The organism is Novosphingobium sp. TK71 (assembly GCF_055361505.1).
On record NZ_JBSZKA010000001.1, the window covers coordinates 2163058 to 2219605 of the forward strand.

General features: G+C 65.8%; 51 protein-coding genes (2 of these 51 running past the window's edge). 18 read left to right on the top strand and 33 right to left on the bottom strand.

All coding sequences use genetic code 11. From position 1 onward, the window contains the following. On the top strand, positions 1 to 3455 hold the 3' portion of the coding sequence (locus ACXJ16_RS25320) for a hypothetical protein (protein WP_463922493.1). 1993 nt of this gene lie to the left of the window's left edge; only the last 3455 of its 5448 coding nucleotides appear in the window; the start codon falls outside the window, past its left edge; the stop codon is at positions 3453 to 3455. A 112-nt stretch (positions 3456 to 3567) separates the two neighbouring features. Here the strand turns inward: ACXJ16_RS25320 and ACXJ16_RS25325 are convergent, their stop codons facing one another. Beyond that, positions 3568 to 4332 (bottom strand): AraC family transcriptional regulator, encoded by a 765-nt coding sequence (locus tag ACXJ16_RS25325; RefSeq protein ID WP_463922494.1) that lies wholly within the window; start codon positions 4330 to 4332, stop codon positions 3568 to 3570. Positions 4333 to 4438: 106 nt separating this feature from the next. Here ACXJ16_RS25325 and ACXJ16_RS25330 point away from each other — a divergent pair, with 106 nt between their 5' ends. Further along, a complete protein-coding gene (locus ACXJ16_RS25330) occupies positions 4439 to 5656 on the top strand; it encodes an MFS transporter (protein WP_463922495.1) in 1218 nt (405 codons plus the stop codon). Positions 5657 to 5665: 9 nt separating this feature from the next. Here the strand turns inward: ACXJ16_RS25330 and ACXJ16_RS25335 are convergent, their stop codons facing one another. From ACXJ16_RS25335 to ACXJ16_RS25360, 6 genes are all read right to left on the bottom strand, one after another. Beyond that, a complete protein-coding gene (locus ACXJ16_RS25335) occupies positions 5666 to 6697 on the bottom strand; it encodes a zinc-binding dehydrogenase (protein ID WP_463922496.1) in 1032 nt (343 codons plus the stop codon). Beyond that, positions 6694 to 7245 (bottom strand): nuclear transport factor 2 family protein, encoded by a 552-nt coding sequence (locus tag ACXJ16_RS25340; protein ID WP_463922497.1) that lies wholly within the window; start codon positions 7243 to 7245, stop codon positions 6694 to 6696. Before ACXJ16_RS25340 ends, ACXJ16_RS25335 begins: the two co-directional genes overlap by 4 nt. Beyond that, positions 7242 to 8042 carry an SDR family NAD(P)-dependent oxidoreductase gene (locus tag ACXJ16_RS25345; RefSeq protein WP_054437387.1) on the bottom strand — a complete coding sequence of 267 codons (801 nt, stop codon included), beginning with the start codon at positions 8040 to 8042 and terminating at the stop codon, positions 7242 to 7244. Before ACXJ16_RS25345 ends, ACXJ16_RS25340 begins: the two co-directional genes overlap by 4 nt. 185 nt (positions 8043 to 8227) lie before the next feature. Next, positions 8228 to 9328, bottom strand: coding sequence for an MlaA family lipoprotein (locus ACXJ16_RS25350; RefSeq protein ID WP_463922498.1), 1101 nt, complete (start codon positions 9326 to 9328; stop codon positions 8228 to 8230). Between the two features lie 538 nt (positions 9329 to 9866). Then, the gene (locus ACXJ16_RS25355) at positions 9867 to 12275 is read right to left on the bottom strand and encodes a TonB-dependent receptor (protein WP_463922499.1); all 2409 of its coding nucleotides are present in this window, start codon (positions 12273 to 12275) and stop codon (positions 9867 to 9869) included. A gap of 243 nt (positions 12276 to 12518) precedes the next feature. Continuing rightward, positions 12519 to 13157: a type IV toxin-antitoxin system AbiEi family antitoxin domain-containing protein gene (locus ACXJ16_RS25360; protein WP_463922500.1), complete on the bottom strand. Its 639-nt coding sequence runs from the start codon at positions 13155 to 13157 to the stop codon at positions 12519 to 12521. A gap of 376 nt (positions 13158 to 13533) precedes the next feature. Between ACXJ16_RS25360 and ACXJ16_RS25365 the strand changes: the two genes are divergently transcribed. Beyond that, entirely contained in the window at positions 13534 to 14868 is a 1335-nt protein-coding gene (locus tag ACXJ16_RS25365) for a sensor histidine kinase (protein ID WP_463922501.1), read from the top strand. 36 nt (positions 14869 to 14904) lie between these two features. Here the strand turns inward: ACXJ16_RS25365 and ACXJ16_RS25370 are convergent, their stop codons facing one another. After that, positions 14905 to 15570: a response regulator gene (locus ACXJ16_RS25370; protein ID WP_185999314.1), complete on the bottom strand. Its 666-nt coding sequence runs from the start codon at positions 15568 to 15570 to the stop codon at positions 14905 to 14907. Between the two features lie 86 nt (positions 15571 to 15656). Beyond that, positions 15657 to 16490: an SDR family oxidoreductase gene (locus ACXJ16_RS25375; RefSeq protein WP_221937383.1), complete on the bottom strand. Its 834-nt coding sequence runs from the start codon at positions 16488 to 16490 to the stop codon at positions 15657 to 15659. A gap of 217 nt (positions 16491 to 16707) precedes the next feature. Here ACXJ16_RS25375 and ACXJ16_RS25380 point away from each other — a divergent pair, with 217 nt between their 5' ends. Then, the gene (locus ACXJ16_RS25380; protein ID WP_054437377.1) at positions 16708 to 17001 is read left to right on the top strand and encodes a hypothetical protein; all 294 of its coding nucleotides are present in this window, start codon (positions 16708 to 16710) and stop codon (positions 16999 to 17001) included. Between the two features lie 29 nt (positions 17002 to 17030). On the opposite strand, the gene ACXJ16_RS25385 is transcribed toward ACXJ16_RS25380, so the two are convergent. Next, positions 17031 to 17441, bottom strand: coding sequence for a MarR family winged helix-turn-helix transcriptional regulator (locus tag ACXJ16_RS25385; protein WP_463922503.1), 411 nt, complete (start codon positions 17439 to 17441; stop codon positions 17031 to 17033). 86 nt (positions 17442 to 17527) lie between these two features. On the opposite strand from ACXJ16_RS25385, the gene ACXJ16_RS25390 reads away from it, so the two are divergent. Beyond that, the gene (locus ACXJ16_RS25390) at positions 17528 to 18361 is read left to right on the top strand and encodes a p-hydroxycinnamoyl CoA hydratase/lyase (RefSeq protein WP_463922504.1); all 834 of its coding nucleotides are present in this window, start codon (positions 17528 to 17530) and stop codon (positions 18359 to 18361) included. A gap of 3 nt (positions 18362 to 18364) precedes the next feature. Here ACXJ16_RS25390 and ACXJ16_RS25395 read toward each other — a convergent pair whose 3' ends face one another. The 4 genes from ACXJ16_RS25395 to ACXJ16_RS25410 form a co-directional block, all read right to left on the bottom strand. Then, positions 18365 to 20512, bottom strand: a complete 2148-nt coding sequence (locus ACXJ16_RS25395; RefSeq protein ID WP_463922505.1) for a hypothetical protein — start codon at positions 20510 to 20512, stop codon at positions 18365 to 18367. A 119-nt stretch (positions 20513 to 20631) separates the two neighbouring features. Next, positions 20632 to 21651, bottom strand: a complete 1020-nt coding sequence (locus ACXJ16_RS25400; protein ID WP_463922507.1) for a DUF2891 domain-containing protein — start codon at positions 21649 to 21651, stop codon at positions 20632 to 20634. Next, entirely contained in the window at positions 21648 to 22604 is a 957-nt protein-coding gene (locus ACXJ16_RS25405; protein ID WP_463922508.1) for a DUF979 domain-containing protein, read from the bottom strand. The genes ACXJ16_RS25400 and ACXJ16_RS25405 overlap by 4 nt, the downstream gene beginning before the upstream one ends. Beyond that, positions 22601 to 23299, bottom strand: coding sequence for a DUF969 domain-containing protein (locus tag ACXJ16_RS25410; protein ID WP_132469523.1), 699 nt, complete (start codon positions 23297 to 23299; stop codon positions 22601 to 22603). The genes ACXJ16_RS25405 and ACXJ16_RS25410 overlap by 4 nt, the downstream gene beginning before the upstream one ends. Positions 23300 to 23910: 611 nt before the next feature. On the opposite strand from ACXJ16_RS25410, the gene ACXJ16_RS25415 reads away from it, so the two are divergent. After that, positions 23911 to 26331 (top strand): TonB-dependent receptor, encoded by a 2421-nt coding sequence (locus ACXJ16_RS25415; RefSeq protein ID WP_243692701.1) that lies wholly within the window; start codon positions 23911 to 23913, stop codon positions 26329 to 26331. 61 nt (positions 26332 to 26392) lie between these two features. Here ACXJ16_RS25415 and ACXJ16_RS25420 read toward each other — a convergent pair whose 3' ends face one another. The 10 genes from ACXJ16_RS25420 to ACXJ16_RS25465 form a co-directional block, all read right to left on the bottom strand. Beyond that, a complete protein-coding gene (locus ACXJ16_RS25420; protein ID WP_463922509.1) occupies positions 26393 to 26926 on the bottom strand; it encodes a MarR family winged helix-turn-helix transcriptional regulator in 534 nt (177 codons plus the stop codon). Beyond that, complete coding sequence (locus tag ACXJ16_RS25425; RefSeq protein ID WP_463922510.1) at positions 26923 to 27582, bottom strand: cytochrome b/b6 domain-containing protein; 660 nt, start codon at positions 27580 to 27582, stop codon at positions 26923 to 26925. Before ACXJ16_RS25425 ends, ACXJ16_RS25420 begins: the two co-directional genes overlap by 4 nt. Further along, the gene (locus tag ACXJ16_RS25430) at positions 27579 to 27902 is read right to left on the bottom strand and encodes a high-potential iron-sulfur protein (RefSeq protein ID WP_324699251.1); all 324 of its coding nucleotides are present in this window, start codon (positions 27900 to 27902) and stop codon (positions 27579 to 27581) included. The genes ACXJ16_RS25425 and ACXJ16_RS25430 overlap by 4 nt, the downstream gene beginning before the upstream one ends. Then, positions 27899 to 28390 (bottom strand): VOC family protein, encoded by a 492-nt coding sequence (locus ACXJ16_RS25435; protein ID WP_463922512.1) that lies wholly within the window; start codon positions 28388 to 28390, stop codon positions 27899 to 27901. The genes ACXJ16_RS25430 and ACXJ16_RS25435 overlap by 4 nt, the downstream gene beginning before the upstream one ends. Continuing rightward, the gene (locus tag ACXJ16_RS25440) at positions 28387 to 29727 is read right to left on the bottom strand and encodes a DUF1552 domain-containing protein (RefSeq protein WP_185999322.1); all 1341 of its coding nucleotides are present in this window, start codon (positions 29725 to 29727) and stop codon (positions 28387 to 28389) included. The genes ACXJ16_RS25435 and ACXJ16_RS25440 overlap by 4 nt, the downstream gene beginning before the upstream one ends. Before the next feature lie 15 nt (positions 29728 to 29742). Next, positions 29743 to 31434 (bottom strand): DUF1588 domain-containing protein, encoded by a 1692-nt coding sequence (locus tag ACXJ16_RS25445; RefSeq protein ID WP_463922513.1) that lies wholly within the window; start codon positions 31432 to 31434, stop codon positions 29743 to 29745. Next, on the bottom strand, positions 31431 to 32627 hold the full coding sequence (locus tag ACXJ16_RS25450; protein ID WP_463922514.1) for a hypothetical protein: 1197 nt from the start codon (positions 32625 to 32627) through the stop codon (positions 31431 to 31433). Before ACXJ16_RS25450 ends, ACXJ16_RS25445 begins: the two co-directional genes overlap by 4 nt. After that, positions 32624 to 33454 (bottom strand): COG4315 family predicted lipoprotein, encoded by an 831-nt coding sequence (locus ACXJ16_RS25455; protein WP_443478489.1) that lies wholly within the window; start codon positions 33452 to 33454, stop codon positions 32624 to 32626. The genes ACXJ16_RS25450 and ACXJ16_RS25455 overlap by 4 nt, the downstream gene beginning before the upstream one ends. Before the next feature lies 1 nt (position 33455). Then, a complete protein-coding gene (locus tag ACXJ16_RS25460) occupies positions 33456 to 33914 on the bottom strand; it encodes a c-type cytochrome (RefSeq protein ID WP_324699258.1) in 459 nt (152 codons plus the stop codon). A gap of 167 nt (positions 33915 to 34081) precedes the next feature. After that, positions 34082 to 34741: a TetR/AcrR family transcriptional regulator gene (locus ACXJ16_RS25465; RefSeq protein ID WP_054437360.1), complete on the bottom strand. Its 660-nt coding sequence runs from the start codon at positions 34739 to 34741 to the stop codon at positions 34082 to 34084. A 746-nt stretch (positions 34742 to 35487) separates the two neighbouring features. Between ACXJ16_RS25465 and ACXJ16_RS25470 the strand changes: the two genes are divergently transcribed. Beyond that, positions 35488 to 38325 (top strand): PAS domain-containing hybrid sensor histidine kinase/response regulator, encoded by a 2838-nt coding sequence (locus ACXJ16_RS25470; protein WP_463923316.1) that lies wholly within the window; start codon positions 35488 to 35490, stop codon positions 38323 to 38325. A 7-nt stretch (positions 38326 to 38332) separates the two neighbouring features. Here the strand turns inward: ACXJ16_RS25470 and ACXJ16_RS25475 are convergent, their stop codons facing one another. Then, on the bottom strand, positions 38333 to 39658 hold the full coding sequence (locus ACXJ16_RS25475) for a replication-associated recombination protein A (RefSeq protein WP_054437420.1): 1326 nt from the start codon (positions 39656 to 39658) through the stop codon (positions 38333 to 38335). 142 nt (positions 39659 to 39800) lie between these two features. Then, a complete protein-coding gene (locus ACXJ16_RS25480) occupies positions 39801 to 40253 on the bottom strand; it encodes a hypothetical protein (protein WP_054437358.1) in 453 nt (150 codons plus the stop codon). Between the two features lie 129 nt (positions 40254 to 40382). Here ACXJ16_RS25480 and ACXJ16_RS25485 point away from each other — a divergent pair, with 129 nt between their 5' ends. Beyond that, a complete protein-coding gene (locus ACXJ16_RS25485; protein ID WP_292636526.1) occupies positions 40383 to 41066 on the top strand; it encodes a murein L,D-transpeptidase catalytic domain family protein in 684 nt (227 codons plus the stop codon). Positions 41067 to 41162: 96 nt separating this feature from the next. Here the strand turns inward: ACXJ16_RS25485 and ACXJ16_RS25490 are convergent, their stop codons facing one another. The 3 genes from ACXJ16_RS25490 to ACXJ16_RS25500 form a co-directional block, all read right to left on the bottom strand. After that, positions 41163 to 41474, bottom strand: coding sequence for a hypothetical protein (locus ACXJ16_RS25490; protein WP_132469519.1), 312 nt, complete (start codon positions 41472 to 41474; stop codon positions 41163 to 41165). A gap of 155 nt (positions 41475 to 41629) precedes the next feature. Further along, positions 41630 to 43003, bottom strand: coding sequence for a sensor histidine kinase (locus ACXJ16_RS25495; protein ID WP_463922515.1), 1374 nt, complete (start codon positions 43001 to 43003; stop codon positions 41630 to 41632). Beyond that, positions 43000 to 43668: a response regulator transcription factor gene (locus ACXJ16_RS25500; protein ID WP_054437353.1), complete on the bottom strand. Its 669-nt coding sequence runs from the start codon at positions 43666 to 43668 to the stop codon at positions 43000 to 43002. Before ACXJ16_RS25500 ends, ACXJ16_RS25495 begins: the two co-directional genes overlap by 4 nt. A 55-nt stretch (positions 43669 to 43723) precedes the next feature. Here ACXJ16_RS25500 and ACXJ16_RS25505 point away from each other — a divergent pair, with 55 nt between their 5' ends. From ACXJ16_RS25505 to ACXJ16_RS25525, 5 genes are read left to right on the top strand one after another with little or no spacing between them, the layout of a single operon-like run. Beyond that, positions 43724 to 43897 carry a hypothetical protein gene (locus ACXJ16_RS25505; protein WP_165913286.1) on the top strand — a complete coding sequence of 58 codons (174 nt, stop codon included), beginning with the start codon at positions 43724 to 43726 and terminating at the stop codon, positions 43895 to 43897. Positions 43898 to 43904: 7 nt separating this feature from the next. After that, positions 43905 to 44678, top strand: a complete 774-nt coding sequence (locus tag ACXJ16_RS25510) for a nucleoside/nucleotide kinase family protein (RefSeq protein ID WP_197283013.1) — start codon at positions 43905 to 43907, stop codon at positions 44676 to 44678. A gap of 34 nt (positions 44679 to 44712) precedes the next feature. After that, a complete protein-coding gene (locus ACXJ16_RS25515) occupies positions 44713 to 45438 on the top strand; it encodes a nucleoside/nucleotide kinase family protein (protein WP_463922517.1) in 726 nt (241 codons plus the stop codon). A 14-nt stretch (positions 45439 to 45452) separates the two neighbouring features. Beyond that, positions 45453 to 46790 carry a lipopolysaccharide biosynthesis protein gene (locus ACXJ16_RS25520; protein WP_186000084.1) on the top strand — a complete coding sequence of 446 codons (1338 nt, stop codon included), beginning with the start codon at positions 45453 to 45455 and terminating at the stop codon, positions 46788 to 46790. After that, on the top strand, positions 46787 to 47704 hold the full coding sequence (locus ACXJ16_RS25525; RefSeq protein WP_324699266.1) for a hypothetical protein: 918 nt from the start codon (positions 46787 to 46789) through the stop codon (positions 47702 to 47704). The genes ACXJ16_RS25520 and ACXJ16_RS25525 overlap by 4 nt, the downstream gene beginning before the upstream one ends. Here ACXJ16_RS25525 and ACXJ16_RS25530 read toward each other — a convergent pair. Beyond that, positions 47661 to 48686, bottom strand: a complete 1026-nt coding sequence (locus ACXJ16_RS25530; RefSeq protein WP_463922518.1) for a bile acid:sodium symporter family protein — start codon at positions 48684 to 48686, stop codon at positions 47661 to 47663. The genes ACXJ16_RS25525 and ACXJ16_RS25530 overlap by 44 nt on opposite strands. Positions 48687 to 48793: 107 nt before the next feature. Here ACXJ16_RS25530 and ACXJ16_RS25535 point away from each other — a divergent pair, with 107 nt between their 5' ends. From ACXJ16_RS25535 to ACXJ16_RS25545, 3 genes are all read left to right on the top strand, one after another. Beyond that, positions 48794 to 49654 (top strand): LysR family transcriptional regulator, encoded by an 861-nt coding sequence (locus tag ACXJ16_RS25535; RefSeq protein ID WP_463923317.1) that lies wholly within the window; start codon positions 48794 to 48796, stop codon positions 49652 to 49654. 85 nt (positions 49655 to 49739) lie between these two features. After that, on the top strand, positions 49740 to 51578 hold the full coding sequence (locus ACXJ16_RS25540; RefSeq protein WP_132469517.1) for a cation:proton antiporter: 1839 nt from the start codon (positions 49740 to 49742) through the stop codon (positions 51576 to 51578). After that, positions 51575 to 52234: an OmpA family protein gene (locus ACXJ16_RS25545; RefSeq protein ID WP_324699268.1), complete on the top strand. Its 660-nt coding sequence runs from the start codon at positions 51575 to 51577 to the stop codon at positions 52232 to 52234. The genes ACXJ16_RS25540 and ACXJ16_RS25545 overlap by 4 nt, the downstream gene beginning before the upstream one ends. Here the strand turns inward: ACXJ16_RS25545 and ACXJ16_RS25550 are convergent. Beyond that, the gene (locus ACXJ16_RS25550; protein ID WP_463922520.1) at positions 52217 to 52921 is read right to left on the bottom strand and encodes a glutamine amidotransferase; all 705 of its coding nucleotides are present in this window, start codon (positions 52919 to 52921) and stop codon (positions 52217 to 52219) included. The two genes, ACXJ16_RS25545 and ACXJ16_RS25550, sit on opposite strands and share 18 nt — an antisense overlap. A 262-nt stretch (positions 52922 to 53183) precedes the next feature. On the opposite strand from ACXJ16_RS25550, the gene ACXJ16_RS25555 reads away from it, so the two are divergent. Further along, a complete protein-coding gene (locus ACXJ16_RS25555) occupies positions 53184 to 54821 on the top strand; it encodes a Na+/H+ antiporter (protein ID WP_324699269.1) in 1638 nt (545 codons plus the stop codon). Between the two features lie 43 nt (positions 54822 to 54864). Here the strand turns inward: ACXJ16_RS25555 and ACXJ16_RS25560 are convergent, their stop codons facing one another. Both ACXJ16_RS25560 and ACXJ16_RS25565 read right to left on the bottom strand, forming a co-directional pair. Continuing rightward, positions 54865 to 55494 (bottom strand): LysE family translocator, encoded by a 630-nt coding sequence (locus tag ACXJ16_RS25560; protein WP_463922521.1) that lies wholly within the window; start codon positions 55492 to 55494, stop codon positions 54865 to 54867. Positions 55495 to 55591: 97 nt separating this feature from the next. Further along, entirely contained in the window at positions 55592 to 56377 is a 786-nt protein-coding gene (locus tag ACXJ16_RS25565) for a class I SAM-dependent methyltransferase (protein WP_463922522.1), read from the bottom strand. Positions 56378 to 56459: 82 nt separating this feature from the next. Between ACXJ16_RS25565 and ACXJ16_RS25570 the strand changes: the two genes are divergently transcribed. After that, on the top strand, positions 56460 to 56548 hold the 5' portion of the coding sequence (locus ACXJ16_RS25570) for a helix-turn-helix domain-containing protein (RefSeq protein ID WP_463922523.1). It continues 694 nt past the right edge of the window; 89 of the gene's 783 nt are visible here — the first part of the coding sequence; the start codon lies at positions 56460 to 56462; its stop codon lies off the right edge, out of view.

The following is a 56548-nucleotide window of genomic DNA, read 5'->3' on the forward strand; positions in this document are numbered from 1 at the left end:
GGTTCGATGGCGACCTGGTTGTTTCCGCCGCGAATTTCGGTGACGGCTTTGTCCAGTTCAACGGGACCGGCGCGGTGTCGTTCGAACTTGCCGGCGATTTCACCGGCACGAACCTGCAGGATGGCGTCATCCAGTCGGGCGGGCAGACCCAGTCGATCGCGATCGGCGGCGATTTCTCGCTCTCCTCGCCGAACGGCTATGCCTATGGCGTGCAGCAGGCCGACGCGAACGAAAGTTCCAGCCTCGTGGTGGACGGCGCGTTCGACGTGGCGGCACGGGACTATGCCAATGGTGTCAACCTTTCCGGTAACGATGCGACCGTATCTCTGGCTCAGGGCATGACGGTTTCGGCGGCGGGAGACGCGGCCGAAGGTCTGACCGCCTCTCTGAACGGCGACGCTGACATCTCGCTGGGCGGCGCGCTTACCGTGACGAACGCTCTCACCGCGACCGGCGGCGAGGCGACGGGCATCTACATCGAGGCTTCCGGCGCGCAGTCGATCGAGGTTGCGGGGCCGGTCACGGTTTCGGCTGATGGCCAGTCCAACGCGGTGGAACTCTACGGCGATTCCGGTGCGGTAACCTTCGCGGCGAACGGTGCGGTTTCGGCAACGAGCGCCAATGGCGCGGCACTGGGCGTGCTCGCGGTCGGCGGAACGGACCAGACCATTACCTTCGGCGATACGGTTGCGGTAACGGCAGCCCGCGAGGCGAACGCCGTGAACCTGTTCGACGGCACGGGTACGGCCACGGTGCGCGCTCCGGCAGGCCTCACGGTTTCCAGTTCGCTTACCAGTGCCGGCGGCATCTGGGCCACGAACGGCACGAACCTGTTGATCGAGGATCTCGGAGACGTTTCCGTATCGGGCGAGTACAACGCTCACGCCATTCGCTCGATCGGCATGTCGGGCGACCAGAGCGTCACGGTTGGCAATGTGTCGACGGTCTCGCGGCTTGGCGATACCGTTGGCGTCAGCCTTTCGGGAGCCGGATCGATCGAACTGGTGGGAACCGGCGTGATCGCTTCGGAAACGCAGTTCGGCACCGGTGTTGCCGTTTCGGTGGAAGGCACCGGGTCCGATGGCGCCATCGATGTCACTCTGGCCGACGTGCGGGCCTCGGGCGATCGTGTCCAGGGCGTGAGCCTCGTGCAGACGGCGGCTGACGGAACGGGCACGATCGGCGCAGTCATCGCCGGCGTGACCACCGATGGCGACGATGCCGCCGGCGTTACCGTCCAGGGTTCGCAGTCGGGCGCGGTTTCGCTCGTTCTCGGTCAATCCGCGGCGCCTGCCCTCCTGCTTGCGGCGGCCGATGAGACGACCAATGGCGTTTCGACCCAGGGCGATAACTCGAACGCCGTGGACTTCACCGTCATCGACGGCGCCGGCACGCTCACGAACCTCGGCACGATCTCGACGACGGGCGCGAATTCGCTCGGCATCGCGGCGTCCGCGACGGGCACCGGCTCGATCTCCATCGGCAGTGTCGCCGTGACGACCAGCGGCGCGGGTTCGGACGCCATCAGCGTTCAGACCGGCAGCGGTGCGCAGACCCTGGTGCTGCAGACGGTCACGGCTTCGGGCGAAGGATCGCGCGGTGTCGTCGCGGTTTCCGACAGCGGCGCGATCACGTTGACGAGCGGACAGGTCTCGGCCGTATCCGGCGATGCGATCAGCCTGACGTCAACCACCGGCGATATCGCGGCGACCCTCGCAAGTGCCGGTTCCACGGTCTCCGGGACGGGCGCGGGTCTCGTCATCACCACGGGCGGCAGCGCCGATGTGGTGCTGGGCAGCAATGCGGTGCTCCAGGGCGGAACGTTCGGTCTGTCTTCCGATGCCGAAGGCGGCCAGGATGTCGTGCTTGCAGGTACGGTCAGGGCGGACAGCAACCATGCCGTCGCGCTTTCGGGCGGTGCGGCAACGCTGACCAACAGCGGCACGGTCGACGGCTACATGACCTTCGATACCGCCGCCACCACGCTGACCAATAGCGGTACGTGGAACGCTCACGGCGGAGACACGACCTTCACCGGCGATGCCACGCTGATCAACAGCGGCACCTTCAAGGTCAATGCCGCCGCTTCGGCAGCGGCAACCATGAACGTGACCGGCCTCACCACGTTCCGCAATTCCGGCACGATCAGCCTCGTCAACGGCCATACCGGTGACGTTCTGAACCTTGGCGACGCGGCCTTCGTCGGTTCCGGCAATTCGCGCGTGGTGCTCGAAGCCAACCTCGGCATCGCTGCCGTGGGGGCAAGCGCGGCCCAGTCCGCCGATCAGCTGACGGTCGGTGCGGCTTCGGGAACGACCACGCTGTCCATTACCGACCTCAGCAGCACGGCGGCAGCGCGCTTCAACTTCGACGGCATCCGTCTGGTGAACGCGGATTCCGTGGCGAATGGCGCCTTCGTTCTGGAAGGCGGCAGCATCAACAAGGGCTTCGTCGACTACCGCCTCATGACCGATGGCGACGGCAACCTCGATCTCGTGGGCGTTCCCAGCGCGGAAGCCTTCGAACTCATCCGCACGGGTGCCGAGGTGCGTCATTATTGGCGCCGTTCGGGTGACGCCTGGTCGGAACAGATGCGCGCCTTCGCGCCGCAGGATGGCCTTTCGCTCTGGGGTCAGGTCCTCGGTGGCAGCGAAACCAACCGGTCGCGTCCGATCTACTCGGAAACCGTGCTGGGCACGGCCACGAGCTTCGCGCCGAACCTCGACATGCGCGACAACTGGTGGGGCGGCCAGTTCGGCCTCGATTGGGGCAAGGGCAGCGATGGCACCGGCTGGGGCCTTGGCGTGACCGGCGGCTATGTTTCGCAGGAAGGCAAGGTCAAGGCGAGCGGTGACCGTATCAAGATCGATGGCGGCAACGTGGGCCTCTACGCCCGCTATCGCAGTGCGGACGGGTTCTTCGCCCATGCGCTGGCCAAGCTCGATCGCTATTCGATCAAGTACGATTTCGGCAACGGTGCCGCTGCGCCGAAGACGAACGGCACGAGCTATGGGGTCGAAGTCGAGGCAGGCTACCACATCCGCAGCGGTGCGGTGTTCTTCGAGCCTTCGGCCAGCGCTTCGTGGAGCGACGCCGACCTCGACGGCTTCAGCGGCGCGCAGAGCGGCGTTGGTGCCCGGTTCGACCATGTCCAGAGCTTCTACGGCCGCGCCGGCCTGCGCGCAGGCGTGGAAACGAAGGCGGGCGGCTGGACGTTGCAGCCCTATGTCGGCGCGAACTGGGAAGGCGAGATGAACGGCCGTCCGGAGGCGACGCTGTCGTCTGGCGGCGAGAATCTGCTCTTCCGGGATGCCTCGGAAGGCGGACGCGCACGCTTCGAAGCCGGTATCCAGGGCTCCTCGCAGGGCTTGTCCGCTTTCGCGAAGGTAGATGGCGTGACCGGCTCGGGAACCAGTGGCATTGCCGCGCGCGCGGGCGTTTCCGTTCGCTGGTAAGCAGGATGCCGGTTGTCCCGGCCTGAGCACGAAAGGAGGGCCGGGGCATTGCTTCGGCCCTCTTTCTTTGGCCCCGTCCTCGCGCCGGAGCGTGTCGGCGCCGAAGCGGACTTCATTGACGATAGCGGCTTGGTGGTATGCCCAGCACGCGTTTGAACATCGTCGAGAAATTGGCCGGCGTGTCGTAGCCGAGGTCCAGTGCTATCACGGTTATGGCGTCGCCCGCCGCAAGCCTCGGAAGCGCGGCCGAGAGGCAGGCCTGCTGCCGCCATTCGGCAAAACTCATGCCCGTTTCCCTTCGGAACAGGCGCGTGAAGCGCCGCCGGTTCATGGCCAGGGCATCGGCCCATTCATCGATCGTCACGGTTGCTCGGGGAGCTTCGAGGAAGGCGTGGCATCGCTGGGCGAGCGCGGCATGGCGGGGAAACGGCACGACGATCGGGATGACCGGCGCGCGAGCGATCTCTGCGACGAGCAGTTGCATGACCAGCCCGTCGCGCGCGTCTTCTTCATACTCGATCGGCACTTCCGAAGCGGCGACAAGGAGTTGCCGGAGCAGGGGGGAAACGCCGACGACCCGGCAGGTCCGTGCCAGCATTGCGCTGGCGGTCTGGTCGATAAGGACGCTGCGGGTCTGCACCGCGCCTACCATGCGGACGGTATGGGGTGTTCCTCCCGGAATCCAGACGGCGCGTTCGGGCGGCGCAACCCAGGCGCCTTCGGGCGTGCTCACGGCGACGACGCCGCTGGCGGCATAAAGAAACTGGCCGCGCCGGTGGCGATGTTCCGCAAGCTCGAACGAGGGCGGATAATCATTGCCGATGCCGACGACCTGTCTCGGGACGTCCTCGTAATCGTCGGGATGCCGCTGTTCCATCGGTTGTCCTGAAATCAAAGATGAATGACCCATATGTCGAAGCGGGACATTCAGGAAGCGATTATGCGCATCCCTTGATCAAGATGAAACGGGAAGAGGAAAGAGGATGGCGGCAACCAGACCGGCAACCGGATCGGCAGAACCCATGAACGGAACAGTGTTCGGCGTCATCGTCGCCATCAGTTTCTGCCATCTCCTCAACGATATGATGCAGTCGCTGCTTCCCGCGATCTATCCGGCGCTCAAGTCCGATCTGCACCTCAGTTTCGGGCAGATCGGGCTGGTTACGCTGGCCTACCAGATCACCGCATCGATCCTTCAGCCGCTGGTGGGGCTCTATGCGGACAAACGGCCGACGCCGCTGGCATTGCCGGGCGGGACACTCTTCTCGCTTGCGGGTCTCACGGTTCTTTCGGCGGCACATGTCTATTGGCTGGTGCTGGTGGGCGCATCGCTGCTCGGCATGGGGTCTTCGGTCTTCCATCCGGAATCCTCCCGCGTCGCGCGCATGGCGGCGGGGCAGCGCCATGGGCTTGCCCAGTCGCTGTTCCAGGTCGGCGGTAACGCTGGACAGGCCCTGGGGCCGCTGGCGGCTGCGCTGGTTGTCGTGCGGTGGGGACAGTCCAGCCTGGCATTCTTTGCGCTGCTGGCGCTGCTTTCAGGCGCGGTGCTGTGGAACGTCGCGGCCTGGTATCGCAATCACGGGCTGGGGCGTCTGGCTGCCAGCCGCAAGATCGCCGAGGGCGTAAGCCTGCCGCAGGGGCAGGCCGCACGCGGCATCGCGATCCTGCTCGCGCTGATCTTCTCGAAATATGTCTATCTCGCCAGCCTGACGAGCTACTACACCTTCTACCTGATCCAGCGCTTCGGCCTTTCGGTGCAGAACGCCCAGTTCCACCTCTTCGCCTTTCTCGCGGCCGTGGCGGCGGGGACGATCTTGGGAGGCCCGCTGGGCGACCGTTTCGGGCGAAAGTACGTGATCTGGTTCTCGATCCTGGGGGCGCTGCCATTCACGCTGCTCCTGCCCCACGCCAGCCTGTTCTGGACGGGGCCGATCACCGTGGCGATCGGGCTGATCCTGGCATCCGCATTCCCGGCAATCGTGGTTTTCGCCCAGGAACTCGTGCCCGGTAAGGTCGGCATGATTTCGGGCCTGTTCTTCGGGTTCTCCTTCGGGATGGGCGGTATCGGCGCCGCGGCGTTGGGCTGGCTTGCCGACAGGACCGACATCGACACGGTCTATCAGGTCTGTGCCTTCCTGCCGGCGATCGGGCTGCTTACAGCATTGCTTCCCGATCCCGGCAAGGCAGGGCGCCCGGCCTGACGCGGCCGCCTAGAGGCGAGGGTCCACCACGGTGCGGATAGGGGCACCGGGGCCGGACATCGCCGCAAGCGCATCCGCCACCCCGCCGATGCCGATCTTCTCGCCCAGCCACGGCCGCACGTCGATGCGGCCGTCTGCGATGGCGCGCATGGCAAGCTCCATGTCCTGAGGCTCCTCCCCGCCCGCGAACTGTATGTTGAGGCGCTTGTTCTGGGCGGCGAAAACGAAGAGCGCCTCTTCCTCCATGCAGTATCCGCCCATGACGATCCGGCCGTCGAAAGGTGCAGAAGCGATGATCCGGGCCAGCATGCCCTTCTGCCCGACATTTTCGTAGACGAGGTTCACCCGCCTAGCGCCCAGCTCCGGCAATGCGCCGTAAGGATCGGTTTCGCGCGGGTCGACCGCGAGGTCCGCCCCCATCCGAAGGGCGAGTTCGCGGCGGGCCGGGTGGAAATCGGCCGCGACGATCGGTCCGATACCGGCCAGCTTGAGTCCGGCGATCACCCCCAGCCCGATCGCGCCGCAGCCCAGTACGAGCGGGACGTCGCCTTTTTCCGGGCGGCCGCGCCGGGCATGTTCCAAGCCCACTGCCAGCGGCTCGATCATGGCGGCGAGATCGTCTTCCAGGCTGTCGCTCACTTCGAGGAGCATGGCTTCATCGAGCAGCATCAGTTCGCCGAAGCCGCCCGGGCAATCGTGGCTGAAGCCGATTACGGCATGGGCACCGCCGGTGCGCATGATCGGTACCGAAGTCACCCGGCGACCGGTTCTGATCCGGCGTTCGCTGCCCGGACCATAGTCTATCACTTCCCCGACGTATTCGTGGCCGGGGACGAAGGGCCTGCTCTGGTCCAAGCGGGCATAGGGACCGCCGAACTGGCGCGACAGGTCGATGACGTTCTGGCCCGCATGGAGGAAATGCGCTTCGGATGCGCACATGCCGCAACTGTGCGTGCGGACGAGCGCCTGCCCCTTGCCGGGAACAGGGTCGGGAACTTCGCCGACATGAACCTGACCGTTTTCGATAAATGCGGCCCTCATCGTTGGTTCTCCTCATGGATGGAAGCCGGAAAGCGTGCGGGGTCGAGCTTCAGGGCGGCGTAAGAGGGGTCCGAACCGTCACGGCGGCCCTGGTTGCTGTGTCCCAAAGCGGTGACGGGGCGGATTTCCTCGTGCTCGAACACGACCTGGCGATGGACCAGCCCCCATTTCCCCAGCCGCTTCTCCCAATTGTCGCAATAGCGGCCCCAGACCGCGATCTGGTAGAGCTTTCCATCCCGCTCGGTGCGCATTGTGCCGTTTACATAGGCTTCGCTTCCGGCGCGGTCTCCGGCCAGCGCGACGAGGATGTTCGTGACCTGATGGGAATGGCTCAGGAGGTTGCGGTGGTCTGCGCAGATCCTGTCTATCACGCCCCGCCCCGGACCCTGATAGTAATCGGCGCCGTAGTCGGCATGGCCGTTCTCGTGCCAGATCGAGTGGCCGAGAGGGATGTCCAGACGGTCCACCGCGCGGCAGTAGGCATGGATCAGGTCCCGGATTGCGTCCTTGTCCGCGAGTTCGCGAAGCCGTTCGTCGCCGTTGGTCATTCTGCCTCCTGACCGGCCATGGCGGCGCTGATCTGCCGGATACGATTGCGGCGCTGCGCGGCGGAGCTTCCGGCATAGCCGGCGTCCTCGTCGGCGAGACCCCAGTTGCAGATCGGGCCATGAGGCAGGCGGGCGAGCCCCAGTGCCGCCACGTCTTCAGGCGAGGCGCAGCCATCCGGGAGCGTTTTTCCCTGACGGGCCAGCAGTTCGCGGTGGGCCGGAGTGTCCGTGCGGCCCATCACGAGGTTGAGCACGTCCACCCCATGCGGCTGCAATTCGGCCCACAGCGCTTCGCCGAAGACGAGGTCGAAGGCCTTGCTTCCCGCATAGGCGGCGATGCCGGGCAGTCCGCCGTAGCAAGCGCCGGAACCGCACAGGATCACGCCGCCACGCCCGCGCGCGCGCATCGGGGCGGCAAAGTGATGGCAGGCGCGCATCACGGTCATCACGTTGCGCATGACGAGGGCATCCCAGTTGGCCAGCGCGCCGTCGAGGAACGGGGCGCCATTGGCGTCGGCCCCGGCATTGAGGATCAGCAGTCCGATTTCCCGATCTTCGGCCAGTTCGAGCAGCCGGTCGGCGGCGTCGTTGGAAGACAGGTCTATCGAGGCCGTCAGGCAGGTTACGCCATGCTCCGTCAGGATCGTTTCAGCGAGTTCGTTCAGCGGCGCAAGCCTGCGGGCAACGAGGATGAGGTTGAAGCCCTGGGCCGCCAACTGGCGGGCAAAGGCGGCGCCGGTCCCCTCCGAGGCACCGGCGATCAGGGCCCAGGGGCCATAGCGTGCATGCAAGTCCAACCTTTTCGCTCCTCCCGTGACAGGGCGCTTTCCTGGCTGCCTGTGCAGGGCCGGCCGGTGCGCCTTTCTGTCGTCCTATCGCAGCGATGGTATCGGATGCGGCGGATCGGATGGGGTGGAAACGATGCGTGCAGGAAGAAGATCGCCGGCGCGTTGCGGAAGAACTCCCCCGCGCCGGCAAGGGCTCACTGGTTCTGCGGAACTGCCGCAGCCGGAGCTGGATTCGCGTCAGGAGCCGGCACGGGCGGGCTGGCAGGCGCCGGGGTTTGCCCGGAGCCGGGTTCGGGTGCCTTTTCAGGCGCCGGGCTTTCCTTGCCGCCGGGCGTGGGCAGTGCCGGGCCGTAGACAGGAACGACGTTCTGAAGGTGGCGGCCGTGCAGCGCCTCGATCTCGGCCGCGCGCTGTCTCAGGTAAAGGTCGCGGTAAGTCGTGTAGGGATCTTCGTCCTTGCGGATTTCGCCGATCGTCTCATCGAAGGCCGCGCGCTCGCCGAGCTGCGCGAGCACGGTGGCGGGGATGACGAAGGCAGGCTTGTTGAACGGCTTGCCCACCGCGGCAGGCAGCAGCAACTTGTCCACGGTGTCGCCGATGATGTCGCGCAGCGTGGTTGGCCCGACGATGGGCAGGTACATGTAGGGCCCCGGCCCGACGCCGTAATAGCCCAGGACATTGGCAACGCCGTTCGGCCGGTAAGGCAGGTTGAACGGCTTGCGCTTCGCCACGTCCATGATGCCGGCGATTCCCAGCGTGGTGTTGATCGCGAAGCGGCCCGCCGTTTCCGCCGCCTTGCCGGGCTTGAACTGCAACAGGTAGGCGGCGAACACCACCGGCTCGCCCAGGTTTGAGAAGAAGTTGCGCAAACCCTTGCGGACGGGGCGCGGCAGGCCCTTGTTGTAAGCCTTCGCGACCGGCTCGACCACCGCCTTGTCAACGGCCTGCACGGCCTGGAACGACTGGGCGTTGAGATGCTCCAGCGGGTCTCCGGGCGTGTTTGACCCTGCAGTGACGAAGATGGTCGATTCTTCATCGCCGGGCGGAGTGCCTTCGCTTCCGGCCGGGGGTGCGGGAAGGGCTGCGCCGGTCGCATCGGCCGGCGTGGCGGGAATTGTCGGAGCTGCCGGATCTGCGGGAGCTGTGGCGGCGCCTGTTGCACCGGGTTCGGCCGGTGACGGCTGAGTGGAAACGGCCACTGCGACATCGGAAGAGGGAAGAGCGGCGACATTCGCGGGCGCATCAGGCGCTGCCTGTCCAAACATCAATGCCACAGCTACGGCCGACAGGCTCATTCAACAGTCCTTCGTGGGCCGCGTGCGAGGGGGGCAGGGCGGCCATCCTGATTTCGCGGCGCACTTGCGATTTCGCAAGGGGGCGCCGGTATTTGGCGCATTCAATGACTGCCGCTGCATTCGCGGCTAGGCGGGATTGCCGCTTTCGTCAATTGATCAGACCCTCTCGCGCGGGCCGCCTGTCGCTCAACCCACGCCATTCGTGGCATTTTCGCCACGAGCGTTCAGTACCTGCCCCTGGGATCCGAAACATGGGGTCCGATCACGGTGCCGACGAAGCCCGTTCCTCGCCATCGGCCTCCTGGCTGAAGGTCATCTCTCCGCCATCGGCGGGTATGGTAAGTGTTACGGGGCCTCGCACATCGCGCGGCCGGGCACCGGCCATGCGATCGTTATCGCTGTCTTCACGGGCCAGCAGGCCGATGCGGGGCGCGCCGCCGCGCCGGATCAGGCCGAAGAACAGGAACGAGCGGTCCGACTGGACCGCCGAAAGAATGGGGCCGGGCCCGCCCCCGATGGGAGCGGACCCGGTTCCAGATCAGAACTTGACGTTCAGGGTCGCAATCGCGGTACGACCGGCTGCCTGGCTCACGTAGTGCGAGGCATAGGCCTTGTCGAAGTAGCGCTTGTTGAACATGTTCTGCACGTTCACCTGAAGCTGGAAGTTCTCGCTGAAGCTGTACGAGGCGTTACCGTCGAAGCGCCAGTACGACGGAGCGTAGCGGGCCAGCTCCTTCGAGATCACGACCACGCCGTTCTGGACGCTGCGGCTGTCGGAATAGCCGCCATAGACCTTGCCCATGTAGATGGCGCCGCCGCCCACGGTGAAGGCCGATGTGACCTTGTAGTTGGTGAAGGCGGTGAAGCTGTGCTCCGGCGTGTTGGGGAAGCGCTTCCCGGTGTTCACGCTGGGCGCATAGACGCCGCTCGTTGCGGTGAAGCCACCGTCAACGATCTTGGAGTCCATGTAGGTATAGCCGCCGAAGACGTTCCACTCGGGCGTGATGTTGCCGTTGAAGCTCAGTTCGATGCCCTTGATCCGGCGTTCGCCGATGAAGGACACGAAGCCGTTGGCGTCCGTGGCGCGGGCGTTCTTGGTTTCCGTCTGGAACGCGGCCAGTGTCAGCGCGAGGCTGTCGCTGAACAGGTTCCACTTGGTGCCGACTTCGTAGGACTTGGTCTTCTCGATCTTGAGCGCGTCCGTCAGTTCCTGGGGCGTCTGCGTGGTCGAACCGCTGGTGTTGAGGGCGTTGCCCTCCGAACCGTTGGCCAGGTACGAGCCGGGAGGCGTCGCTGCGGACGAGGTCGAGATGTAGATGCTGCCGTTCGAGGCGGGCTTGAAGATCAGGCCGGCCTGATAGGTCCACAGGTTGTCGTTGCGCTCGTACCAGCTGCGGTCCGTGGTCGCGTTCACGGCGAGACCGGGGCTCACGCGGGTTTCGTAGCGATCGAAGCGGCCGCCCAGGTTGATGAGCAGCGAGTCGGTGATGGTGATCGTGTCGAACAGCGAGACCGCCTTGGTGGTGGTCTTCGACAGGGTCCAGGTCTTGGGCAGGCTGCGCTCGATCCCGGCGACGACGTTCGACGCGTCGGAAACGTAGCTGACCCAGGGATCGGACGGGTTCGGATCGGTCAGGCTGGTGCAGTTGTAGCGGTTGGTCGAGTCCGTGCCGCAACGGCCGCCCGTTGCGGTCGTGCCGGTAGCGATAGCCGCGCCGGTTGCCGCGTTGGAGACGTAGCTGCCGTTCTTGGCCTTTTCCTCGCTGAATTCGGCGCTCAGTGCGAAGCTGTTCTTGATGCCGCCGACCTCGAACTGGCCGGACAGGTCGGTCTGGTTCAGCAGGCCGGTGGTTTCGCTGTAGCGCGAGTTCACGCGGCGCCACACCTTGCCGGAATTGGCGACGTTGCCCTGGCTGTCGTCAGGCTGGGTCCAGACGTAGCCCTGGCTGCTCTCGCCGTAGCGCGTGGTGTTGCGCAGGGTGAAGCCGTTGCCGAATTCGTGCTGGGCGCGAACCGTGAAGTTGTTGACGTTGGTCTTGCGGAAATCGCGGTCCACGAGGCCGTAGTACGCGCCCCGGCGGACCTTGGCGCCGGTGGTTTCCGTAACGTCGGAGGGGGCGTTGTTGATGGTGTAGTAATAGGGAATGCCCGAATCCGGCAGTTCGTCGGTTTCGAGGTGGTAGTAGCTGGCCGTCACGCTGGTCGGGCCGTTGAGCCCGATCTTGATGGACGGTGCGACGCCCCAGCGCTTGGACCAGATGGCGTCGCGGCCGGCAACGTCCTGGTCATGCCACATGGCGGCCAGACGCACGCCGACGAGATCGCCCAGCGGCTGGTTGATGTCGATCGTGGCGCGCTTGTAGTCGGCGTTGCCGAGGCTGCCCGAAGCGGCGATGAAGCGGTCCGGTCCCGGCGTCTTGCTGACGAGGTTGATCGAGCCACCGGCGCTGCCGCGCCCGCCCATCGAGCTGTCCGAGCCCTTGACGACTTCGATCTGCTCGATCGCGAAGACTTCGCGGCTCTGGGCGCCGATATCGCGCACGCCGTCAAGATAAGTGCTCGCCTGGCTGTCGGAGCCGCGGATGAACGGACGATCGCCAAGCGGGTTGCCGCCTTCACCGGCGCCGAGCGTGATGCCCGGCACCGTGCGCAGCGCATCGGCGAGGGTGGTGGTGGCGGTGTCCTTGAGGAGCTGTGCCGGGATCACCGTGATCGAGCGCGGCGTATCCACCAGCGGCGCGGTGTACTTCGGCGAATCCGCCTTGTCGGTCTTGTAGCTGCCTTCTTCGATCGCGGTATCGGTGACGGTGACGCCGCCGAGACGCGGGGAAGCGGCCGTGCCGGCCTCCTGCGCGAGAGCGGGCGAGGCCGCGAGGCCCACGCAGCTGAGAGCCAGATAGGCCGGCGCGGCGGTGGACGTCGAGTTACGGAAACGGGACAGAGACACTAAACCCCCCTTTTTGTTGCCAATGCATTTCAGTTCGGGGCGCTAATGCGAATGATTTGCGTTACTGACAAGAGGGAATCGTATTGCTGGGGAAATAAATGCCGCGCCGATTTCCGAAGTGGAAATGGAAATTGGCAACGAAAAAAGGCGCCGTTACCCATATGGCAGCGACGCTTGTTCATTGCGGTAATTCAAAACGACCGGCAGCCGGTTTTCTCGGCTGCTAGTTTCCTCCGTTTCTAATTAATCTTTCTCGTTTTTCCTCAATCGGCTGGGGTAGCGGTAAACGCCGTGTCCGATCTTTTCGACGTAGCCCTGCTTGCCCAGCGTGCTCAGGTATTGATGCGTTATCCCGACAGCCAGGAACTGGGCCGTCGTGGAGATCGGGTTGCGGCGCACGATTTCGAGCGCCCTGGCGCGCAATGTGCCGGGTTCCGGTTCACGTTGTCCGTCCCACAGCGGCTGGCGCCTGACAGGCAGATCGCCCCGGGATTTCGCGGAAAGCGCGCGGTCCACATAGCGGATGCGGAAGCAGGCGTGGCGGTCGGTGTAGTCCTCAAGCAGCGGGGGGCGGGGCGGCAGCCTCCGGCCCTCGTTCTCCAGTTCATCCGCACAGGTCTTGAGCGCCTTCTGGAAATCGTTGGCGAGTTCCCACTCGCCGGACTGCGAGGGGCGCTGGAACAGGGTCAGCCTGCTGAGAATGGCCAGTTCGTCATCGTTCACGAAAGCCGAGCCCGGTGCGAAGATCGACAGTCCGTTGGCGATGGCTTCGCGGGCGAGAAGTTCGAAGCATTCGCGAAGCGCGGGTTGTGGGGAGGCATGCCGTTCGGAACCGGCAGGAGCGTCTCCGGGAGCAGCCATGGCGCGCAGCAGGAGGATCACTCGTCGTTCCTGGAAAGCCAGGCTGCCAAGCTGCTTGAGCCCCTGGCCGATGGACGGCCGCGATCGGCCCGAACCGTGGGCAGGGCGTGCCGTTGTTGCAGGGCCTCCCTTCCGGCCATTCGTTTCGGCTGATTGCAGCATGGAATGCCGAGTACCCCGCGTGAGCCACACGCAGGCTGAATCCTGTCGTTCAGGTTCGGTTTAGGTTTTCGGGCCGCCTTGCGGTTCTGCTCGGGTTCCAGCCGTTCGGAGGCCGAAGTTTATGGCGAGCAGCTTTGACAAATCCGCGTGCCGGCACGATCAGGCATGGCGCCCGCCGAGGGGCGGCGGAAAGCTGGAAAGCGAATGTCATGACTCTATCGATCGGCACGGGGCGATGACGCTGATCCCGCGTTCCATCCGCGGGCGGCTGTTGCTCGTCGGTCTCTTGCTGACGGGCATTGCGCTCGTTGCGGCCACTGTCTCGATAGATGCCGTGCTGGATACGCATGTCCGGCGCAGCCTCAACCAGAGCCTGGACGGCCAGATTGCGCTGCTCGCCCGTAGCGTAAGGGCGGATGGTACCGTGGATCGGACCCTGCTTCAGGAGATCGGGCCCTATACCCAGTATCGCAGGGGTTGGGCCTGGCGGATCGAGACGCCAAGGCAGGTCTACACCTCGACCGAGAAAATCGGCCAGATCGATTTCCGGGAAGAGGGGCCGACCGGACGAGAGGGGCATTTCGGCGCCCCGCCCGAGATTCTGCGGACGGGGAGCAGCGGGCCGTTCTATGTGCGGATTCTTGAGGAAGACAGGCCGGCCGGTCGGATCAGGATAACCGCGACGGCGCCGCATCTTGTGTACGAGCGGCTCCGAAGCGCCGCGATCATGCCGGTGCTGGTCACGCTGGGCGGCCTGAGCATCGCGCTGCTTCTGGCTTCGCTGGTGCAGTCCCACATCGGGCTGACGCCGCTGGCCAGCCTCAGGAAGGCGCTGGGCGAAGTGCGGGCGGGGCGGGTCGGTCGCGTTCCGGTGGACCAACCGGTGGAATTGCGCCCGCTCGTGGCCGAACTCAACGACCTGCTGGATGAAAACGAGGCCGCGCTGGCCCGTGCGCGCGGGCACGTGGCCAATCTTGCGCATAGCCTAAAGACCCCGTTGGCCACCCTTTCCGTCAAGCTCAACGATCTGGGTCGCGATCCGGACGGGGAACTGGGCGAACTCGTCGCGCAGATCGACGGCGCCATTCGGCATCACCTTGGCCGCGCCCGCGCCGCCTCGCCCGGCGCGCCGGGGCGGATCGCCGTCCCGCTGGCGCCGGCGGTGGCGGACCTGATCGATGCGCTGGGCCGGATCCATGCCGATCGCGGGGTGAGATTCGAGAACGGGATCGCATCCGATTTCACGGTGAAATGCGATCCGCAGGACCTTACCGAAATGCTTGGAAACCTGCTGGACAATGCGGCGAAGTGGGCGGCCTCGACGATCGTGGTGACGGGCGAATGGAACGGCGGGCAGGTTCAGGTGAAGATCGACGACGATGGCCCGGGCCTTGGCCAGGCGGTGATCGAGCAGGCCCTTGTCCCCGGGCGGCGTCTGGACGAGCGGGAGGACGGCCACGGCTTCGGGCTGCCGATCGCGCGCGAACTGGCCGAATTGCACGGAGGGTCGCTTGAACTCGGCGCTTCGCCGCTTGGCGGATTGCGGGTGATCCTGTCGCTTCCCGGCTGAGCGTCCGAGGGCAGGGCCGAGGGCAGGGCCGAGCGGTCAGGCGGCAGGCAGGCCGAGGCGGTAGCCCCGTCCGCGCACGGTCTGGATCATGTCGGACCCGACCTTGCGGCGCAGGCGTCCGATGATGACCTCCAGCGAGTTGGAATCGACGTCGGCGTCGTATTCGTAGGCCTTGTCGATCAGTTCGCGGCGTTCCACGACCATGTCCTTGCGCAGCATGAGCGCCGAAAGAACCCGCCATTCGAAAGCGGTCAGGCGCAGGGGCAACCCGTCCATCTCGAAATGGCCGAGTTGCACGTCGAAAGTGAGCGAGCCGCATTTTATCCGCGTGGCCGCATGGCCGCGCGAACGGCGCACGAGGGCGCGCAGCCGCATCACCAGTTCCTGCACCCGGAAGGGCTTGATGAGATAGTCGTCGGCGCCGGCCTTGAAACCGGCCACCTTTTCCGACCAGGCATCGCGGGCGGTCAGGATCAGCACCGGCAGGTCCAGTTCGTCCGCGCGCCAGTTCTGCAGCACGGTAATCCCGTCCACCTTGGGCAGGCCGAGGTCGAGAACGGCGGCGTCATAGCGTTCGGTGGCGCCGAGATGGCGGCCGTCCTCGCCATCGTTGGCGATGTCGACGGCGAAGTTTTCCGCGCGCAGCGTCCGGGCAATCTCCTCGGCAAGAGGCTGATCGTCTTCAACGACTAGGACACGCATTGCTTACCTCCACGGAAAGGTTTCCTTGGCCCGCCGTGCAACGGCGGGCAAGGAATTTCCCGTGGCATTTGGCGCGAAGGCCGCTTTCAGCTTCCGACGATGATGCCGCCGTTGGGGTGAAGGACCTGCCCGCTCATGTAGCTTGCATCCTCGCAGGCCAGGAACAGGAACGAGGGCGCCACTTCGTTGGGCTGGCCGGGGCGGCCCATCGGTGTGTCCTCTCCGAAATGCTCCAGCTTCTCCTCGCTCGCGCCGCCGCAGGGGTTGAGCGGCGTCCAGATCGGGCCGGGCGCGACTGCGTTCACGCGGATGCCTTCGCCGACGAGGTTTTCCGAAAGCGAACGGGTGAATGCGGTGATTGCCCCCTTGGTGGCGCTGTAGTCGAGAAGTTCCCTGCTGCCCTTGTACATGGTCACGCTGGTGCAGTTGACGATGCTCGCACCGGCCTTGAGGTGTGGGCGGGCGGCCTGGGTCATGAAGAACATGCCGAAGATATTGGTCTGGAACGTGCGGCGCAGCTGTTCCTCGGTGATATCGGTAATGTCCTTGTCGGGATGCTGTTCTCCCGCGTTGTTGACCAATACGTCGATCCGGCCGAAACTCTCGATGGTCTGGCGCACCGCGAGTTCGCAGGCATCGGGGGATCCGATATCGGCGCGTATGGTGATGGCGCGGCGGCCTTCCGCCTCGACGATCCGCTTCGTTTCCGCCGCGTCCTCGTCCTCGCTCAGATAGAGGATCGCGATGTCGGCGCCCTCCCGCGCGAAAAGTGCGGCCACGGCCCGGCCGATCCCGCTGTCCGCTCCGGTGACGATTGCAACCCTGTCCTGGAGGCGGGCGGAGCCGGGATAGCGGGGTTGCCACTCCGGCTGGGGCTGAAGTTGGTTTTCGTCGCCCGGAAGGGCATCTTCGTGGATCATTTCCTGGATTTCGGCCACGGCGGTCTCCTTTCGGTTCGAACCCTCCACGCCGGACCCAACGTGCGGACGGCTTCGCAGTTTCGCCGTTCCATCATGCTGCGACGGGCCGTTCGCGGGGTCGGCCAGTCGGCGTCTTCCGCGGGATAGGGCTGTCCGGGCGGGAACCCGGAGCGCGGCCGCGTCATTGCATGGGCATGCCATTCGCGGGAGATGCTGAATGCCCCAAGGTGACAAGAGCAGCTATACCGATAAGCAGAAGCGCAAGGCCGCCCATATCGAGGAAAGCTACGAGCAGCGCGGCGTCAGCACGGAAGAAGCGGAGCGACGCGCATGGGCCACCGTGAACAAGGAATCCGGCGGCGGCAACAAGTCCGGCTCCGGGCGCGGGAAGGCCGATACTCATGCCTCCTCCTCACGCGGGGGGAAGGCGCACAAGTCGGGCTCGGCCGAACAACGCTCGGCGGCGGCGCGGAAAGGGTGGGATACCCGCAGGCGAAGCGGGAAAGCCTGATCGTTGCATGCCCGTTTTGCGGCGAAGCGCTATTTCCATATCGCATTGAGTGCGGGGAGCAGGTGATCCCGGTGCTCTGGGGGAACCCTTTCCAGCAGTCCCTGCTCGAACTGCTGGATCAGGGCGCCGACGACCGTCATCTTCACTTCCCCTTCGGCCGAGAGCACGACGGCCTGCGATTTGCCGTCGATCGGCTGGCGGCGGATGAGCCCGGCACTTTCGAGCCGGTTGAGCAAGGGCACCATATTGGCGCGCTGGATATCCAGCGCCTTGCCGATCTGGCTGGCGGTCAGGTCGGAACGTCCCTGAATCATCACCAGCACCGCCGCTTCGGTGACCCGCAGGTTCTCCGGCTCCAGCAGGTTGCCGAGTTCACCCATCACCGCATTTGCCGCCCGGCGCAGTGCATAACCGGGGAAGGTCGCGAGCAGGTCATTCAAGGGAAGTCTCTCCAAATGCTATTGACGATAACAATCTGTTTGTTATGAAACAGAGCAAACACGTCAATGACCCGATGAGGATTGCCATGCAAGATCGCAGTGAACACGATACCGTTTCCTACACTATCGAAAACCGCGTGGCATGGGTCTCCTTCTCGCGGCCGGAAAAGCGCAATTGCATGAGCCCCAGGCTCAACCGGCGCATGGGCGAGGTTCTCAGGGAACTGGAGTTCCGGGATGACGTGGGCGTGCTGGTGCTTACCGGCGAAGGCACGTCCTGGTCTGCGGGAATGGACCTCAAGGAATATTTCCGCGAGAACGAGGAAAAGGGGCTTGGCGCCACGCGTCAGGCGCAGCGCGAGGCTTACAGCTGGTGGGAGCGCCTGCGCTGGTATGAGAAGCCGACCGTGGCGATGGTCAACGGCTGGTGCTTCGGCGGCGCCTATGGGCCGCTGTTCGGCTGCGACCTTGCGGTGGCGGCGGAAGATGCGCAGTTCGGCCTTTCGGAAATCAACTGGGGCATCCTGCCCGGCGGCGGGGCCAGCAAGATCATCACCGAACTGACCGGCTTCCGCAACGCCATGTATCACGCCATGATGGGCGAGAACGTGGACGGCAGGAAAGCGGCCGAATGGGGCCTCGTCAACGAAGCGGTTCCCGCCGACCGCCTCAAGGCCCGCGTTACCGAAATCGCGCAGGTCCTGCTCGGCAAGAACCCGGAGGCGCTGCGTGCCACCAAGTGGGCGATCCGCCGCGTGCGCGAAATGAGCTACGACAACGCGGAGGATTACCTGATCCGTGCGCAGGAAGCCGCCAACTACTTCGACGGCGAAGGGCGCAAGGAGGCGACGCGGCAGTTCATCGACGACAAGTCCTTCAAGCCCGGCCTTGGTGCCTACGACGTCAGCAAGAGGCGCTGACCGTCACTCCACGACGATCCGGGCGCGGGCGAGGTTCTGGATGCGCGCGAAGGGGGTCTGGCGATCGCCTTCGCGCTGGGACGCGGCGCGAAGCACGGCGAAGTAGGTGCCGGGCCGGTCGTAGACATGGGTGGCCGAAACGGTGGCTTTCGCCTTGTTGCCGGCGGGAAGCGTGGCGGGAGCCTCGAATGTGCCGTCGCCCTCGAAGTCCGACTCTGCCGAGACGACCGATCCGCTGCCGGGCGGGACTTCGATCGTGGCAGTGAGCCTGACGGGAGTGCCGGCCTTGACCCGGGCCAGTGCCCCGCCGTTCGCGGCAAGGGTGATGACGGGCTGGATGCCCTTGCGGGCCGCGGCGGACGCGGGCGTCACCACTTGTCCGTCCTCGATGCGATAGGAGGTGGAGGCGGGCGGGGCCTTGCCCTGTTCGACCCATGCGGCAAGATCGCGCAGGGCCTGTTGCAGAACGCCGATATAGGACACCACCCGCGAGGGATCGTCCTGACGGGTCTGGTCCCCGTGCAGTGCGCGGTCGGTGTACCAGATGCGGAAGCGTTCATCCGCTGCCGCCCCGGCATTCGCCTGCACGCGCGAGCGATACCAGTCCCCCTGCCAGGGCAGAGCTTCGCGGTCCCACAGGTTCTCCACCAGTATCACCTTGCCGTCGAACTTGCCGGACGGCACCGAGCCGGCGGCGTTCTTCGTGAACAGCGGGCCGAGCAACATCGGGCGCTGGGCGTGGAGCGGCTTGCCCTGTGCATCGGTGAACTGCTTCCAGACCGGGTACTCCGCAAGGTCCGGCACCTGGTGGCTGTGATAGCTTTGCACCGCGAGGATGTCGCTGTTGTCCAGCCGCACCGGGTCGCCCGCCCTTATCGTCGCGAGCAGGCGCGGGTCGTTGATGCCGAGCATGGCCAGATCGCCGTGCACGTCGGAAAGAACCACCTTCTTGCCCGAAGCGAGAACGAGATCGGACAGCAGCAGAGCCTTCGAAGTGGAACTGTCGGCCAGCCGCACCGCGACCGGCATCTCGCCCGCCGAATGGAGCCCCATGGCCTGCCATGCCAGATCCGCCGTGCCCTTGGCGGTGCCGGGCGTATGGCCAGGGTCGATGCCGAGCGTCTTCGCCTTGTCCGCGCTGATGACTTCGACAACGCGGGTGGCGAGTTGCACCCGGTCCGCCTTGTAGAGTTCGGGGCTGTCGTGCCCCTCGTAGCCCAGCTTTGTCCAGAAGTCGGTGAAATAGGAGGCATCTGCCATGCGGATGCCGCCGAACAGCAGGGCGAAGGCATGCGGTCCCATCGTGCGCCATGCGTACCATGACCTGGGCTGGAACCCCATGGCGGTTACTTCGCGCAAGGCTGCCTTCTGCTCGTCGTCCAGCCCGGAATAGGGATCTCCGCTGCCGCCCGCATCGAGTGCATCGACCACGCCGTCGAGCTTCTCGCCCAGGACGCGCATGGCCTTGAGGCGCACGGTGAACATGTTGGGGATCGCCATCGGCGAGCCGAGCACATAGGGCACCGCGCCGTCCCACACGCCCCGCGTGTTCTCCAGCGAGCCCAGCGTGCGATAGGCGCCGCCGCTGCCGCCATAGGCATAGCCGTAGATGTGCTTGCGCGCGCCGTAGACCTGCGCCGCCACGAAGCGCGAGAACCGGGCCGAGGCGGCATTCGCCCGGAAGGCGCCGATGGTCAGGTCACCACCGCCCATCGGGTCTGCCGCCTTGGCGCCGCCGCCGTTGGTTTCGATGAAGTAGGCCCCGCTCGTCATGGCGGCGCCGATGCGGTCTTCCTCGCCGGTCAGGCCCTGGGACAGGGTCTCGCTGTCCGGCACGGGGGTGATGTACTGGAAGAAACGCCCCTGCCATGACCTGGCCGCCGGCAAATAGAACGAGAAGCGCGTGTCGGTGCCCTCGAACCCGCCATGGACGTAGCGATAGGCGGTGCCGTTGTTGGTGCGCGGTTCGTCCCGGTCGATGAAGGGGCGGGCAAAGAGAGCATCCTCATCGCCGTACCCCTGCACGGAAAGACCGGCGGCGGCTGCCGCCACGGTGGGAGCTTCGGCCGATCCCGGCGCCGCAGCCGACAGGAACGTTGCCAGCACCACGGCGGACACCGCCCATTTCGCCGCGTTCTTCTGCAAGATCACCGTCCACATGCTCCCAAATGAGACCCGCCTCTGGTCCGGGCGGTCGGGAGGCGTTGTGGCACGGTCGACGGCGATATGCAGGCGTCTGCCTATCGCCCCACCGATTTCCGGTTGTCCGTTCAGCCGGCTGGTTCAGGCGCCGCGAGCAGGGCCAGAAGCGCGAAGCTCGCCAGCCAGTGCTCGCCCATGTAGTCTCCCTCGACATGGGCCATTGCCGCTTCGAGATGCCGCTCGGCGGCGTCTATGGCGATGGCGCGGGCATTTCCCCCGCCTTCCCCGCCGCCGATGGCCGGGGCAAGCTGGCGCCAGGCCCAGGCGCGGCTGAGGTTCAGCCCGTCGAGATGGGCAATCTTGCCGTCGCTGCGATCGCTGACATGGGCCGGGCTGAAGAGGCTGGCCGGGCGGCTCTCGGCGATGTGGGGCAGGAACAGGGCGAACCATTCCGCAAAAGCGGCATCGCCGAGCGACCGCCGCATGAGCAGCGCCTCGCTGAGCGCGGAGGAGAGGAATTCGTCTCCGCCCGGCTCCCACGCCTGGCAGTCCTCGTCCTTGCCGAACCATGCCGCCGCTCTGGCGCGAATTTGTGCCGCGAGTTCGGCGTCGAAGGCGTCTGCCCACTCCAGTGCCAGCGTCAGGGCGAAGCTGCTGTTGAAGTGCGTGCCCGTGCGGATCGGATATGTCAGGATGCCGAGGTAGTGGCCCAGCCGGGCGGCAAAGGCGCGGGCCAGCGGTTCGAGGCGCGCGGCCCATGGCCTGTCTGCGTGGCGCGAGGCTTCGAGATGAAGATAGAGCAGCCAGCCCCAGCCATAGGGCCGCTCGAACCCGCCGGCGTTGGGCCGGTCCAGATAGGCCAGTTCGGCGGCAAGCTTGTCCTCGGCAAAGGTCTCGTCCGCGCGTTCGCGCACCATGGCGGCTTCCGGAAGGTCGGCGTGAAGCCGCCGCAAGGTGAGAAGCGTCCACCAGCCATGGACGCAGCTGTGCCAGTCGAAACTGCCGTGGAACGCGGGGTGCAGCGCACGCGGCGGCAGCACGTCGGCATCGGTGTTCATCACGTGGTCGAGCTTGTGCGGATATTCCCGGCCGACATGGCCGAGGGCAATGCGCATGAAACGCGAGGCGGTTTCGGGCGTGAGGATCATAGCAGGAATCCGGCGATATAGAGGATGAGGATGTTGCAGACGAGCAGGGGCAGCGCCGTGCCGACCTGACGGCGGATCACGCCGTATTCGTCCTTGAGTTCGAGCAGGGCGGCGGGGACCATGTTGAAGTTCGCCGCCATCGGGGTCAGCAGCGTGCCGCAGAATCCCGCCAGCATGCCGACCGCGCCGACCACCGCGGGATCGCCGCCATGCGCGCGGATCAGGATCGGCACGCCGATGGCGCTGGCCATGACGGGGAAGGCGGCAAAGGCATTGCCCATGATGATGGTGAACAGCGCCATGCCCAGCGCGAAAATCACCACCGCGAGGAAGACGTTGCCTTCCGGCAGCACCGCCAGGCTCATCGCGCCCACCGCGCTGCCGACACCGGCAGCCGTGAACACCGCGCCCAGCGCTGCCAGCATCTGCGGCAGCAGTGCGGCCCAGCCGATGGAGTCCATCAGGCGTCGGCCTTCCTCGACCGGTGCGGAAAGCGGGGGCTTGAGCCAGAACATCGTTGCTGCAAGAGCGATGGCGACGCCCGCGACGAGGAGTACCAGCGTCACCCAGCGCGGATCGATCAGCCCGGTCTTGCCGAGCGGAGAGTAGCTGAACAGCAGCGTTCCGGCGAAGGCGGTCACCGGGATCACCAGCGCGGGAAGGAACAGTTTCGAGCCGAGCTTCGCTGACCAGACTTCGCGTTCTCCGGCGGATGTCGTGTGCGGGCGGCCATGGCCGAGGCAGCGAAATCCGGCGAGGGCGACCAGCAGCAGCACGAGGATGCCGTTGCCGAAGTCTCCCAGCAGGTCGCCGAACAGGAAGCTCACCGCGACAAGCCCCCAGAACGCGGCATTGCCCCAGCGCTTCGGATTGGCCTGATCGAAGGCGCTGGCGATGGCAAAGGCCGCGAAGACGAGCCCGGCGACGAAGTAGAGTTCTGCGATGCCGATCATGCCGCCGCGCTCCGGGCCTTGCGGCGCAGGCGGCGGGCGAACAGGCGAATGCGCAGGGCTTGGATCGCGAAGGCGCAGATCGCGGTCGGGATCGCCCAGAGCGAGAGATGGATCGGCGCCAGTTCGATGCCCTCGCCGCGCAGCACGCCCTGAATCAGCAGGATCGAGCCGATGGCGATGAAGATATCCTCGCCGAAGAACACGCCGACGTTGTCGGTTGCGGCAGCCATGGCCTTGACCTCTTCGAGATCGTCATCGGTAATGTCAGGGTTCTCCTTGCGCGCGGCGGCTTCGGCCATCGGTGCCAGCAGCGGGCGAACCGTTTGCGGATGTCCGGCCACGGAAACGAGGCCCAGCGCCGCAAGGCCCTGACGGAAGGCGAGGTATCCGACCAGCAGCCGGCCCACGGTAGCCCCGCGCATGGATTCGATCAGGCCGCGTGCGCGCTGCTGCAATCCGAACCGTTCGAGCAGGCCGATCACCGGCAGCACGACGTAGACCACGGTGACGAAGCGATTGTCGTTGAAGCCCTTGCCCAGCAGCGAAACCACCGCGACGAGGTCCATCCCGCCGAGCAGTCCGGTAAGGATCGCCGCCACGGCCACCACCAGCAGCGGGTTGAACCGCATGGCGAAGCCGATCACCACGACGAGAATGCCGGCAAGCGGCCAGTAGTCGATCTGCCACTGCGGCATTTTTCATCAGATCCCACGTTTTCGAGTGCGATCGTAGAAGCTGCCTTTCGGCTGGAATGTCAATTTGTTGATGGCGGCCGAAGTACGGCGGGCTGCCCCAACTGGCCGGTGGTCAAGGAAAATTTCTCTGCGTGTCCGGGGATGGAGGATACATCGGCACGGCGATTTCCTGCGTGGTTGCCTCCTGGGGGCGGAGATGATCGGGGATGACATGTCCCTTGACCTGCGATGTAAAACTTTGATCCAGCAGCGTTCTTCGTGTTGGATTCTTGCGCGGGATGGCGGATTTCCGATCCTATTGTTCCGTAATGGGTCAGGAACTTAGCGCGACGTTTCGTTGCTTTATCTCGCTTCGGTGATATCGTCGAACAAAGGCACTCGAAAATATCGAGGCCGTGAGGGAGATGATGGGATGAAGAGGGCAACCGGCTAATCGAAACTTCGAAGGTCTGCGTATTTTGGCGTTGAACGAAAGCGTTCAGCGGGCGGCAGATCTTGTGCATTTTATCATGCACTGCGCGGAAAGGTTCTCGGATTCTACTGATGTCCCCGGAGCGGGGCAGCATGTCATCTGGAATAAAGAAAATAATTGAACAAAATGGGAGGATGATTTGAAGACCACTGCATATATGCTGCTTTGTTCGGCCGCCGCCGGTTCCGTATCGGTGCCGGCGTTCGCGCAGCAGGCCGAAACGGTCGTCGACAACGCGAACATCATCATCGTCCAGGCACGCCGCCGCGACGAAGACGTGCAGGACGTTCCGGCGGTGGTGGACACCGTCACTTCCGAGGATGTCGCCAAGCTGAACATCCGCGATTTCAAGGAAGTCCAGACGCTGGTTCCCGGCCTCCAGCTGGCGACCGAGACGAACGGCGTGGGCGGCAGCGCCAAGCTGCGCGGCGTCAACTTCGACATCAACGCCAGCGGCTTCAATTCCACGGTCGAATTCTACATGAACGACGCGCCGATCACGGCGGGCGTGGTGCTGCAGCAGATGTTCGATATCGGCCAGATCGAAGTCCTGCGCGGCCCGCAGGGCACGCTGCGCGGCCGCGCCTCGCCTTCCGGCTCGATCACCGTCACCACGCGCAAGCCTGACCTGTTCGCCTTCGGCGGCGCCGTGGACATGACCGCCAACACGATCGGCACGCTCAACTTCAAGGGCGCGTTCAACGTCCCGGTGATCGAGGGCATCGCCGCCATTCGCGTCGCGGGTGTCTGGGACGAAAACGAGGGCGATCGCGTTCGTCCCGTCGCGGGCGGCCGCGATCCGTTCGAACGGACCCGGGCCGGGCGCGTCAGCGGCATCATCCAGCCGACCGACTGGCTGAAGTTCGAAGGCGTCTACCAGCACATGGAGCGCAACGCCGTGGCCTGGGATCAGGTCGCGTCCTTCAGCGAGGCCAATCCCGACGCCGATCCCAGCCCGGTCTTCATCTCGACCAAGGACCGCCTGTCCAACCAGACGATCCCGCGCACCAACCATCAGGTCTACAACGTCTACAACTGGCGCGGAGAGGCGAGCCAGTGGGGCCAGGTGCTGATCTACCAGGGGCAGCATTACACCCAGCACGTCCTGTCCCGCACCACCCAGGACCCGGCGAACCTGTTCCCCGGCGGCGATGTTCGCCAGTTGACGGATTCCCGCACCAAGTCGACCTCGCACGAAGTTCGCCTGCAGAACGAGACGCGCCTGTTCGGCATGCTTGACTATGTGGTGGGCTTCTTCGACGCGAAGAACGATCCGCCGACCGATCTTCTGCGGCCTACTCCCGTCCGGCTTCCGCTGATCTTCGGCGGCGGGCTGGCCACCGTGGCGCAGACCCCTATCTCGCGCACGGGCACCTCGCACGAGCAGTCGCTCTTCGGCAACCTGACGGTCCATCTCGGCGAAGCGACCGAAGTTTCGGGCGGCGTCCGCCATATCGACTATACGTCGAACAACCAGCTTATCGTGGGCGGCCAGACGATCGCCGACGAGGGGCAGTCCGCCAAGAAGTGGATCTATTCGGCATCGGTGAAGCACAACTTCACGCGCGACCTGATGCTCTATGCCAGCACCGGCAGTTCGTGGCGCCCGGGCCTCAATGTCGTGGGGGACTTCAACATCACGCCTTCGGCGCTGGAGAAGAGCTTCCTCAACCTTCCGGCGGAAACCTCCAAGTCCTATGAAATCGGCTTGAAGAGCACCTTCCTCGATGGGCGGATGCGCTTCAACGTCTCCGGCTATCACCAGAAGTTCAAGAACTTCCCCTACCGCGTGCCCGGCAGCGGGGTCTACTATCTCAACCGCGTCGCCGATCGCGATTCTTCGGGTCAGGTCATCGGCACGCATCAGGAAGTGGCGCAGTTCAACTTCGTTGGCGCGGTCCCGGTCGAGGTCAACGGTGTCGAGGGCGATCTTTCCTTCGATATCTCGGATCGGTGGAACCTCGGCCTTGTGGCCAGCTACTCGCTCGGCAAGGTCAAGAACGGCACGATCGCCTGCAACGACCTCAACGGCGACGGGGTTCCCGATGTCGTGACGTCGGCGCCGACGGTGGGCGAATTGCAGGCCGCCGTCGGGGCTGACAACCTTGCGGCCTGCCAGGTCACGCAGCGTTCGGCGTTCCAGTCGCCGTTCTCCGCCACGCTCCAGAGCGAGTACCGCGTGCCGGTATCCGACCGGGTGGATGGCTATCTGCGCGGGCTGGTCTCCTACAATGGCAAGTCGCAGACCGATCCGACCAATATCTACGACGATGTGAGCGCCTATGCGCTGGTCAACCTCTATGCCGGTATCCGCGATCCGAACGGCGCCTGGGAGGTTTCGTTCTACGCCAAGAACCTGTTCGAGACGGAAAAGGCCCTGAGCCGGACCACGCCGCTCAGCACCAGCTACCGGCAGCTCGGCTTCGGCGGAATGGGGCCGAACGGACCGATCTTCACCGGGCCGACGGCGGAAACCTATACCAGCACCTACACGGGCGTGACGATGACCCCGCCGCGGGAATTCGGCATCAACGTGCGCTACGCATTCGGTTCAAGATAAGGCGCGGAAAGGAACGCGTCCCTCCGACTGGGGTGGATGGGCAACCATCCGCCCCGCTTTTTTATCTGTCCTTACCGGGATCGGGCGGTTCGGTCCGGCACACGTCGGCCAGCATCCGGGCGAAAAGCCGCACATGTTCGACCGTGTACCCGGAGAGATTGCCCCTGATGAGGCGGTGTAATTCCGAGCGGACTTCCACGCAGGCGCGGTCTCCTTCGGGTGTCAGGCTGAGTTCGCTGCGGCGGCGATCGTCCTTGCCCGGCACGGCTTCGATGAGCCCGGCCGCGGTGAGCCGGTTCAGCTCGGCTGTCACCAGGCTGCGGCCGACCCTCAGCAACGACGCGAGGTCGAGCGGATAAGTGATGCCGCGTGAAATGGCGCTGAGGATATAGCATCCGCGGGGGCCAAGGTCGTACCGTGCCGTGACGCTCTGGGTGGCTGCTCCGATAGGGCGTCCTGCAAAGACGAGCCCCTCGATGACCGGGGCGATATCCACCCATTCGATCCCGCTGGGCAGATCGCCTTCTGCGGCATCATCTGTTTCCTGCTTCGAGAATGCCCGCCTGAGCAGTTCTTCCCGTGTCGTACTCGTCACAAACCGAAACCCTTGCTGGCCGACCAGGCGAGCAAGGTAGCAAGAGCGGCGGCAATGACAAAGGCCGTGGGGGACGCGGGCTGCATCGGCGTGGTTTCCCGGTCAAGAGCCCGGTCCCGGCCGGTCACCATCGGCCCTACGAGATTGCGCCGGCGGAAGACGAGGTAGAACACGATCGCGATCAGGTGCAGCGCGATGAGGGCAAGCAGCACGTTGAAGCTCACGGCGTGGATTTCCGCCGCCATGCGGCCTTGATCGAAGCTGACGAGGAAGGACAGCGGGCCGGATTCAAGCCCGTCCACATCGGTGGCGAAGAGACCGCTGCCCACTTGCGCGCCCAGCAGGAGCAGCAGCGCGATGACGCTGTAGCCGCCGAGCGGGTTGTGGCCCGGTTCCTTCGCGTGCCGGCCGCGCAGGTATTCCGCGATGTGCCGCGGGGAACGGAGCAATCCTGCGAAACGTGCGGTGCTGGCGCCCACGAAGCCCCAGATAAGGCGAAAGCCGAGCAGCCCCAGCAATGTGATCCCGGACAGATAATGCCACTGCATCTCGCGGTTTTCCGCGCTCCACCAGGAGAACGCGAAAAGCGCGGCGAGCAGCCAGTGGAACAGGCGGGTGGGCAGGTCCCAGACCCGGACGCCGGGGCGGGCGCTCACTTCGCGGCCTTCGGTGCGAAGGAGTTGCAGACGGCGCCTGCGTTGACAGGGCCGCCCGACAGCATCTGGCAGGTTCCGCACCCCGGCGCGGCGGCCGTGAAGAAGGCGCAGCTTCCGCAGCGCCGGGCAGGGTCGGCCGATGCATCGAGATAGCCCAGCGCGCGGCGCCGGCTCTTCTGGCTGAAGGGCAGGGCGGCGGGATCGTAGCAGGAACCGGCCGGCGGCTGGGCCAGCGCTCCTCCAGATGCGACCAAACCTGCGGCGGCGAGCGAAGCGAAAGTCAGCGCCCGTCCGAGAAACTGTCTGCGCGAGGGGGTCATTGGCCGCGCTCCCGTGCGGCGGCGCTGCTCTGGATGACTTCGAGCGGATAGCCTTCCGGGTCTTGGAGCAGTAGCACCCGGTAGCCCTGCGCAGCCGCGCGCACAGGCTGGTGCGCGGTGCCGGCGGCGTCGAGCCGGCGGACCAGCGCATCCATGTCGCTCACCCGCAGCACGATGCGATCGAAGGCGTTGCCATGTGCAAGCCGTGCGGGCGCTTCCGGCGCGGTGTCATGCACGATGATGAGCCCGGCTTCGCCCGGGTCCGCCGAGAACCGCAGCATATATTCGCGCCGGGTGCCGTGATCGAGCGTCATGCCGACCTTGAGCCCGAACGCGTTCTCGTAGAACGCCAGTTCGCGTTCGATCGCCACTGCGTTGAGGACCGTGCCCACCAGCCGCGCGGGGGGAAGGGCGGCAGGCTCGCCCGCCTGTGCGGCCTGAGCGGCGAGCAGGGCCGAGCCCGCCAGCATGATCGACGCGCCCTTCATGCGACGATCTCGCCGATCGACTTGCCGGTCTCCATGCTCTTCGCCCCCCACTTGTCCACGGGCACCCCCATGACCTGCTGGAGCGTGAGACCCACGCGGCTGACCGGAGAGCCGAGCCCGTCGACGTAGATCCCCGTCCTGATGCGACCGCCGCCGCTGCCCGCGGTCATCATCGGGATATTGTCGATGGTGTGGAACTTGGCGAACTCGGTTTCGGAATGGGCGAAGACCAGTGTGTTGTCGAGCAGGGTGCGCGGCCCCTCCTGCACCTTGTCGAGCGCGGCAACGAAATAGGTCCAGGCCTCGAAGATCCGACTCAGGAAGTAAGTGGCCTCGGGCTGGTAGCCCAGCCGGTTGTCGAGCGCTTCTTCATGGGTGAGCTGGTGATGCGTGATCGTGCTGCCGATCCGGGTCAGCGAGGAGGCGCCGTTGTTGAACATCATGTTGAACACGCGGGTCTGGTCGCAGGCGAGCGCCATGACCAGCAGGTCCGTCATCAGCGCGTGGTTGGTGACGACGTTCTCGATCTCGGCATTGACCGGGCGATCCTCGACCGGCTTGGGGACAAGGCACGCCTGTAGCGGTTCAGGCTTCTTCAGCTCCACTTCAAGCTGGTTCTCCAATTGCCGGACGGACGTGAAATATTGGTCCAGCTTCTGCCTGTCGGCCGAACCCACCGCGCTTTCGAGCGACTGGCGCTGTTCGCTGACGGCCGAAAGCACGCTGCGGCGGGCCATGACTTCCGGATCGGGCGTGAAGGTCGCGCCGTTGGGGTCCTTGAAGCCGGTGCCGAAAAGCCGGCGATAGAGCCCGGCTGCCGAGCCTTCCGAAGGGTTGAGGTTGCCGCCGCCGCGCCCGCTGAGCGAATTGCGCGGGTCGCCAGATGCGGAGGTTTCCAGGCTGCGGAAGCGGGTTCGCGTGCCGATCCTGTCGCCGATGGTCACGTCGAAACTTTCGCCCGGCAGGCCGCCTTCCGCGGTGAGGGCGCGCCCGGTGCGGATCGCCGGGCCTCCGGATGTGTGGGGAAGGTTCGGTGCGCCATCGAGCATGACGTTGAAATTGCCCAGGATATTGATCTTGTGCGCGTAGGGCTTGATGATCTCCAGCTCCGGCTTCAGGTCGTATCCCGGACCGGCGTTGTCGGGGAACCAGCGTGTGGGATTGACGCCGAGCCCCCAGAACCAGGTGCCGAAACGGACCGGAAGCGGCGCGCCGGTGGCGGCAAGCGCCTCGCCGTTGCCGTCCAGGAAGATATCGAGCAGGGGAACGCCCACGGTGATCGCCGCGCCGTTCATGATGCCCTTGAGCGCGGTGCGCCGAGACAGGTCGAATGCCATGGGTTGGTCCTCTCGCTAGCGTCTTGTCGCCACGTGAGTGGCCTCGGATTTCAGTGGATCGCTCGGAATTTCATAGGCCTGCGGCATTGTCGCGACCCGTTCGATCAGCTTGCGCAGGCGGTAGCCGTCCGCCGCGAAGCGGCTTTCCAGCGTTTCAACGAGCGCGCCGTCCTCGCTGGGGCGGCCGGTTGCATATTCGAGCGCCCGCGAGGTGACGCACATCGTCGCGTCCTGGCTGGCCGCGATGGCCTTGCCCAGGCCGTCGGCACCGGAAAAGCTGGCCTCGTCGAACGAGCCGCCGACATCGATCGCCGCGTCATTCTCGCGGGTGCGGAAGGCGCCGATGCCGTCGAACCTCTCCAGCGGCAGGCCGATCGGATCGGTGATCTTGTGGCAACCTGCGCATACGGGGTCGGTGGTGTGGGCATCAAGGCGGATGCGGGCAGTGGGCATGGCCTTGTTGGTCACGTCCTGCACGGCGGTGAAGTTCACGTTGCCCGGCGGGTTCGGCACCGGCTGGCAGAGCAGCAACTCGCGTATCGCCCGGCCGCGCAAGGTCGGAGAACTGCGGCCGGAGTGCGAGTACATGGCGAGGAATCCGGCCAGTCCGAGCAGGCCCGAACGGTCCGAACCGGCCGAGAATTCATAGGGAACCCAGCCTTGCGACTTGCTCACCGGCACATGGTAGAGCGCGCCCAGCGGTCGGTTCATCCATGTCCTTCGGGTGGTGAACAGTTCCCGGTAATCGCCGTCGCCATCGAGAAGCTGGGTGGTGATCGTGCGAAGCATCTGTTCGGGAAGCGCCTGAAGGACGTCCTGGTTGAAATAGGGGTAGATCACCGGGTCCTTGGCGAGTTCGTCGAACTTCTCGAACAGCAGCATGTCGGAAAAGAAGGCCCGAAGCCCCTGTTCGAAGCGGGGCGAGGCGACCATCGCCGTCACCACCTTTTCAAGCTGGGCCTGATCGGTCAGCCGCCCGCCGGCCGCATCGTCGAGCAAAGCGGCGTTGGGGCTGGAGTTCCACAACATGAAACTGAGGCGCGCGGCGCGCGAGGCGTTGTCGAGCCGCATTCCGCCAGCATGGTCCGGGTCGGGCTCCGCCGTCTCCACCACATAGAGGAACCACGGCGAGACCAGCATCGATCCGAGCGCAAGTTCAAGGCCCTTGGTGAAGGAGCGCGTAGGTGCAGCGCCTTCTCCGGCGATCTTCACGTAGAGCGCCTCTTCCTGCACGGTCAGCGGGCGCCGGAACAGCAGGCGTCCGATCGGCGCGAGAATGCGGCGCGCGCATTCGGGATCGGCCGCGGCCGGATCGGCGGGCGTGCAGGACATGAACTGGGCGCGGTGTGCCTCATCGAAGACCTGCCGGGCGATATCGCGTGCCATGCCGTCCATCTGTTCGAGCCCGGCAGGCGTGATCGCCGCGCTGCGCGCGCCGCTGGCAATCAACTGGTGCGCAGGCCTGACGATCGGTTCGAACCGGCCGGCAACGCGGATGTCGCTGCCGAAGATGTCCGCGATCGTATTGCGGTACTGGGCCTCGGTCAGCCTGCGCATGCCAACGACCTGAGGGCCCTGCAACAGGGTCTGGGCGGCATTCGCTTCGGCCATGGCAGGCACGGATGTCGATGCCGTGCCTGCCAGCGAGACCACACCGGCAAGGGTGGCCGCGGCGATCGCCAGCGGCGCTATGCGAAAGAGGGTCACAGGGCATGGCTCCCGGCAGCAGGGGATGGCACGTCGTTCACGAAGGCGGGTACGGCGCGCAGGTCCATGGCGCTGGAGACGCCGGAGCACTTGCCCGTCTTCGGATCGCGAATGCCGTCGGCATATTTGCGGAGGGTCTTGAGCGTTCCCGCGCAATCGATGCCGGCGGCGAGCGCTGCGCCGGCACCCCCGATCGCAGGGCTCTGGATCACGTCGAACACCGGCCGGTATCCGCCGACCAGCCCGCGCAGCGACCCGTCGGGCTGGAAGACCAGGCGAAGCTTGGCATGGCGGAAATCGTAAACGGTGCGGGCGCCGCGAATATCGCGGGCGCCGCCCTGGCCCCAGGTCTGGGCCAGCCTGATGTCGCGCGGTTCGGTGGTCAGCACCCCGTTCTCTATGCGGCCGCGCAGGACGTTGCGGTGCCGGGGCGCCTTGTCGGAAACGGTGAAGCTGTAGCCGGGCAGGAAATTGCCGCGATTGTCGAGCTGGGGACGGTCCGACGTGTTGGCGTAGATCACTTCCACGTCCTCGTCATGCTCCAGACTGTCGACACCGCGCAGGAGGATCACCTGCGTCCATTCGCCGGAGGCATGGAACTGACGCATTCCGGTAAGCTGATCGCCGCCGATGCCGTCCTTCCCGCGCCATTCGAGGGTGCAGCCCATGACGCGGTATTCCTGGTTGTCGATGCCGGTTCGCCCGTCGGGAGCAGTGAACTCCTCGTGCGCGCAGCTTTCTCCGGGCGCGTCATTGTCCAGATCCACGCCGCCGGCATGGATGCTTTGCACGGTGCGTAGCAGCGGGCGGTCGAACTGGTCCGGTTGCGAACAGATGTTGGTGCCGCCGGGGCCGAACACCGTTGCCTGCCAGCGCCTGGTCAACTCCGGCTCGTTTTCCTTGCGTTCCAGCCGGGCATGTTCCTCGGGCGGGAGCGATTCCAGATAGGCTTCCCGGATCTTGGGGCTCACCCCGCTCGGGCAGGCGTCACTGCCCTGGATCACCGGCGGAACGAAGTCCTGCACCACGAAGCCCATTACGCCGCCCGGTGGGGGAGCTGGCAGGTTTGCCGGCACAGCCTCCGCCAGGGCCGGGCCTTGCAACATGCTGGCTGCGGCCATGCCGATCGCGGCGATGGAGGCCAGCGCTGCGGTACAGAGGAGCGGCGCGCGCCTTGACGTCGCATGTTTCATCGGTTCTCTCCGCTGCTGGTCTGCGGCCTCAGAATCCGGCCCCCGCGCGGGATGGCATGCGGATCGGATTCCTCGCTCACGAAAACCTGCTGACCCTTGAACGTCCATTCCGCGCGGTCGCCGGAAAGGCTGACCTTCCAGTCGCCCAAGCCGCCGCTGGCCATTGGCGCAGGAAGCGGGCGCCATGCGCAGGGCGCGGCGCAGTGCCCGGTGAACAGGACGTGGCCGTCCCGGTCCGTAAGGGCATAGGCGCCGCCGAAGTAGGCGGTGGCGACAAGGCCCGGCGCGGCGATGCGCGGTGGGGCCGGCACGAACTTGAGCGTGTTCCACGTCATGTCGTCCGGCGGCGGCGCGCTGCCGCCTGCCGCGCGCCGGGTGAAGACGAGATGCCACCCCTTGTAGACCCATTGCGGACCTGCGGCGCCCTCGATCACTGTCCAGTCGGGCGCCTTGCGGGGATCGGTGATCTGATCCTCGGCGGGGGGCATTTCTGCCGCTTTTTCGAAACCCATCGGATAGCGGATGTTCGGCTTGGTTCCCCGCGGCGCGAGCAGGGGTGCCCATTCGCGCGTGCAGTCCTGCGCGCAGAAGCGGGCGGGATCGGGTGCCCAGCGCAGGACGGTGCGCATGTCCATTCCATAAAGCGTATGGCCGCGGGCATCTGCATAGACACTGCCGTCCGCTGACTTCTTCACCCGCACCCCCTTGGGCAAGGGCGTACCGTCCGCGGGAGCAATCGGAAGGTCGGCGGGCTGGGCATGAACTGTCGGCGCCGCGCCGAATGCAAGCAGCGCGATCGCGAGCCCGCAGGCGATGCGAGGCGCCATCTCAGCTCTCCGGCGCGCGGAAGCTGTCATGGCAGCCCTTGCACGTAGCTCCAAGTTTCTGTGCGCCCGTGCGTATTGCCGCGACGTCCTTCCCGGCGACCGCGCGCTGGAAATCGTCGGCAGCCTTGGCGAAAGCGTCCTGCGCGGTCCTGAATTTGGCGGGCTGAGCCCAGATCTCGCCCTTGGCGCGGGTTTTGGCGCCCGATTGCGGCCCGCTCCCGGCCGGAAACCATTCGTACTGGCCGCGAGAGGCATTGCGGATTTCCCGAGCGGATTGGGCGATCAGCACGGTCTGCACTTCGCCGCCTCGCAGGCCGTCGTTCACTGCCTTGAACGCCGCGCCGAGTTCCCGGTAACCTGCGATGCGCGAGCGGACCGTGTCGGCCGGTGCAGCCAGCAGCGGCGTGGCAACCGCCGCTGTCGCCAAAGCCACCGCGCCAATGCGCCATAGGGCGTTCATCGGAGTTTCTCCCAACTGTTTTCTGTTATGGAGAGAATATTGATTCAAAATTTGAACTAGTCAATCGCGACTTTGCGTAGTTTTTGCCCATGGTTCGAAAATGGCGGAAATGCGCCGTTCGGAGGAGGCTTAAACGGTGCAGGTCTACGGGCAGCGGGCGATCGGCCTTACCAGCGGGCGTGCCCGTCGATCAGCACGTCGATGATGAACTGTGCCTGCGCGCGGGCATCCGCCGCGGTGACCGGGCCGGTGGCGGCGCGGGTGTTCACCCAGCCGATTACCATCGCCATTATGGCCTGCGCGATGCGTTCCGGGGCCTTGGCCTCGATCCCCGAAGGCGGACCGTAGACGCGGATCTCCGCGACCAGATAAGCCACCATTTCGGTATATCCGAAGAAATCTGTGATCGATCCTTCGGATCTGCCGAAGGCATTCAGCGCCAGCCGCCTGAAGGCGCGCACTTCGGGTTTGGTGGTCCAGAGCAGCATCGTCGAGGTGTGCTGGATGAGACGCTGGCGCAGATCGTTGCCGAGACGTGCATTGTCGCGCGAGGTCACTTCGGACCAGGACGCCACCCGCGCGACGAGCACGGCGTTCAGAAGCGCCAGCTTGTCGGGGTAACGCTTGTAAAGCGTGGTCTTGGGGATCTGCGTGGCATGGGCCACCGCTTCCATCGAGGTGCCGTCAAAGCCCTCCTTGAGGAAGAGCGCGGTTGCGGTCTGGATGATCGCATCGGTGATCGCGGCGGATTGTTGGCGCGAGGGCCTGCCTCGGCCCGTAGGGCGGGCCTTTGAATCTTTAGCGCTCGCAGCGGCAGTGGAAGACATTTTTTCCGGGCCTGGGTTCTTTTATGATCGATACCACCTAAACCGGCATGCCGCGAGCGACATTCCGGTAATCTTCGGTTGAGGAGCATTGCCGGACGATCCTCCTTCGTTCAAGTCATGGGGAACGGATGGATTTTTGCGGTATGCCGCCGTTCGGTCCTCGGGCCGTGTTTTTATGCCGGAGATGAAACCAGCAGGCCTTCCGCAGGTTTTCCTGCGGATGCCGATTGGACATCGCGCGCCGACGACCCGACTTTACCTATCTCTAAGGACCGCCAGAGCCACGCCGCATGAACGAAGTTGCCGATCAAGAGTTGATGCGTCTGGCGGCTCTGGCCCGGTACGATGTGCTCGATAGCCCCCGCGAACAGGCGTTCGATGAAATGGCGTCCCTGGCGGCGGCGATCTGCGGGACGCCGATCGCGGTCGTCAATTTCATCGGCGATGGGCGCCAGTTCTTCAAGGCCGAGGTCGGGCTTGGGGTCCGGGAAACCCCGCTGGAAACCTCGTTCTGCGCCAAGGCCCTGCTGGAAGAGGACTTTCTCCTCGTTCCCGATGCGCGGCGAGACGCCAGGTTCGAGTGCAATCCCCTTGTCACGGGGGAGCCGCACTTGCGGTTCTATGCGGCCGCCCTGCTCAAGACCGGGGAGGGGCTGCCGATCGGAACGCTCTGCGTGCTCGACTATGAGCCCCGGGCGCTGGACGAGGTGCAGGAGCAGGCGCTACGGGTGCTGGCAAGGCAAACGATGACCGCGCTGGAACTGCGCCGAGCCGCGATCGAGGCCGACGGCGAACGGGCGCGCCATCGCGCCATCGTCGACAGTGCGCGCGATTTCGGAATCGTCGTGACCGACCTTCAGGGCATGATCACCGACTGGAGCGCCGGGGCCGAGAGCCTGTTCGGCTGGTCTGAGAGGGAGATCGTGGGCCAGCCCATCGCGACTGTTTTCACGGATGAGGACCGCGAGGCCGGCGTACCGGAGCGCGAGATGGCCGACGCGGCGACCAAGGGCGGCGGTTCGGACGAGCGCTGGCATCAAAGACGCGGCGGCGAACGTTTCTGGGGAAGCGGCGAGATGTCGCCCCTGCGCGATGAGGCCGGACGGCACATCGGCTATGTCAAGGTTCTGAGGGACCGGACCGAGGAGCACCTTGCCGCGCAGCATCTGGCTACCGCCGAGACGCGGTTGCGGCAGGCGCAGGAGGCAGGAGGCATCGGCCTCTTCACCGTCGAGATCGCCGAGGATGTGCTGATCCCCACGCCCGAGTTCTGCCGTCTCTATGGAATGCCGGTGCAGGACCGCTATCCCGCCTCGGTGATCGAGACGCGGATCGTGCCGCAAGACCGTCATCTCGCATCCACGGCCGCATCGCGCAGTCGCGGCGAGGCTTCGGGCGAAGTGGAGTACCGCGTGCGCGCGGCCGAAGGCGAGGATGTGCGCTGGATTACCCGCAAGGGTGTCATGGAGTTCGATGATGCCGGTGTGCCGCTTCGCTTTGTGGGCGTGGCGCGCGATATTACCGCGAAGCGGCAGGCGATCGCTGCGCTGGGACGCAGCGAGGACCGGTACCGCGCCCTGTTCGAAGCCATCGACGACGGTTTCTGCATCATCGAGTTCATCGACGGCCCCCATGGCCCGATGAGCGACTATGTCCATGTCGAGGCCAATCCCGGATACGAGCGCCACTCCGGCATTTCCGGCGTGGTGGGCATGACGCTTCGCGAAGTGGACCCGACCGGCGCGGACGGCTGGCTGGAGCTTTACGGCAGGGTGTTGGAGACCGGCGAGCCCGTGCGCTTCGAGCGATATTTCGCGGCGGCGGGGCGGCACATCGAAGTCTCGGCGGCGCGGGTCGAGCCGCCGGAACGCAAGCAGGTGTCCGTGCTGTTCCGCGATATCGAGGCGCGCAGGCGGGCCGAGCAGGCCATGCGGGCCAGCGAGGCACTAGCGCGCGAGAACATCGAACGCGTTCAGCTTGCGCTGTCTGCGGGCGCGATCATCGGAACCTGGTTATGGGACTTGCCGACGGACCGCTTCACGGTGGACGAACCGTTCGCCCGCGCGGTCGGTCTGGACCCGGAACTGGCGCGCGAAGGGCTCAGCCTCGATCAAGTGGCCGCTACCGTTCATCCTGACGACCGGGCCGGATTTGCCGAGGCCATCGGCGATGCGATCGCGCGTGGCGGCGGCTATGCGCATCAGTACCGCGTGCGGCGCAGCGATGGCCACTACTACTGGATCGAAGCGAACGGGCGGGTCGATCACGCGCCGGATGGCACGCCGCTGAGCTTCCCGGGGGTCCTGCTCGATGTGGATCAGCGCCGCGCTGTGGAGGAAGAGCGCGACCGGGCCGCAGCGGCGCTGCGCGCGTTGAACGAAACGCTTGAGCAGCGCGTCGCCGAGCGTTCGGCCGAACTGATGAAGGCGGAGGAACAACTGCGCCAGTCTCAGAAGATGGAGGCCGTTGGGCAACTCACGGGCGGCCTCGCCCATGATTTCAACAACCTGCTGGCCGGCGTTTCCGGCGGGCTGGAAATGGTCGGAATCCGCCTCAAGCAGGGGCGCCTTGCCGACGTGGACAAATATGTGGTGGCGGCGCAGGGCTCGGTGCGGCGTGCCGCCGCGCTCACGCACCGGCTGCTGGCTTTCTCTCGCCGCCAGACGCTCGATCCCCGGCCGACCAGCGTGAACGCCCTGGTCAGCGGGCTGACCGATCTCATCCAGCGCACGGTCGGGCCGTCGATCGCGGTTGAAACGGTGGGGGCAGCCGGGCTGTGGCTGACGCTGGTAGACCCGAGCCAGCTCGAGAACGCGGTCCTCAACCTCTGCATCAATGCTCGCGATGCGATGCCGGATGGCGGCAGGATCACTATCGAGACGGCGAACAAGTGGCTCGACCGCAATGGCGCGCGCACGCATGACATGCCCGAAGGCCAGTATCTTTCGCTATGCGTCACGGACACCGGCACCGGCATGACGCCTGACGTGATCGCCAAGGCGTTCGACCCGTTCTTCACCACCAAGCCGATCGGGCAAGGCACCGGGCTTGGTCTATCGATGATCTATGGCTTCGCCAAGCAATCGGGCGGACAAGTGCGGATATACTCCGAGGTGGGAGAGGGAACCACCGTCTGCATCTATCTTCCCCGCCATTACGGTGATGCGGTGGAAGAGGGCGGCAGCGCTGTCGAATCCCCGCTGCCAGGCGCAGAGGCGGGCGAGACCGTGCTGCTCGTCGATGACGAGCCCAGCGTGCGGATGCTGATTACCGACGTGCTGGAAGACCTTGGCTATACCGTGATCGAGGCGGCGGACAGTGCCGCCGGTCTGAAGGTGCTCCAGTCCGATGTGCGGATCGACCTGCTGGTGAGCGACGTCGGCCTTCCGGGCGGGATGAACGGCCGTCAGATGGCGGACGCTGGCAGGGTGGTGCGCCCGGACCTGAAAGTGCTGTTCATCACCGGCTATGCAGAGAATTCCGTGATCGGCAACGGTTATCTCGAACCCGGGATGAGAGTGCTGACCAAGCCCTTCGCGGTCGAAACCCTCACCGCCCGCATCCGGGAACTCGTGGGGGGGTGAACGCCTGTCAGGCCGATGGATCGTCGCCGGGAAGGCGGCGGGGCTGCGGCGTACCGGTGGTGCGGGTCCAGTATTCGTCCGCCCGGCGCTCGAAGGTGGGGGCGCTACGCGCGTCGCTCTGATAGAATGCGCCTCTGGCGAGGCCCGGCGCATATTCCTGTTCGACCCAGCCCCTCGGGTCGTCATGCGGGAACCTGTAGCCGACATGGCCCAGGGCGGCGGCGCCCTTGTAATGGGCATCGCGCAGATGAAGGGGCACGCTTGCGGGCGGCTGCGAGCCGACGAAATGCAGAGCCTGCGATATTCCGCGCGTGACCGAGCCCGATTTCGGTGCACGGGCGATGTGCAGCGCGGCATGGGCGAGGACGATCTGGGCCTCGGGATAGCCGATCTTTTCCACCGCCTGCGCTGCGGCAACGGCGGTCTGGAGGGCGGTATTGTCGGCCAGGCCGACGTCCTCGGACGCATGGATCATGATCCGCCGTGCGATGAAACGGGGATCCTCGCCGCCGTGGATCAGGCGCGCGAGCCAGTAGAGCGTGGCGTCGGGGTCCGAACCCCGCATCGATTTGATGAAGGCCGAAACGATGTCGTAATGGGCATCGCCGGAACGGTCGTGGTTGATCGGAGCGGAGACATAGGCTTCCGTCAGCATCTCGTCCGTGATCCGCAGCGGGCCATCCGCTTCGTGCCCCACCGCCAGGCTTTCGAGCGTCGTCAGCGCGCGGCGGGCATCGCCGCCGGAACGCCCGGCGACCATGCGGCGCTGCTCCGGCGTCATCGACACTTCGATGCCTTCACCCGCGAGATGGTCGATCCCGCGCTGGACCACCCGCTCCATCTCCTCGATGCTGAGCGGCTCCAGCTTGAGGATAGTCGAACGGGAAACCAGCGCCGGGGTGAGGACGTGATAGGGATTGCCGGTGGTGGCGCCGATGAAGTCGGCCACGCCGTCCTCGCAGAGTGCCAACAGATCGTCCGCCTGCGTTGCGGAGAACCTCTGAACCTCGTCCACGAAGATCAGCACCGGCTTGATCCGCGCTTCGTCGGCGATCCGGCGCAAGTCGGAGACACCCGCGCGCGTGGCGTTGAGCGGGCGGAATTCCTTGCCCAGCATCGCGCCCACGGCCCGCGCGATCGAGGTCTTGCCGATGCCGGGCGGGCCATAGAGAATGACGCTGCCCAGCGATCGCGCCGCGATCCGGCGCCGCAGGATCGAACCGGGGCCGACAACCGCTTCCTGGCCGATCACCTCGTCAAGCGTCGCCGGTCGCAGCAGCGCTGCCAGCGGCACCCGGCCCGGGCGGGTTCCAGTATCGAACAGGTCGCTCATCATCCCTCGATCCGCCGGGTATTCGGCACATGCGCTAGCGGTTTCGCCTCATAGAGCGATGGCTGGCCATGGCAAGAATGGCGGGATGGCGCTTGAAACGAACCGCTCCTGTCCTGAAGAACCGTCCCCGTCGGGACAGCCTTCAGGCCTCGGCGCGTGCGATCAGCGCGTCGAGCGCGGAGCGGCCGTGGCGCAGTTCCTCGATGATTTTTCGCAGTTCCACCGGCGTGATCCGCGACCCGCCGTCACTGTCCACCGACTGGGCCTCGACGATTCGGTGCAGCGCCTCGACGATGGCGAGGACCGGGTCCATCTGCGGGCGGGCGGTGGCCAGCGGAACCGCGCGAACTTGCGCGAGCGAGAGGAAAGGGTCGATGGCGCCCGGGCCGAATTCGCGTTCGATCCGGGCCAGGATCAGCGGATCCAGGCTGGTGGCGCGGCTGCGCGCATTGCGGATCGTACCGTTCGAGCAATCCAGACGGGTAGCCAGTTGGCCATCGGATAATTCCCCGGATTTCTGGATGTTGCGAATGATGAGGGCAATCGCCTGGCGATAATCCTCACTCGAAAGATGTGCGGAACGCCCTGCCGTCATGATGTATCCTTCCCTTCTCGCCTTGGGGTGGCTGGGCAACAGCTTGTGACGATGGATGCGAAACTGGCCAAGACTTTGTCGACAGAATCGCTATATGGCGAGGTGGATATGAAATTCAGCCGCCGAAACATGATCGTTGCAGCGACCGCGTTCGCAGCGACCTCCTCCTCTGCCGCCCGCGCCATTGCCACCGCGATTCCGGAAAGGCCGCGTGCCCCTTCGCTGGTGCTTCCGCGCCCGGGTTCCGTGGCCCCCGTCGCACCTGCGGCGCTTCCCGTGCCGCGTGGGCCCTATCAACCCGAAACGGTCGCAGCGCCGCTGTTCGATGCCGCCATGGCGGCGCTGAACCGGCATGGCGGGCGCGTGAAGGGAGACCGAATCGGCATCGTCGATTTCTCGGCATCGTCCTCGCAGCCGCGTCTCCATCTGGTTGACCTTGAAAACCGCAAGGTCACGTCGCTGCATGTCGCGCATGGCAGCGGGTCCGATCCCGCCCATACCGGCTGGCTTCAGCGTTTTTCGAACCGGCCCGGGTCAAACGCGAGCAGCGAAGGCGCGTTCCTGACTTCGGACTATTATTTTGGCGCGCACGGTCGTTCACAGCGGCTTGTCGGTCTTGATCCCACCAACAGCAATGCGCTCGAACGCGCGATCGTTGTCCACGGGGCCTGGTATGCCGAACCGAACATGATCGGTGCGCATGGCAAGCTTGGCCGCAGCCAGGGCTGCCTTGCGGTGGGGGACAGCCTGCTTAACCGCGCGTTCGACCATCTCGGCGAAGGACGCCTGATCTACGCCGCCAAGCTCGGCTGATTTCCCACAGGGGTAACGCACACCAAGGGAGTTCAGCGCATCCCCGAGGCCGACCGGCGCGTTCGCCGATCGGCGCAGCCCTGCGGCGTTTTCGCGTCAGATCGTGACGAGCGCCGTCACGCGGTGCGAAAAAGGATGATGCGGCGTTGCGCCGCGGCTGACCTGCGAGAACATGCCGTCACCCAGGGCGGAAAGCTTCGCTTCGACCAAGGGAAGGTCCTCGCCCCGCTTTACATCGAGGTGAACCATAAGTTTTCCCTTGAAATCGAGCGATATATCATCGGCTTCGACCATGGCTTCACTTAACTGGGCGAGAATTGCACTGAGTTGATCGGTTAAAGGCGTTCTGGACGCGGCGGTCCGTGCGTTAGTGGAATCGATCGAATAAACCGTTGCGTCTTTGGGCATTCGTGTCCCCGTGCTGATTACTGCCAAAACGGATAATATCACTTCAGCGCCCATAAAGAACGCTGTACCGTGTGTCTCGTTGCACATTTTTGCGGAAATCCGCCGGTGCGGCAGGAGTTGGTCAGTAAACGCCTCTTGTGCCGGGCGCGCGGCATCTACTCCGAAGCGGCGGGAAGGGTGAGGATGACGAGCAGGCCTGGGCCGTCCTGCCGGTCCTCCAGCCGGATCGATCCGCCGGCAAGGTTCATCGCCTTCACCGCGATCGACAAGCCAAGGCCGCTGCCGGGAAATGCCGAAGAACCGCGTTCGAATCGGCGGAGCAGGCGTTCGCGATCCGCAGCTGGAACGCCGTCGCCCCGGTCCCCCACGGTTACCACCAGCCGATCCGCGCCGCGCACGATTGCAATGTCGATTTGGCCACCATCGCGGGCATGGCGCACGCCATTCTCGATCACGGCGGACAGCGCGATCTGGAGCGAGGCCGCATCACACCGCCAGCGGACGATGTGATCGGGCGTGACCGTGAATTCCATCGCATCGGCGGGCAGGTGCAGCAGGGTTTCCGCCACGACATCGGCCACGAGCGCATGGACATCGACCGAGCGGCTTGAAACTGCCGTGGCGTTGAGCCGGGCGAGCGTGAGCATCCCGTCTATCAGGTCGTTCGCCCGGTCCACGACGCCCAGCAGCCGTCCCGTATCGTCCCGCAGTTCGGCGGGCGCGGTCTTGCGCAGGATCTGCGCCTGCGCGCGGATCGCCGCGAGCGGGGTGCGCAGTTCGTGGGCAACGTCGTCGGTGAAGGCCTGCTCCAGTTCGTAAGCCTGATCGAGCCGCGAGAAGAGCTTGTTGAGCGCTATGATCAGCGGCCCGAGATCGCGCGACCAGTCATCCGGCACCAGCGGCGTGAGATCGGCGAGCGAGCGCGCATTGAGTGTGGAAGCCAGCCGTTCCACTTCAGAAAGGCTCTTGCGAAGGGTCCACCAGAGAACCACCATGCCCGCGCCGATCAGCAGGATCAGCGGCAGCGCCAGCTTGCGCAGGACCGGCACCATCGAGAATTCGCGCATGGCGTCCCGTTCTGCCACGACGACGAGCAGGCGGGGGTCGCGGCCGGGCAGGCCATAGCTGCGCCAGCGATCGCCGACCGCGGTGAAATCGTGGAGCCCTGCGGCTCGGGGAACCTGGCTGACCGGCGCTCCCCAGCCGGACTGGGCAACCGGCCTGCCATCCCAGAACACCGCGAACATGCACCAGTCGTACGATGCGTGGAACGCCTTGCGCTCTTCGGGCGAGAGCAGCGGATCGTCGTCCGCCAGCCCCGTTCCCCGCGCGGCCAGCACGCCTGCTGTCAATTCGTCCTGCATCATCATGTAGAGCAGGCGGGAGGCGTTCACGAGCTGGGCGTCGGATGCGCGGCCGATCTCCCGGTTGGCCACGGTGTAGATTACGGTGCCCATCCCCAGTCCGGTCAGCGCCAGTAGCAGGAGCACGCGGCGATAGAGCCGGGTGGAGAGCGAGGACCGCCTCACGTCTCCTGCCCCCCCACCATGTAGCCGAGGCCGCGCGCCGTCCGGATGAAATCGCGCCCGAACTTGCGCCGCAGGGAGGAGATGGCGACTTCGACCGTATTCGATTCGACCCAGTGATCCTGGTCGTAAAGCTCGCCCTCGAGATCGGCCTTGGACACGAAACGCCGGCTGCGCCGCATGAGCAGGGCCAGAACGCGGTATTCCTTGGCGGTCAGCGCCACGTCTTCTCCGGCCAGCGAGGCAACGTGTCCGGCGAAATCCAGCGTGACGTCGCCGATGCTCACGCTGTTATCCTGCCGGCGGTCCTTGCGGCGAAGCTGCGAACGGATGCGCGCGGCGAGTTCCTCGAGGTCCACCGGCTTCACCACGTAGTCGTCCGCTCCGGCATCGAGCCCGGCGACGCGGTGCTGGGTGCGGTCGAACGCGGTGATGATGATGACGGGGGCAGTATTGCGGGCAGAGCGAAGCTGCCGGAGCACTTCGAGGCCGGACATTTGCGGCAGCCCGATGTCGAGCAGGATTACGTCGTAGGGGCTGACGCTGGCGGCGGCGAGAACCTCGTCGCCGCGCATGAAGTGATCGACCACGTATCCGTCGAGTTCGAGAGCGCGCTTCATCGCGGCGCCGAGATCGAGATCGTCTTCCGCAACCAGCAGGCGGGGCAAGGCACGGCTCCCAGCGAGATTGAACGCCCGGCAACGGGACCGGAAGGCTTGAGCCTTGGCTCGCGAAACGCCGGACTACGCCAGCTTCCAGCCGCCCGTCAAACCGCGAGAGATCTTTTTTGCGCCATCAGCTTCGCATCAGCTTCGCGGCCTAGGGGCGCTGATCGACCTGAACGCAGGCGCCGTTTCCGGAAGCGAAAACGCTGCGGACGGCGACAGGAACGGCTAACGAAAACATGACGATACACAAGTCCCCGCGAGAGATCGCGTCCTATTCCTCCCTCGAATCCGCTTTCGGGAGTGTGCCGGTGCGAAGCCGGGGCGTCCTGGCGCCTTGCGTGGCCCTGATCGGCTGCGACGGTTCGGGCAAGTCCACGCTTGCGCGCGATCTCGTTGCGCTGCTGGACCGGCAGTCTCCCACGCGGTCGATGTATCTCGGGCTCGGCACGGGCGATCTCGGGCGCCGGATCGGCGAACTCCCGCTGATCGGCCGACTTGCCGAACGGTTTCTTACGAGGAAGGCAAAGAAGGCGCACGAAGGGCCGGACAAGCGCCTGCCCGGGCTTGCCACGGCGCTGGCCATGTTCGGCTTTTCGCTGGCGCGGGGCCGCCGGTTCCGCAAGGTGCTCGACTACCGCCGGGGCGGCGTCCAGGTCATTACCGACCGCTATCCGCAAGCGGAAGTTCCCGGCAGCTTCGATGGCCCCGGGCTTTCGTGGAAACGCAGGGGTTCGGCTGTGGTGGAACGTCTCGCCGCGCGGGAACGGGCGCTTTACGACGACATGGCCTCCTATCGGCCGACCGTGGTGATCCGCCTCAACGTCGATGTCGATACTGCCCTTGCGCGCAAGTCCGATCACCAGCGCGACATGCTGGAGAAGAAGCTGGCCGTCGTGCCGACGCTGCGCTTCGGCGGCGCGCAGATCGTCGATGTCGATGCGACCCGCCCCTATCACGAAGTGCTGGAAACCGTTCTCGCCGTGCTGCGGCGGTACGGGCTGCACAGCTGATCCTTTGCCGACGATCTTTCATTCAGGCCTTACGATGAACAAGACAACTCTTCCGCCCCTCATCGCCGTTATCGGTTGCGATGGTTCCGGCAAGTCGACCGTGACCGAAGCACTGCGCGCCTGGCTGGAGGAGCGGCAACCGGCGCGGATCTGTCATCTCGGCAAGCAGTCCGGCAATATCGGCCGCCGGATCGCGCGCCTGCCGCTGCTGGGCGGCAAGCTCGACAAGTCGATCCATGCCAAGGCCCGGAAAGCCCAGACCGACAAGGGCCCCGGGCTGCTGGCGGCACTGGTGATCTATGCGTTTTCGATGCGGCGCGTGCGCCGTTTCCGCCGGATGATGCGGCTGCGCCGGGAGGGCAATGCCATCATCGCCGACCGTTTTCCGCAATTGGGCGTGCCCGGGCCGATGGACGGGCTGGGACTTGCCAGTGCCGGCCGGTCTGGTCTCGTGGGCTTGCTCGCCCGCTCGGAGCGCCGCCGCTACGAGGCGATGGTGGTGAACCGCCCCGACCTCGTGATCCGTCTCAACGTCTCGCTCGACGTGGCGGTGGCGCGCAAGCCGGACCACCGCCTGTCCTCGCTCGCCCGCAAGATCGCGGACGTGCCGCTCCTGATGTTCGAGGGCGCTCCCATCGTCGAGATCGATGCGGAGCAGCCCCTTGCCGAGGTCCTTGCGCTTGCGAAGGCCGCCATCGAGGAGCGCCTTGACCGGAACGAGGCGCCTGCCTCATCGCCGTTGAAGGAGTGCGCGGCGTGATCAGGACCCTGCCCATGAAGCAATGGTTTGCCGATGGGGTGTTCCGCACCATCGTCCGCAATGCCTCCTACCTCGGTTCCAGCAAGCTGGTGGCCGCATTGCTCGGCCTCGTTGCGCTGGCCTGCGCCGGGCGCGGCATGAGCCCGGCGCTGTTCGGTACGCTGGTGCTGATCCATTCCTATGCCAATGGCGTAGGCGCGCTGGTGAAGTTCCAGACCTGGCAGTTCATCGTGCGCTACGGCGCCCCGGCGCTGGGTCGGGGCGACGTGGACGAACTGCGCGACGTGACCGGCTTCGCATTCGGGCTCGACCTTGCCAGCGGCCTTGTCGGCCTTGCGGGCGGGCTGGTCCTGCTGCCGTTCCTTGCCGCATGGTTCGGCATCGGCGCCGACGATGTCGGGCTAGCGATGCTTTACTGTACGCTCATCCCGACGATGACGGCGGCGACGCCCACGGGCATCCTGCGCGTGCTGGACCGGTTCGACCAGATCGCCGTGCAGCAACTGGCGACCCCGCTGCTGCGTGCGGTCGGCGGTGCGATCTCCTATTTCGGGCACTTCGGCTTCGCCGGCTTCGTGCTCACCTGGTACATCGCCGATCTCGCTGGCGACCTCTGCCTGTGGTTCATGGCAGTTCAGGAACTGCGCCGGAAGGGCATTCGCGGTGCGCTGCGTCCCGGCCTGTTCGGTCCCGGCCGCCGCCTTGCCGGGGCCTGGGACTTCGTGTGGACGACGAACTTCGCCCACTCGATCTGGGCGGCGTGGGGTCCGGTGAGCAATCTCATCGTCGGCGCCATGCTCGGCCCGACGAGCGCGGGCCTGTTCAAGATTGCGGCGACCTTCTTCGATTCCGCCAGCAAGCCGGCCGACCTGCTGTCCCGCAGCTTCTATCCCGAGATCATGCGTCTTGATCCGACCAGCCGCCATCCGTGGCAGCTGGCGATACGCAGCGCGACCATATCCGGCGCGATCGGTTTCCTGATCCTGCTGGTGGTGATCCTCGGCGGCGAGCCGGTGATCGGGCTGGTTTTCGGCAAGCGCTATGTCGAGGCTTACGACCTGCTCCAGCTCATGACCATTTCGCTGATCGTGACGATGGCCAGTTTCCCGCTCGAATCCCTGCTCTACATGGCCGGGCGCCAGCGGTCTTCGCTGGTGGCGGAGGGCAGTGCGGCGCTGGGCTATGCGGTGCTTCTTTTCGCGCTGATCCACATGTTCGGCATTACCGGGGCGGGCCTGGCCTATGTCGCCGGGGTATGCCTCAAGGCGCTGTTCATGCTGATACCCACGCTCTGGGCCTACCGGGAGCGGCACCGCCTTTCGCATATCATGGCGCAGGGCGCGCAGGCATGACGGTGCGGTCCATCAGGAGCCGGGCGACGAACCGGGAAGAGGTGTTTACGCCCGAAACGCTGGAGGCGCTGTTCGAGGCGGTCGAGATGGACGATGTGGTCGATCCCGTCGTCAGCCTGCCCGATCCGATCCCGGTGGATTGCACGGAAGCGGAAATGCGGCGCTGCCTCTCGCTCTGCGTGGAATTCTGGCGCGCGGGGACCGATCGCGGTGCCATGCGCGATCTTGCCGGAACGCTCGTGCTGACGGGCGACCTGCCGCAGGATGCCCGCGTTCGCTACAAGCATATCCGCGCGCGCTACAAGCAATTGCGTTTCGCGCTGGTGCTTTACGGCCGAAGGCACAAGGCGCCGCTGCTGTTCCGCTCCACCGTGGCGGTGATGGGCCACTTGCAGGATTCCTTCCGCAACCGCAGGCGCCTTGCCGTGCTGGGCTACGGCATGGCCTTGCGCCTGATGATGGCTCGGCCCGTGTGGATGGCGGTGCTTTGGGAACTGCGGCGCGTGCGGCTTGACGATGCGGACGGGTTCCTTGCCTTCCGCCGCAGGGAGTTCGCGCGGCTGGACCGGGCCCTGGCGGGCGGTCCGGTAACGGGGCACGCCTTCCACGTCATGCGCAAGATCGTCAGCCGGCAGGTCTCCTACTACGATACGCGCCGGACGCTGGAACCGGAGGAGAACCTCTACCGCATGTCCCGCTTCCTGAGCGCGATCAACGGGCTGATGGGCAGCATGCACGACGATCTCGTCGAACAGGCGGGTGCCGGGCATCGGGACTATCACCGGGATCGTTTCCCGCTGCCCGAGGATATCGGCCGCCGGCTTGAGGCACTGACGGCGGCCTGCCTGGGCGAAAGCCCGACCGGCGCCGTCATTGCGGCGCGGGGCATGCCTTCGCTGGAGCCGGCGGAATGACCGGAGCCTTGCTCCGCGCCGCATAACGCCGGGCAAGGGTGGCGCAGACGAAGAGCTGCGCCTGGTGGAACAGCATCAGCGGCAGCACGATCATGCCCACCGCGTGCCCGGGGAACAGGATGGTGGCCATGGGAATTCCGCCCGCCATGCTCTTTTTCGACCCGCAGAAGACGATGGCGATCTCATCCTCCACCGGGAAGGAAAGCGCGCGGCTGGCGAGCGTGGTCAGCGCGATGACCAGCGCGAGCACGGCGATGTCGATGGCGAGTATCGCCGCAAGGCCGGGGACCGAAAGCTGGCTCCAGATTCCCGCGACCATCCCGGCGCTGAACGCGGCGTAGACCACGACCAGAACCGAGCCCCGGTCCACCACTGCCGTCAGCCTGGGATGGCGTTGCAGCCAGCCGGCGATCCATGGCCGGATCGCCTGCCCGGCCAGGAACGGCAGCAGGATCTGGAGTGCGATGTCCTCCAGCGCCTTGGGTGAGAACCCACCGGTAGCGGCAGGCAGGACGCGGGCGACAAGGAGCGGGGTGATCACCACGCCGAGCAGGTTCGAAACTGACGCGCTGCACAGCGCGGCGGGAACGTTGCCCCTGGCGATCGAGGTGAAGGCGATGGAAGACTGCACCGTCGAGGGCAGCAGGCAAAGGAACAGCAGCCCGGTGACGACATCGTTCGGCAGATGGCCCCGTGCGATCAGGCCGACCCCGAGGCCGATCAGCGGAAACAGGATGAACGTGCTGGCGAAGACAAGGGCCTGCAACCGCCAGTTGGCCATGCCGGACCAGATCGCCTGCGGCGCAAGGCGGGCACCGTAAAGCAGGAAGAGCAGCGCCACGGCGCCGGTCACGCCCTTGTCGACCAGACCCGCCGCGCTGCCTCGCGCCGGCAGCAGGGCGGCCAGCGCAACGGTGGCGATCAGCAGCAGGAGGAACCGGTCGACAGGCAGCCGGGAGAGCGCCTTGCGGATCATGGTCATGGGCGTGTCTTTCCATGGGAATCGAAGTGCCCGGTCGAACTAGGGACGGCCTGTTAAATTCACAATTCCGATAGAATGGATAACAGTCATCATGTATCATGATGACTATGGACCTGATCCCCGTGGACTTGCTGGAAACTTTCGTGGCCGTTGCCGAACTTGGCAGCTTCACGGGTGCCGCCCGGATGCTGGGGATCAGGCAGTCCACCGTCAGCCAGCATGTGCAGCGCCTTGAACAGCGGGCGGGCCGGCGGTGCATCGACCGCACCACGCACCGGGTCATGCTGACGCCGGACGGCGAAGTGCTGCTCGCCCATGCCCGCGCGATCCTCGACGGGCACCGGCGGCTGCAGAACCACCTTTCCGCCGCACCGCTGAGGGGCCGCCTTCGCCTTGGCGCATCGGAGGACTTCGTCCTTTCGGCGCTGCCCGATGTGCTGGCCGCCTTCGCGCGGCGCCATCCCGAAGTCGATCTCGAACTGCGCGCGGGCCTGAGCGACGATCTCTACGACGCTTTCGACGCGGGCCAGTTGGACCTGATCTTCGTCAAGCGGAGGCAGGGCGATCGGCGGGGCACTTCGGTATGGCAGGAGCCGATCGTCTGGGTGGGCCATCCCGAATTCCCTCTCGTTCAGGACGCGCCGCTGCCGCTCCTGCTCTATCCGCCGCCCAGCGTAACCCGCGCGCTGGCGCTGGACGTGCTGGAGCGATCGGGGCGAAGCTGGCGGGTGGCCTTCACCAGCGCCAGCCTCACCGGACTGAGCGCGGCGGCGCGCGCGGGTATCGGCCTGATGCCGCATTCCGGCAGGCTGATGCCGCCGGGCCTGTCCATCCTCGCGCCGCGCGAGGGCCTTCCCGTGCTTCCCCTGATCGAGTTCGTGGTGATCGGACCGGGCGGGACCAACCCGGCGATAGACGCCCTTTGCGCAACGATCCTGCATTGGGGCGGCAGCGCGGGGCGGGTATAGCGGCGGGAAAGGCGCGGCGTTTCGAAAAGGCTTTCGGACACAGGGGGGGTGGACGCGGCGGCTTCGGGGCTGTCTATAGGGCCCCATGCAGCAGCAAGCACTTGTCTTCGCGCTGATCGGCATTCTCGGTATCGGCGCGCAATGGATCGCGTGGCGTACCGGCTGGCCGGCCATCGCCCTCATGCTCGCCGCCGGTGTCCTCGCGGGTCCCGTCACCGGCCTTGTCGTTCCCGAACATACATTTGGCGATCTGCTGGAACCGATGGTTTCCGTCGCCGTGGCGCTGATCCTTTTCGAAGGCGGCCTCAGTCTCAATTTCCGCGAACTCAGGAAGACCGAGGGCGCGGTGACGCGTCTCATGGTCATAGGCATCCCGGTCGGCTGGGTCCTCGGGACGCTGGCGTGCTATTACGTGGCCGGGCTGGTCTGGCCGGTGGCGATCCTGTTCGCGGGCATTCTCGTGGTCACTGGCCCCACCGTGGTCATCCCCTTGCTCCGCCAGAGCAACGTGGCGCCGCGTCCCCGCGCGATCCTCAAGTGGGAAGCTATCGTCAACGATCCGTTCGGCGCGCTGTGCGCCGTCATAACCTACGAATATCTGCGCCGGGTGGACGAGGGGGGAACCCTGCTTTCGGTCCTTGCCGCGCTGCTGGCCGCGGCGGTCGTCGCCGGGCTGATCGGCTATGCCGTTGCCCGCGCGATCGCCTGGGCCTTCCCGCGCGGCCATGTGCCCGAGTACCTGAAGGCCCCGGTCCTGCTGGTGGCGGTGATCGGCACGTTCGTCCTCTCCAACCTGATCCAACAGGAAACCGGCCTGCTCGCGGTGACGGTGATGGGCGTGGCGATAGCGAACATGCGGCTCGACAGCCTGCGCGACATTCATCCGTTCAAGGAAAACGTCACCGTTCTCCTCATTTCCGGCGTCTTCGTGCTGCTTTCGGCCTCGCTCGATTTCAGTGTGCTGCGCCAGTTCGAGTGGCGCTTCATCGCCTACCTGCTGGCGCTGCTGTTCCTGGTTCGCCCGGCGACCGTGCTGCTCAGCCTGTCTTTCAGCAAGATCCCCTGGAACGAGCGCCTGCTGGTGGCGTGGATCGCGCCGCGCGGCGTGGTGGCGGTTGCGATGTCCGGCCTCTTTGCCCTCCGGCTGGACCAACTCGGCTACGGCGACGGCAGCATTCTGGTGACGCTGTCGTTCTCCGTGGTGGTCGCGACGATCGTGGCGCATGGTTTCAGCATCCGTTTCGTGGCGCGCTGGCTCAAGGTCACGGGTGCGACCAAGAAGGGGCTGCTGGTGGTCGGCAGCACGCCGTGGAGCCTGTCGCTGGCGGACCAGCTTCGCCAGCTCGACGTGCCGGTCATGATCGCGGATACGAGCTGGCAGCGGCTTTCGGCGGCGCGACAGGCCGGGATATCCACCTATCACGGCGAGATCCTGGCGGAATCGACCGAGGAGCGGCTCGATCTGGCCCAGTTCCAGGTTCTCGTCGCGACGACCGACAGCGAAGCCTACAACGCGCTCGTCTGCAGTGAGTTCGCGCCCGATATCGGCCGCGATTCCGTCTACCAGCTTGGCGGCATGGGGGATGACGAGGACCACCGCAGCCTTCCCGAGGCGCTGCGTGGGCGCGCCATGTTCGCCTCCGGCCTCGGCGTTGCCGAGATCGCGGAACGCGAGCGTCTGGGCTGGACCTTCCGCAAGACCCGCATCAGCGAGCAGTTCGATTTCGCCGATGCCCAGGCTGCACTGCCGGACGAGGCAGACATGCTGTTCCTCCTGCGAAAGGACGGCAAGATCCGCTTTTTCACTCATGCATCGCGTCCCACTCCCCAGCCCGGTGACACGATCATTTCCTACGGCCCGTCCCGTCACGGGGATCCGGAAGGGCCGCGTGAAAGCACTCAAGACAAGGAGGCGGTCGCATGAATATCGCGCCCAAATATCCGGTCCTCCCCTCTCTCCTGCCGGCGCTGCTGCTCACATCGCTTTCCGCGTGCGGGCAGGGCGAAGGCACACCGGGAGCAAGCGGGACGGATGAAGCCGGTCCTGCCCTCATTTCCGAATCCACCGCCAGCGAGGCCGTCGTGCAGGCGGCCGACGAGGCGAAGAAATCGATCATCCGCGACGATGTGGCGGTCGGCCCCACCGAGGCGCCGCCGCTGGAAGCGGTGCATCTTGTCGTGCCGTTCCCGGCAAAGGGCGCGAAGCCGGACGATGCCGGGCGCGCGCTCATCGATGGGCTGCTCGCCACGCCGACCTTCCAGGCCGGCGGGCCTGTCACTCTCTGGGGGCACAGCGATTCGCGCGGCTCCGACGCCGAGAACCTGGCGGCATCGCGCCGCCGCGCGGAAGCGGTGCGCGATTACCTTGCGGGCAAGGGTGTCGATCGCAAGCGGATCATGGTGATCGCGATGGGCGAAGCGCGGCCGATCGCGCCCAATCGCAAGCTGGACGGGAGCGATGATCCCGAAGGGCGGAACCGGAACCGCCGCGTGGAGATCGAGGTTCGCCCGCCGGAGCCGCCCAAGGAGCAGGGCGCGGATGGCCCGCAGCCGGAGGCAGGTTCAGCGCAGCCCTTCTAGCCACTGCGCGATCATGCCCTGACCGGCGGCCACGGCCTTCGGGCCAAGGCTGTCATGCGCGGCGCGGAGCGAGGCTTCGTCTCCTCCCGCCTCGATCACCGATTCCGGCCATTGCTCGATCCAGGCGTCGAAACGCGGGTCCATGCCCATCTCGGCATGGAACTGGAGCGCAAGGATGTTCGGGCCGCGCCGAAACGCCTGATGGTCGTAGAGGTGGCTCGAGGCCAGCAGTTCGACGTTGTCCGGCAGCGAGAAGGTGTCCCCGTGCCAGTGCAGCACGGGCACGCCGGCGATATGGTGCAGCGGGCTGTCAGGCACGTGCTCGTGAACCGTCACGCTATGGAAGCCCACTTCCTTGTGCGGCCCGGCATAGACATCCGCGCCCATGGCCGCCGCGATCATCTGGGCGCCGAAACAGACCCCCAGGGTCGGCCGCCCGGCTTCCAGTCGCAACGCCAGACGGCGCATCTGGCAGGCGATCCAGGGGTGGGTGTCCTGTTCGTAGACGCCCATGGGGCCGCCCATCATGATAAGCAGGTCGGGCTCGCGCAGGTCGAGCGAGGAGAAGGCCGGATCGGTCACGTCGATGCGATCGACGTCGTAGCCGGCGGCCTCGATCGGCTGCCGGTAGCCGGCCACGCCTTCATAGGGAACGTGCCGGATGATGAGGGCGGTCTTCGTCGTCACGGCGCGCTTTCGTATGGGTTCCGGCATTGGCGCCTGCCGCACCGGCCTTGCGGCCCGGCGACATGCGCATGTCATTTTCCAGAGCAGTAGATGCTCGCGCGATTCCCGTCGAGTGCCCAAGGCGCCCGGATGGAAGCGGTTACGGCAACTTTGTTTCAAACCGTTTCCGCGGCGCACGGAGGGCCAAAAAGACGGATGCAGGATTTGCAATCCTTAACGCATGCCGCCATGGTCCCCGGCAGAAACAGGAAAGGATTAAGGTTTGGAGTCAGTTTCGGTCGTACTTTTCTTGCTGCTGGCAGTTGTCGTCAGCGGCGCGATATCGAGGATGCTGCCATGGTCGGTGCCGACACCGCTGGTGCAGATCCTGCTGGGCGGGGTGATCGGTCTCTCGACCTCCTACAGCGTGTCGCTCAATCCCGAACTGTTCCTGCTGCTGTTCCTGCCGCCCCTGCTGTTCCTGGATGGCTGGCGGATTCCCAAGGACGAATTGTTCAAGGACGTCTCCACCGTCGTCGAACTGGCGCTGGGGCTCGTGCTCACTACGGTGATCGGCATGGGCCTGTTCATCCACTGGATGATCCCGGCCATGCCGCTGGCTGTTGCCTTTGCGCTGGCCGCAGTGGTTTCTCCGACCGATCCGATCGCGGTCTCGGCCATCGCTGCGCGCGTGCCGATCCCCAAGCGCATGATGCACATCCTCGAAGGGGAATCGCTGCTCAATGACGCGTCGGGCCTGGTCTGCCTCCGCTTCGCCATCGCGGCGGCGCTGACCGGGACGTTCTCCGCCGGCGCGGCGGCGCTCAACTTCCTGTGGGTGGCGGGCGCGGGCCTTGCGATCGGCGTTGCCGTCACCGTGGTCGTCTCGCGCGCGAAGACCTGGGTCAATCGCCGCTGGGGCGAGGATACCGGCTCGCAGATCCTGGTGAGCCTGCTCATCCCCTTCGGTTCCTATATGTTGGCCGAGCACTTCCACGCCTCCGGCATCCTTGCCGCCGTGGCGGCGGGCGTGACCATGACGTTTGCGGAAATCTCGCGCCAGGCCATGGCGGTCACGCGGATGCGCCGCAACTCGGTGTGGGACACGATCCAGTTCACCTTGAACGGCATCATCTTCGTGCTGCTGGGCGAACAGCTTCCCGCCATTCTCGCAGGCGCCAAGCGGACCGTCGCGATGACCGGCCATACCGAGCCGGGCTGGCTGGGGCTCTATGTCGTCGCGATCGTGCTGGGCCTTGCGGCGCTGCGCTTCGCCTGGGTGTGGCTTTCGCTCAAGTTCACCATCCTGCGCAAGCGTCAGGCGGGTGAAAGCGTGAGCTTGAGCAGCCCGAACTGGCGGCTGGTGGCGGCGATGTCGTTTGCGGGCGTGCGCGGTGCGATCACGCTGGCAGGCGTACTGACCCTGCCGCTCGCGCTGAACGACGGCAGCCCGTTCCCGGCGCGCGATCTGGCGATCTTCCTGGCGGCGGGGGTCATTATCGTCTCGCTGGTGGTTGCCAGCCTGGCGCTGCCGGTCCTGCTCAAGGACCTGACGATGCCGGCCGAACCGTCGAAGCAGGCGGAGGAGGATGCTGCGCGCATCGCCACGGCCGAGGCGGCGATCTGCGCGATCGAGCGGCACACGCACGCGCTGGCGGAAAACCGCGGCGATGCCGACCGTTATGCCGCCGCCGGCGGCCGCGTCATGGACTTCTACCGCGAACGCATCGAAGGGTTGAGCGAGGACGAAAGCGACGCGGCCCGCGCGCAGGAACTGCTGTTCCGCGATTTCCGCCTCGTCGGCGTCAAGGCGGAGCGGATCGCGCTGGCCGAACTCATCCGCGAGCGCCGGGTCGGCAGCGAGACCATCCGCAAGCTGACCCGCGAACTCGATCTCGCCGAAGCGCGTCACCGGGGCTGAAACACCTCGGCCGGTCCGGTAGCGGACCGGCCGAGGCTTTCACTCAGGCCGTTCGCGAAGTGAGCAGCGCGGCGCCGAAGCCGACGAAGATGGAGCCGGTCACCCGGTTGAACACGCGCTTCACCGAGGGCTTGCGCAAGTGCCGCGAGAGCGAACCGCCGGCCATGGCGTAAGTGCAGTACCAGAGCATCTCGATCACCGCGAAAGTGCTGACGAGCACCGCGAACTGCGGGGCCTTGGGCTCGGCTGGATTGATGAACTGGGGGAAGAAGGCGGCGGCGAAGAGCAGCAGCTTGGGGTTGCTGATCGCAATGGCGAAGCCGCCACGGAACAGCGCCCAGGGCGAACTGCGCCGGTCGATCCTGTCATCGCCTTCTTCGATCTGGGAAACGTCGGAGCGCCAGGACTTGATGCCGAGATAGACGAGATAGGCGACGCCGAGGTAGCGCAGCACCTCGAAGGCGCCGGGGACCGCCTTGAGCAGCGCGGTAAGGCCGGCTGCCGAGGCGGCGAGCACGAGCGTGATCGCCAACATGCATCCCGCCATCGCGGCAATGGCGCGGCGGAAGCCGAACTCGACGCTGCGTGTCATGACGTGGAGCATGTTCGGGCCGGGCGTTCCCGATAGCAGGAACACGGCAAAGGCATAGAGCCACCAGGTCTGGAGCGTCATCGTTCGTCTCGGCCTTAAAGGGAGAATTCGCTTAGGTCCGGAGCGGCGCCATCGCAATCGGATTTTGGCGGCGCGCAAGCCTGTCGGTCTACGCCGCCTAGGTCTCGATGAGGACCGTGTCGATCGTGAACGAGCCGTCGGCTTCGATCTCGAAATGCGCGGACACCTCGCTGCTGGCGGCCCTTTGCAAGGCGCGGATTGCGGCCACCTGTTCCGGCGGGGTGCGCATTCGCCCGGTCCAGTCCGCGAAATCCATGCGCAGGCGGGCCGTGGTCATCCGTTTCACGGCGAACCCGGCGCGTGCCAGCATCGCGTGCCACTCCGCCGCCGCATAATCGCGCACGTGGGAGAGGTCGCGCAGCAGTTCGACCGCCTGCAGATGCGTATCGGCGGCGGGATCGGCGGGCGCGATCACGTCGATGAAGATCGCGGGGCAACCGGGTGCCAGCACGCGCCGGGCCTCGCGCAGTCCTGCCTCGGCATCGCGCCAGTGGTGGGTGGAAAAACGGCAGGCGAGAAAGTCGAAGCTGTCGTCCGCGAAAGGCAGGGCTTCGGCGGGAGCCGCGCGGGTCGCGATGTTGGCGATCCCGCGCCGGGCCGCCTCGGCCGCGATCACGTCCAGCATCCGGGGCGAAAGGTCGCTGGCGGTCACGGCTCCGGCATGGGGGGCGATGGCATATCCGGCATGGCCGCCGCCCGCGCCCAGGTCGAGGGCATGGCGCGGCGCGGCCTCGCGGGCGCGCGCGGCGATCCGGTCGAGGTCGGCGCCCGAGGCATGGACCTTGCTGGTGACATAAGCGGCGGCGGTGGTGCCGAACTGGCTTTCCACCAGTTCGTGCCGGTCTTGCGGTGCCGCTGTTTGGCGGGAATTGTCGTTGGTCATGGGGTAATCTCCTTGCGAAGTCCCGTTCGCCCGGATTATAGCCTGTTACAATGAACATTGTTATCCTGTTATAACGCTGACCATGCAGACCGACGAGCAGCGACGTTTACTGGGCGCCTTCGTTCGCACCCGCCGTGAGAGCATGTCGCCTGAAGGGCATGACCGCCGCCG

Excerpts from the sequence above, each read along its gene's own strand:
- ACXJ16_RS25325 (WP_463922494.1), bottom strand. The coding sequence starts at position 4,332 with ATGGAACAGCGGCATCCCGACGATTACGAGGACGTCCCGAGACAGGTC.
- ACXJ16_RS25330 (WP_463922495.1), top strand. The coding sequence starts at position 4,439 with ATGGCGGCAACCAGACCGGCAACCGGATCGGCAGAACCCATGAACGGA.
- ACXJ16_RS25335 (WP_463922496.1), bottom strand. The coding sequence starts at position 6,697 with ATGAGGGCCGCATTTATCGAAAACGGTCAGGTTCATGTCGGCGAAGTT.
- ACXJ16_RS25340 (WP_463922497.1), bottom strand. The coding sequence starts at position 7,245 with ATGACCAACGGCGACGAACGGCTTCGCGAACTCGCGGACAAGGACGCA.
- ACXJ16_RS25350 (WP_463922498.1), bottom strand. The coding sequence starts at position 9,328 with ATGAGCCTGTCGGCCGTAGCTGTGGCATTGATGTTTGGACAGGCAGCG.
- ACXJ16_RS25365 (WP_463922501.1), top strand. The coding sequence starts at position 13,534 with ATGACGCTGATCCCGCGTTCCATCCGCGGGCGGCTGTTGCTCGTCGGT.
- ACXJ16_RS25370 (WP_185999314.1), bottom strand. The coding sequence starts at position 15,570 with ATGCGTGTCCTAGTCGTTGAAGACGATCAGCCTCTTGCCGAGGAGATT.
- ACXJ16_RS25375 (WP_221937383.1), bottom strand. The coding sequence starts at position 16,490 with ATGATCCACGAAGATGCCCTTCCGGGCGACGAAAACCAACTTCAGCCC.
- ACXJ16_RS25380 (WP_054437377.1), top strand. The coding sequence starts at position 16,708 with ATGCCCCAAGGTGACAAGAGCAGCTATACCGATAAGCAGAAGCGCAAG.
- ACXJ16_RS25390 (WP_463922504.1), top strand. The coding sequence starts at position 17,528 with ATGCAAGATCGCAGTGAACACGATACCGTTTCCTACACTATCGAAAAC.
- ACXJ16_RS25400 (WP_463922507.1), bottom strand. The coding sequence starts at position 21,651 with ATGATCCTCACGCCCGAAACCGCCTCGCGTTTCATGCGCATTGCCCTC.
- ACXJ16_RS25405 (WP_463922508.1), bottom strand. The coding sequence starts at position 22,604 with ATGATCGGCATCGCAGAACTCTACTTCGTCGCCGGGCTCGTCTTCGCG.
- ACXJ16_RS25410 (WP_132469523.1), bottom strand. The coding sequence starts at position 23,299 with ATGCCGCAGTGGCAGATCGACTACTGGCCGCTTGCCGGCATTCTCGTC.
- ACXJ16_RS25430 (WP_324699251.1), bottom strand. The coding sequence starts at position 27,902 with ATGACCCCCTCGCGCAGACAGTTTCTCGGACGGGCGCTGACTTTCGCT.
- ACXJ16_RS25435 (WP_463922512.1), bottom strand. The coding sequence starts at position 28,390 with ATGAAGGGCGCGTCGATCATGCTGGCGGGCTCGGCCCTGCTCGCCGCT.
- ACXJ16_RS25440 (WP_185999322.1), bottom strand. The coding sequence starts at position 29,727 with ATGGCATTCGACCTGTCTCGGCGCACCGCGCTCAAGGGCATCATGAAC.
- ACXJ16_RS25450 (WP_463922514.1), bottom strand. The coding sequence starts at position 32,627 with ATGAAACATGCGACGTCAAGGCGCGCGCCGCTCCTCTGTACCGCAGCG.
- ACXJ16_RS25455 (WP_443478489.1), bottom strand. The coding sequence starts at position 33,454 with ATGGCGCCTCGCATCGCCTGCGGGCTCGCGATCGCGCTGCTTGCATTC.
- ACXJ16_RS25460 (WP_324699258.1), bottom strand. The coding sequence starts at position 33,914 with ATGAACGCCCTATGGCGCATTGGCGCGGTGGCTTTGGCGACAGCGGCG.
- ACXJ16_RS25465 (WP_054437360.1), bottom strand. The coding sequence starts at position 34,741 with ATGTCTTCCACTGCCGCTGCGAGCGCTAAAGATTCAAAGGCCCGCCCT.
- ACXJ16_RS25470 (WP_463923316.1), top strand. The coding sequence starts at position 35,488 with ATGACCGCGCTGGAACTGCGCCGAGCCGCGATCGAGGCCGACGGCGAA.
- ACXJ16_RS25475 (WP_054437420.1), bottom strand. The coding sequence starts at position 39,658 with ATGAGCGACCTGTTCGATACTGGAACCCGCCCGGGCCGGGTGCCGCTG.
- ACXJ16_RS25480 (WP_054437358.1), bottom strand. The coding sequence starts at position 40,253 with ATGACGGCAGGGCGTTCCGCACATCTTTCGAGTGAGGATTATCGCCAG.
- ACXJ16_RS25485 (WP_292636526.1), top strand. The coding sequence starts at position 40,383 with ATGATCGTTGCAGCGACCGCGTTCGCAGCGACCTCCTCCTCTGCCGCC.
- ACXJ16_RS25490 (WP_132469519.1), bottom strand. The coding sequence starts at position 41,474 with ATGCCCAAAGACGCAACGGTTTATTCGATCGATTCCACTAACGCACGG.
- ACXJ16_RS25510 (WP_197283013.1), top strand. The coding sequence starts at position 43,905 with ATGACGATACACAAGTCCCCGCGAGAGATCGCGTCCTATTCCTCCCTC.
- ACXJ16_RS25515 (WP_463922517.1), top strand. The coding sequence starts at position 44,713 with ATGAACAAGACAACTCTTCCGCCCCTCATCGCCGTTATCGGTTGCGAT.
- ACXJ16_RS25520 (WP_186000084.1), top strand. The coding sequence starts at position 45,453 with ATGAAGCAATGGTTTGCCGATGGGGTGTTCCGCACCATCGTCCGCAAT.
- ACXJ16_RS25525 (WP_324699266.1), top strand. The coding sequence starts at position 46,787 with ATGACGGTGCGGTCCATCAGGAGCCGGGCGACGAACCGGGAAGAGGTG.
- ACXJ16_RS25530 (WP_463922518.1), bottom strand. The coding sequence starts at position 48,686 with ATGACCATGATCCGCAAGGCGCTCTCCCGGCTGCCTGTCGACCGGTTC.
- ACXJ16_RS25535 (WP_463923317.1), top strand. The coding sequence starts at position 48,794 with ATGGACCTGATCCCCGTGGACTTGCTGGAAACTTTCGTGGCCGTTGCC.
- ACXJ16_RS25540 (WP_132469517.1), top strand. The coding sequence starts at position 49,740 with ATGCAGCAGCAAGCACTTGTCTTCGCGCTGATCGGCATTCTCGGTATC.
- ACXJ16_RS25545 (WP_324699268.1), top strand. The coding sequence starts at position 51,575 with ATGAATATCGCGCCCAAATATCCGGTCCTCCCCTCTCTCCTGCCGGCG.
- ACXJ16_RS25560 (WP_463922521.1), bottom strand. The coding sequence starts at position 55,494 with ATGACGCTCCAGACCTGGTGGCTCTATGCCTTTGCCGTGTTCCTGCTA.
- ACXJ16_RS25565 (WP_463922522.1), bottom strand. The coding sequence starts at position 56,377 with ATGACCAACGACAATTCCCGCCAAACAGCGGCACCGCAAGACCGGCAC.